Source organism: Pseudomonas sp. NPDC047961 (assembly GCF_050272435.1).
Lineage (GTDB): Bacteria > Pseudomonadota > Gammaproteobacteria > Pseudomonadales > Pseudomonadaceae > Stutzerimonas.
In genome coordinates, this window is the sequence record NZ_JBNNMD010000006.1 from 115,344 (window position 1) to 172,146 (window position 56,803).

A 56,803-nucleotide genomic window follows, 5' to 3' on the forward strand; every position below is an offset into this window, starting at 1 on the left:
GTCAACGAGCTTGAGCCGATCCAGGCGAGGCTGGCTTAGGTGAATGAGTGGGTCGGGGAAGAGGTGGTGCGGTTTAGGGAGTTTGAGTTGCCTGCGAAGGCGTAATGTGGGCGCTAGCCCCTGGCTGGGCCGCCTTCGATCGTTGCCGCCAGAACTACAGCTTCGTTTAGGAAATCGCGCGCGATTCGAAAAACGTTCGGATCGTTCGTGCCCTCAGCTATCGCGCCACCCTTCGACACGTCTGCTATCACGCTATCGATCAACTGGTAGAACCGAACAACCTGTTTGGCTTGTTCCGCCGGCATAAGACCTATTGACGACACATTCGCTTCATAGACGCGGCAATAGTGGGCAGGCACCGGTACGTGCAGGCTGTAGGCCTCGTTGGTAGCTTCGAGCTCCACCGCTACAGCTTCCAAACTCTCCCTGTACATCCGCTTTTCGATAACCGATGCAAGGGCACTGACCTCAGCTACTATCGCTGCGTTGGTTGCCTCGCGGTCCTGTCGGCGTTGCCTGGATGCGTTGTAGATCGTCCCTATGAAGGAGCCGACGCCAACAATCAGAGCAGCGCTGGCCCCAATTACCGCGCCTATCAATTCAGAATCCATCTGTCCTCCTGCCAGAGCTGTTACAGCTCGATTCCTGTTAGCTCAGCAACTTTTTTCCGGATGAACCCTTTCGCCAGGTCCGCGACTAGGTCGATGCTCATTCCTCCAGCCGCAAGCGCACCCTTGCGCGTCTTTTGCCAAACGTCATCGTCCCGAACCGAATCGACGAAATCATGCCCCTTCCAAGTCAGTCGCCGAACAGCCAGTAGGCCTTTTGGAGTGTTTCCCGGTTGCTCGATTAATCCTGCTTCAACTATCAGATTCCAATGATAGGCGATCTCTTCATGGCTAAATTCCAGGTCACCGAGGTCAGCCTCACGCAGCACCCCCATGCTGTTTACCGGGATCGGTAAAGCCTCGACCTTGAGCAAGAGCAGCCGAATCAAATCCATGTCGCGTTGCATGCGTCGTTCCATACCTAGACGAAAGCGAAACGCTATCACTCCGCCGAGCGCTGGGCTAGTAGCCTCATGCCGCATCCGGCGCGCGCCGTTGTTCCCCCACCTCACCTGCGGGCTAAATAGGTCTCTTTTTCTGCACCCCTGCACCCCCGCACCATGGCCTGCCCGGCCCGGTGGTAGCGCTGGCGAGGTGATCGGCGCAGAAGGAATACCTGCGGAACCCTGCGAAGGTGCGCCTTTCATAGGGGCGCATAGGAGCCCAGATTTCTAAACCAATTTTGCAAACGGGTAATTTTGGTAAGGAGCCCATTTTAACCGGCTGAAAGCCAAGTAATTGCTGGGCTGGAGCACTTACCTCGAAAGGTAATTTTAGGTAAGGCAAAAGGTAATTTTTTGCAAGTGACTGATTTTAAAGGGTTTAGTAAATCGACCACCTGACCACTACTTTAGGTAATTCGATTACCTACTTAGCACCCTATTATTACCTTCAACAAATCCTGATAAGCCGCTGAAACGATTGGACTTTTTGCCACTTAGAATTCGACCTTACCAAAATTACCCGGTTTTATTGGGTCAGACGAAATCGTGGCTACAGCTCGAAAATCTGGTTTTTTGACCTGACGCGCACCCTTTCATGGGAACGCTGTGGGAATAGTCACGCTTGCTTTTGCCATACCCCAGATACGCGAAAGCCCCGGAATCCGGGGCTTTCAACGTTCTAGATGGTGCGGACGGAGAGACTCGAACTCTCACACCTTGCGGCGCCAGAACCTAAATCTGGTGTGTCTACCAATTTCACCACGTCCGCAAACTTCTAAACGAAAACGCCAGGCTGCGCCTGGCGTTTCGGAATATGGGGTGGACGATGGGGTTCGAACCCACGACCGCAGGAGCCACAATCCTGTGCTCTACCAACTGAGCTACGCCCACCATATTGCATTTGCTTGTACCAACCGGAATGGCGCACCCGGCAGGACTCGAACCTGCGACCATCCGCTTAGAAGGCGGATGCTCTATCCAACTGAGCTACGGGCGCTTTTATCTGCATTCGATCAGAGCGCAGACTTCAAGCTCCGGCCAGTGAAGGGGTTGCCCCTCAAAAGCCGTCTTACCCAGCAGCAAGCTGTGCTCGACAAGCGGGGCGAATCTTAATGGCCTGCCTTAACATCGTCAACAGCAAAACCAAAAAAATTTCAGCCTGGTAAAGGAGTTACGGGAATCCTCCCCCGTGTCGCCTTTGCCGAACGGTGCCGTCGTGCGAGAATGCGCGTCCTTTTTCAGTCCTTCTCGATGGTTAACCACGCGTCATGACCGCAAAACTGATCGACGGTAAACAGATCGCTGCCAATGTCCGCCAGCAAATCGCGGGCCGAGTTGCCGAGCGATCCAAGCAAGGTTTACGAGTACCTGGCCTGGCAGTGATTCTCGTGGGCATGGACCCGGCCTCTCAGGTCTATGTGGCGCACAAGCGCAAGGATTGCGAGGAGGTAGGGTTCAAGTCCACCGCTCATGACCTGCCCGCTTCAACTAGCCAGGATGAACTGCTGGGATTGATCGATCAGCTTAATGACGACCCGTCGATTGACGGCATTCTCGTGCAGCTACCCTTGCCTAAGCATTTGGATGCATCGCAACTGCTCGAACGTATTCGCCCCGACAAGGATGTGGATGGTTTCCATCCCTACAACATTGGCCGTCTCGCTCAGCGTATGCCGCTGCTCCGCCCCTGTACGCCGAAAGGCATCATGGCATTGCTCGATAGCACTGGCGTCGATCTGCATGGCCTAAACGCGGTTGTGGTGGGTGCGTCCAACATCGTCGGAAGACCTATGGCGCTTGAGTTATTGCTGGCAGGCTGCACGACCACCGTCACCCATCGCTTTACTCATGATCTGGCTGACCACGTCAAACGTGCCGATCTGATCGTGGTCGCGACAGGTATAACCGGTCTGGTCAAAGGTGACTGGATAAAGGAAGGCGCGATCGTGATCGACGTGGGCATCAATCGCCAAGCTGACGGCAAGCTCGTCGGTGATGTCGAGTTCGATGTCGCCGTGCAGCGCGCTAGCTGGATTACGCCAGTGCCAGGCGGTGTGGGTCCGATGACCCGGGCTTGTCTGCTGGAAAACACGTTGCATGCCGCTGAACATCTGCACGGTTAAGCTACGCAGCGACTAAGGCAAACAACACGCAAAACGGCACCCTCGGGTGCCGTTTTGTTTACCCGGTACAGCCCACTACCTCTTCTACTCCCAAGACTTGATCAGTTCGTCATAGTTGACGGTCTGCCCCTGGGGCTTTTCATCTTGCAGTTTGGGCTTCGGCGCACCAGGTTGGCTCAACCAATACTCAGGATCCCGCGGCTCGTTCAGCTTCGGTCCGCACTTAGGCTGCACGTTAGCTCGTTCCAGCCGCGCCATCATGGTGTCTTGCGCTTCGGCAAGCCCGTCCAGAGCCTCCTGAGGGGTCTTGTCACCACTGGCTGCTTCGGCGATGTACTGCCACCAGAGCTGTGCGAGACGCGGATAATCCGGCACATTGGTTCCGGTCGGCGTCCATTGCACTCGCGCCGGGCTGCGGTAAAACTCCACCAGACCACCCAGTTTTGGCGCAGCCTCGGTCATGGCGTCCGAGTTGATATCCGACTCACGGATCGGGGTAAGCCCCACCAGGGTCTTTTTCAGCGACACGGTTTTCGCCACGGTGAACTGCGCGTAGAGCCATGCAGCCAGACGGCGCTGCTCCGGAGTCGAGTTGAGGAAGGTCCAGGATCCTGCATCCTGATAGCCGAGCTTCATGCCCTCCTCCCAATATGGTCCCTTCGGCGACGGCGCCATCCGCCACTTTGGCGTGCCGTCCTCATTCACCACCGGCAGACCCGGCTTGGTCATGTCGGCCGTGAATGCGGTGTACCAGAAAATCTGTTGAGCAATGTTGCCTTGCGCCGGCACCGGGCCCGCCTCGGAAAAGGTCATGCCTTGGGCTTCGCGCGGGGCGTATTCGCGCATCCAGTCGACATATTTCTGTGTCGCATAGACCGCAGCCGGGCCGTTTGTGGCACCGCCGCGTGAAACGCTCGAGCCAACCGGATGGCAGTCCTCAACACGAATTCCCCACTCGTCTACGGGCAAACCGTTTGGAAGCCCTTTGTCGCCGGCGCCCGCCATGGAGAACCAGGCATCGGTGAAGCGCCAGCCAAGCGACGGGTCCTTCTTCCCGTAGTCCATGTGGCCATAAACACGCTGCCCGTCGATCTCCTTGACGTGCTTGCTGAAGAACTCGGCAATGTCTTCATAAGCAGACCAATTCACTGGCACACCAAGCTCATACCCGTAGCGCTCTTTGAACTGCTTTTTCAGTTCAGGCCGCTCGAACCAGTCGGCGCGAAACCAATAGAGGTTGGCGAACTGCTGGACTGGCAACTGATAGAGCTTGCCGTCCGGGCCCGTGGTGAAAGAAATCCCGATGAAATCATCCAGATCAAGTGTTGGCAGCGTGTAGTCCTTGGCTTCACCTTCGATCATGTCGCTGATCGCAACTGCTTTGCCGTAACGGAAGTGCGTGCCGATCAGATCAGAGTCGTTGATATACCCATCGTAGATGTTCTTGCCCGACTGCATCTGGGTCTGCAGCTTCTCTACAACATCCCCTTCCTGCATCAAGTCGTGACGCAGCTTGATGCCGGTGATCTCGCTAAACGCACGCGCCAAGGTCTTGGACTCATATTCGTGCGTGGTGATGGTTTCCGAAGCAACGTTGATTTCCATGCCACGGAACGGCTCGGCGGCTTTGATGAACCAGCGCAGCTCTTCCATCTGCTGCTCAGGCGTGAGGGTCGACGGGTTGAATTCTGATTCGATCCATTTCTTCGCCGCGTCTTCATAGGCGTCGGCCCAGGCCGATCCAGAAATGCCGGACAACGTCAGCAAGGCCGCGAGCGCCATGCCATGTCGGGTGTTGTTTTTATTCTCGAACATAAACACCTCCTTTGGGTTTTTCGGAGGGGTGAGCCGAAAGGCTCAACCCCAGCGCATCACTGCAAACAACCAGACGAGAGACAGCGCGGACGCTATCCAGATGCTCCAGTCGGTCAGCCCTATCAGCAACAGATGCCAATAGGCGCTGCCCAGAAGTCCAATGAACAGCCGATCGCCACGGGTGGTAACGATAGGCAGGAAGCCCTTGCGCGGCACGCAGGGTCGCCTCAGTTCCCAGGCGCTCATCAGCGCCAGCAGTACACCGATGACGGCGAAGAAAGCCGCGGTCGGCCCGGTCCATGCCATCCAGCTCATGAGCGACTCCTATACGCGCCCAAGGGCGAAGCCCTTGGCGACATGATTGCGGACGAACCAGATCACCAGCATGCCGGGCAGAATAGTCAGCACACCGGCGGCGGCCAGAACGCCCCAGTCGATTCCCGATGCCGAGACGGTTCGTGTCATCACCGAAACGATCGGCTTGGCGTCAACCGAAGTCAGCGTGCGCGCCAGCAGCAGCTCGACCCAGGAAAACATGAAGCAGAAGAACGCAGTAACGCCGATGCCCGAGCCGATCAGCGGGATGAAAAGCTTCACGAAGAACTTCGGAAAGCTGTAACCGTCGATGTACGCCGTTTCATCGATCTCCTTGGGCACACCGGACATGAATCCCTCAAGGATCCAGACAGCCAAAGGCACATTGAACAGGCAGTGAGCGAGCGCCACAGCGATGTGCGTGTCGAACAACCCAATCGATGAGTAAAGCTGAAAGAACGGCAGCAGAAAGACGGCGGGTGGCGCCATCCGATTGGTCAGCAACCAGAAGAACAGGTGCTTGTCCCCAAGAAAACGAAATCGGGAAAAAGCATAGGCCGCCGGCAACGCCACGGTTAGCGAGATGATCGTGTTCAGGCACACGTAATACAGCGAATTGATGTAACCGCTGTACCAGCTTCGATCGGTGAAGATGACCTTATAGTTAGCCAGCGTAAGGTCGCGAGGCCAGAGCGTCAGCCCGCCGAGGATCTCGGTATTGCTCTTGAATGACATGTTGATCAGCCAGTAGATCGGCACCATCAGAAACGCGATGTAGAGGATCAATACCACTCGCTTGCGCAGGTTCATCAGCGGCCCCCTTTCATTTCTGGTCGCCGTGGGTCATGGCGGTATAGAACAGCCAGGACACCAGCAGGATGATCAGGAAGTAGATCAGCGAGAACGCCGCTGCCGGGCCGAGATCGAACTGCCCGACCGCCATCTTGGTGAGCGTCTGGCTGAGGAAGGTCGTTGCGTTGCCCGGTCCACCGCCGGTGAGCACGAACGGCTCGGTATAGATCATGAAGCTGTCCATGAAGCGCAGCATTACAGCGATCAGCAGCACGCTTTTCAGCTTCGGCAACTGGATGTAGCGGAACACCGCCCAGGCGGACGCCCTGTCGATACGAGCCGCCTGGTAGTACGCATCCGGAATGGCCCGAAGGCCCGAGTAGCAGAGCAGCGCGACCAAGGACGTCCAGTGCCAGACATCCATAACCAGCACCGTCAGCCAGGCGTCCCGAGTGTTGGAGGCGTAGTTGTAGCTGATGCCCAGCTCGCGGAGGCCGTAACCCAGCAGGCCGATATCGGCACGCCCGAAGATCTGCCAGATGGTCCCAACTACGTTCCATGGGATCAGCAGGGGAATCGCCATCACGATCAGGCACAGCGACGCCCAGCGGCCACGGGTCGGCATCGCCAACGCGACCGCGATTCCCAGCGGGATCTCGATCAACAGTACGCAGCCCGAAAAGATAAACTGCCGCAGCAGTGAGTCGTGCAGCCGAGGATCGTTGAGTATCTGCCGATACCAATCCGCGCCAACGAAGAATCGCGTTGAAGAATCGAAGATGTCCTGCACCGAGTAATTCACTACGGTCATCATCGGCAGGATGGCACTGAAAGCCACCAGCAGGAAAACCGGCAGGACCAGCCACCACGCGCGGTTGTCATGCGTCTTGGTCATGGCAGCACCTCAACCAGCCGATCATCGGCATAGAGCATCAGCCACTGTGCCGGGAAGCCCACCCAGGCCTGGCCTTTCGGCACCGCTTGATCCTCAGGCAGACGCGCCTTGATCAGATGCCCTTGCAGACGAAGCGTAAGAATCTTGTATGTACCCAGGTCCTCGACTCGCACGGCCTCGGCCTGCATCCCACCGGCACCCGGCTCCTCGCTGACCTGAACGAACTCAGGACGGATGCCAATCTGCAGGCGACTCGATGCTAATTCCGGCAGTCGTGCAGCCAGCGCACCCGGCAGCGGCAGATGCAGATCACCGAAACCGACCCCGCCTTCCCGAGCATCCACCTCGATCAGATTCATCCCCGGGCTGCCCACGAAATAACCAACAAAGGTGTGTTGTGGCCGCTCGAACAATTCACGCGGCGTGCCGAACTGGACGATCTGCCCGCCGTACATGACCGCAATCTTGTCAGCGAAGGTCGAAGCCTCGAGCTGGTCGTGGGTGACGTAGATCATGGTGATGTTGAACTGCTCATGGATCTGCTTGAGCTTGCGCCGCAGCTTCCACTTCAAATGCGGGTCGATGACTGTGAGCGGCTCGTCGAAAAGGATCGCCGACACGTCGTCTCGGACCAGCCCGCGCCCCATTGAGACCTTCTGCTTTTCATCCGCAGTCAGGTTGTGAGCCTTTCGCTTGAGCAGCGGATGGAGGTCGAGTACCTCGGCAATTTCGTGAACCTTGCTTGTGATTCGCGCCTCGGCGATGCCTTGGTTGCGCAGCGGGAAGGCCAGATTGTCGAAGACGGTCATGGTGTCGTAGACGACCGGAAACTGAAAAACCTGCGCGATGTTGCGCTGCTCCGGCGTTAGCGTGTTCACCTTGCGTGTATCGAACAGCACCTCTCCCTCTGACGGGCTGAGCAACCCCGAGATAATGTTGAGCAAGGTGGACTTGCCACACCCTGAGGGCCCCAACAGCGCGTAAGCGCCGCCCTGCTCCCACACGTGGTCCATCTCACGGATCGCATAGTCAGCAGCGCCCTGGGGTTGGCTGTTATAGCTGTGAGCAAGATTCTGCAAACGGATTTCTGCCATAACGATTTCCTCAGGCACGTCGAGCCGGTGCCTGGGCCAGACGGCCCGAAGCATCGAAAACGAATAACTTGTGAGTCGGGATGTAGACCCGGATGGGCGAGTCGACGTGGTAGTCGTGAACCCCTTGCAGGTGCAGCACCAAGCTGAGGTGCTCGTTCCGCACATGGAGAAAGGTTTCAGAACCGCTGATTTCTGCCAGCTCGACAGTGCCAGACACTTCCAAATCATCATCGTTAGAAGGCACCAGCCCGATATGACTGGGCCTGATCCCAAAGCGATACTCACCTTTGTCCAACCCGCTCAGATCGGTGTTAAGTGGGAAATGCATGCAGTCTTGAAAACTGACCTCGTTCGCCGCGATTCGCCCTGACAGCAGGTTGATCGGCGGCTCGGAGAACAGTTCGGCACTGAGCACCTGGCTGGGACGGTGATACACCTCCGACGTCGGCCCGCTCTGAATTACTCGACCTTCATGCAATACGGTTGCTGTTCCGCCTAGCGCCAAAGCCTCATTCGGCTCCGTGGTCGCATACACTGCGATGCTGCGGCGAGTTTTAAACAGCTCACGCATTTCCTGGCGGAGCTCTTCGCGCAATTTGTAATCAAGGTTCACCAGCGGCTCGTCAAACAGGACCAGGTCAGCGTCCTTGACCAACGCCCTGGCCATTGCAGTACGTTGCTGCTGCCCCCCGGAGAGTTCCAGCGGGTGTTTCTTCAGGAAGGCTTCGATGTGCAGCATCTCGGCGGTTTCGCGCACCTTGCGCTCGATCTCGGCTTTACTGAATCCGGCCTGTCGCAACGGCGAAGCGATGTTCTCGTACACGGTCAACGTCGGATAGTTGATGAACTGCTGGTACACCATCGACACGTTGCGCTTGCGCACCGGAACCCCGGTTACGTCGGCGCCGTTCATTAGGATTCGCCCCCGAGTCGGCTTGTCGAGCCCCGCCATGAGTCGCATCAACGAGGTCTTGCCCGACAGGGTTCGACCGATCAGCACATTGAACGAGCCAGGTTCGAAAATGAGGCTGGCGTCGTCGATATGCAGCTGGCCATCGACAGTTTTAGTGACGTGTTCCAGGGTGAGGGACATGCCGCATCCTTCTAGTTGTTATGGAAGGATTCAGAGCGATATCCATGCCAGCTAAGCTAAACCGCTCTAGCCCGTGGCGCTTTGTGCAGGCCGCTGTTGTTAAGTGTTCAAAATGAACAGTTGTGAACATTGACAGTGAACAAAAATGAACAAGACTGTTCATGGCACCGACGGTGACAAACACCAAAAACAACAAGAACGTACCGCGATAGAGAGGCGACATGGCCAACCCAGCCCAGCCCATCTCACACCAGGCTTTGGTAGAAGGCTCGTGGAGCCGTTGCGAACGCTACGGACTACACCCGCTCAGCATCCCCAGCTTTGGCGACCCCGCGGAGAGAGACGTCAATGCCCTGCTGGAACGTCAGCGGAACCTGGTCCAGACCACGCAGCGTGAAGTGCTGCCTTATTACGAGAACATCCTTTCGAATTCGAGCTGCCTGATTCTGCTTGCCGACAGCGGCGGACAGTTGCTTGAGTCCTGGGGTGACAGGCGCTTCGTCGAACCCGCGCAGCAACGCGGATTCAAGCCGGGCGCCAGCTGGATGGAGCGAGATACCGGAACCAATGCGATCGGCACCGCACTGGCCAGCGGGCAGGCGGTGCACATCCAACGTGACGAGCACTTCCTCCAGGCCAACCGATATCTGTCCGGCGCGGCGTCGCCCATTTACGACGCGCAACGCCAGCTGATCGCGGTGCTCGACGTGTCCAGCGACAGCTACCTCCCGCCATCGCACACGCTTGGCATGGTCAAAATGATGAGCCAGTCGGTTGAGAACAGGCTGATCTTGAATCTGTTCCGCGATGATTATTTCCAGCTGACGTTCAACACCGGCCAGGACAATCTTGATAGTCAGTGGGCCGGTCTGTTGGTCTTCGACGAGTCGGGGCTGATCGTTTCAGCCAATCGACGTGCAGACAATTTGCTGGGCTTGGCGCTTACTCGTAGCCGCATCGACAGGCTGTTCGACGTCCCGCTGCGGCAGCTGCTCAGCCAGCCCGAGGACCAGCCGCTGCTGCTGCGGACAGCGGGCAATCATCGCTTTCACGGCCTTGTTCGACGCCCGCAGAAGCCGCGTATTCAGGCCCGTGATTTTCGGACACCGGATAGCCGACCGGAACATGTCATCGACCTGGCGAGCATCGATCAGGGCGATCCGCAGGTTCATAAGGTGATTCGCCAGGCTCAGCTCATGCTCGAAAAAGACATTCCGATTCTGGTGAACGGCGAAACGGGTGTCGGAAAGGAAGTGCTGGTCAAAGCATTGCATGCGGCCAGCTCACGAGCGAACGCCCCGCTGATAGCCGTGAACTGCGCAGCGATTCCCAGCGAGCTGATCGAGTCCGAACTCTTCGGCTACGAAAAAGGTGCATTCACCGGCGCTCACCAGAAAGGCAGCCTGGGCCTGATCCGCAAAGCAGATGGTGGTGTGCTGTTCCTTGATGAAATCGGCGATATGCCGCTGAGTTTGCAGGCGCGTCTGTTGCGTGTCCTGCAGGAGCGCAGCGTCCAGCCGCTGGGCGGCGGTGAGCCCTATTCAGTCGACTTTCGATTGATTTGCGCAACTAACCGTTCGCTACGCCAGGAAGTGGAAAAGGGTCGCTTTCGTCAGGATTTGTTCTACCGGGTCAGCGGCCTCGGCGTCGAATTGCCCCCGCTCCGCGCGCGTCATGACAAGCACGCCCTTTTCCAACGGGTATGGGAACAGCACCGCGAACCACATCAGTGGGCCGGTCTCAGTCCAGAAGTGCTGCGCCTGTTCGACAGCCACCCTTGGCCGGGAAACATACGTCAGCTGAGCAGCGTTGTGCAGGTCGCGCTAGCGCTGGCCCAGGACCAACCGATCCGAGTGGAACATTTACCAGATGATTTCCTTGCCGATGCGGACGTAAGCCTGACGGCTCAAGGTAGAACCGGGGCCTCCGCCTCGACAAGCGAAACAGTGCCGTTCCCAATGCTTGCTAATGAGCCTCTGCGTGCTCAGTTCGAAGCCTGTCGCGGCAACGTTTCGCACTTGGCCCGCCATCTCGGTGTGAGCCGCAACACCTTGTACAAGCGTTTGCGCGCCGAAGGGTTGTACCCGACATAAGCGCGTTGGCCAGCCAGGCTTCCCAGGTAGGTTAACGAGCTGAAAGGCCGTGGATCCGCGGCTACTGGCCAGCAGGCAGTGCAGATGGTTGTCGCAGCGGACTCGGCCCCTGCAGACCACAGACGAAAAAAAGCCGCACTTCAGGGATAAACGCTGACGTGCGGCCTTAGCTGCGGATACGAGTTACTCGCCAAGACGCCAGGTCGTGCCGCCCTTCCCGTCTTCAAGAACCACACCCATAGCCGTCAGTTGATCGCGGATCCGATCAGATTCAGCCCAGTTCTTATCGGAGCGAGCCTGAAGGCGTGCAGCAATCAGTGCTTCCACCTTGGTTGCATCCACCTTCCCCTCGGCACCAGCTTGCAAGAAGGTGTCGGGATCCATCTGCAATATGCCGAGCACGCTGGCCAGCTCTGTGAGCTGCGCAGCAAGGCTGGACGCTGCCCGCATATCCGTATCGCGTAGACGGTTGATCTCGCGAACCATTTCGAACAGCACCGCGCACGCTTCGGGTGAATTGAAGTCGTCATCCATTGCCTCGCCGAAGCGGGCCACGAACGTATCGCCACCCTGAGCGGTGGCCTCAGGCAGACCTCTGAGTGCGGTATAGAAGCGCTCAAGGGCGCCCTTGGCTTCTTTCAAACTGTCTTCTGAATAGTTGATCGGGCTGCGGTAGTGGCTGGAGACCAGCAGGTAGCGCACCACTTCCGGCTGGTATTTCTCCAGCACTTCACGAATTGTGAAGAAGTTGCCCAGCGACTTGGACATCTTCTCACCATCAACCCGGACGGCGCCGGCGTGCATCCAGGCATTGGCGTACAGCTTGCCGGTTGCCGCTTCACTCTGTGCGATCTCATTCTCATGATGCGGAAATACCAGGTCAGGGCCACCGCCATGAATGTCGAAGGTCTCACCCAGGCAGCAGGTTGACATGACCGAGCACTCGATGTGCCAGCCCGGACGCCCTGCGCCCCAAGGCGACCCCCAACTCGGCTCTCCCGGTTTGGCGGCCTTCCATAGCACGAAATCCAACGGGTCCTCTTTGGCCTCGTCGACCTCGATTCGCGCGCCAATCTTGAGGTCTTCTATCTTGCGTCGCGACAGCTTGCCGTAGCCGACGAACTTGCCAACCCGGTAGTACACGTCGCCATTGCCCGGTGCGTAGGCAAAGCCCTTGTCGATCAAGGTCTGGATCATGCCGTGCATGCCAGCAATATGGTCGGTGGCTCGAGGCTCGATGTCTGGACGTAGCACGTTGAGCCGTGCCTCGTCCTCATGCATGGCAGCGATCATGCGCCCGGTGAGCGCCTCGAACGTCTCGCCATTTTCCTGGGCTCGCCGGATGATCTTGTCGTCGATGTCAGTGATGTTGCGCACATAGGTCAATTCGTAGCCACGCTGGCGCAACCAGCGCGAAACGACATCGAATGCCACCATGACGCGTGCATGACCGATATGACAGAAGTCATAAACGGTCATGCCGCAGACATACATGCGCACCTGATTAGCGATCAGAGGCTTGAGCGGCTCCTTGGTTTTGGTCAGCGTGTTGTAAATCGCCAGCGCCATTACTGGCCTCCCCAGGAATCACGCAGCGTCACGGTCCGGTTGAACACCATTGCGTCGAGCCGGCTGTCTTTGCGATCAACGCAGAAATAGCCTTCGCGCTCGAACTGGAAGCGATCCTCAGCTTCGGCCGAGGCCAACGACGGCTCGGCGCGGCAACCCTTCAACACCACCAGCGACTCCGGGTTGATGTTGTCCAGGAAGCTACCGCCATCTTCATCCTTCTCGGGATTGGCCGAGCGGAACAGACGATCGTACAAGCGCACTTCGCATTCGACGCTCTCAGCAGCCGGCACCCAATGAATGACGCCTTTGACCTTGCGACCCTCCGGGTTCTTGCCCAGCGTGTTCTCGTCGTAGGAGCAGCGCAGCTCAACAATGGTGCCTTGCTCGTCCTTGACCGCTTCATCCGCACGAATCACGTAGCTGCCACGTAGGCGCACTTCCCCACCCGGAATCAGGCGTTTGAACCCGGCCGGAGGTACTTCTTCGAAATCGGTGGCATCGATATAAATCTCCCGCGAGAACGGCAGCTGGCGCACGCCCATGTCCTGCTTCGGATGACGAGGCAATTCGAGCGTCTCGGTCTTGTCCTCAGGATAGTTGGTGATGACCACTTTCAACGGCTTGAGGACGCACATGGCTCGCGGGGCATTGGCGTCCAGGTCTTCGCGAATGGCGAACTCGAGCATGCCTACATCCACTACACCGCCGGCGCGATTGACCCCGATCATGTCGCAGAACGTGCGAATCGACGCCGGCGTGTAGCCACGACGACGGTAGCCACTGAGCGTCGACATGCGTGGATCATCCCAGCCACTGACGTGTTTTTCGTCCACGAGCTGCTTGAGCTTGCGCTTGCTGGTGATGGTGTAGTTGAGGTTAAGACGCGCGAATTCGTACTGACGCGGACGTGCCGGAACCGGGAGGTTTTCCAGGAACCACTCGTAGAGCGGACGGTGGTCTTCGAACTCAAGGGTGCAGATCGAGTGAGTGACGCCTTCTATGGCATCCGACTGACCATGGGTGAAGTCATAGCTTGGATAGATGCACCAGTCGTTTCCGGTCTGGTGGTGATGCGCATGGCGAATCCGATAGAGGATCGGGTCGCGAAGATTCATGTTTGGCGAGGCCATATCGATTTTGGCCCGGAGTGCCTTTGCGCCGTCCGGAAACTCGCCAGCTTTCATCCGCGCGAACAGGTCCAGGTTTTCTTCCATGGAACGGTCGCGGAACGGACTGTTCTTGCCCGGTTGGGTCAGGCTGCCGCGGTACTCTCGGGCCTGCTCGGATGTCAGGTCGCAGACGTAAGCCTTGCCCGCTTTGATCAGCTCGATGGCCCAGTCATGCAGCTGCGAAAAATAGTTGGAGGCATAACGCTCCTCCCCAGCCCACTCGAAGCCGAGCCACTGGACATCGCTTTTGATTGCATCGATGTATTCCTGATCTTCTTTCGCCGGGTTGGTGTCGTCGAAACGAAGATTGCACTCGCCACCAAATTCTTTCGCCAGGCCGAAATTCAGGCAGATCGACTTGGCATGACCGATGTGCAGGTAGCCATTGGGCTCCGGTGGAAAGCGCGTCACGATCTTCGCGTGCTTGCCTGATTGCAGGTCGGCCTGAACGATCGGGCGGAGAAAATTTGTGGCTGCGGTAGTCTCAGGCTTGCTCATGGTGTCCTTAACGATCTGCGAGTGCGTGCCTCAGGGTAGGCCCGCCAAATCAAAGCGCTTATCATAGCGGACCCGTCAACCCCCTGACAGAGCAAAGCGCCCTGCCGCGCTGTGCGCCGTAGCCGCGAGTCTTCGGGGCCGTCACGCCGGTCGCGTTGCCGCGACACATTTTTCTCCCTCATTTAGGAAGGCATTCAATGATCAAGCTGCATACCAATCACGGCGTCATCACCGTCAAGCTGTTCGAAGACAAGGCACCCGAGACCACCGCTAATTTCAAGGAATACGTAAAGAGCGGTCACTACGACGGCACCATTTTCCACCGTGTGATTAGCAATTTCATGATCCAGGGCGGCGGCTTCGAGACCGGCATGAAGCAGAAAGCCACCCGCGGCCAAATCAAGAACGAAGCTAACAACGGCCTTTCCAACAAGACCGGCACCCTGGCCATGGCGCGCACCATGGAGCCGCACTCGGCCTCTGCGCAGTTCTTCATCAACGTCAAAGACAATGATTTCCTCGACCACACGGCGCCGACCGTTCAAGGCTGGGGCTACACAGTATTTGGCGAAGTGGTCGAAGGCATGGATGTAGTTGAAAAGATCAAAGGCGTGCCCACCACGATGAAGTCTGGCCATCAGGACGTTCCGGTAGAAGACGTCGTGATCGAGAAAGCCGAAATCGTCGAGTAAATCGCATTGATCCTGTTGATCTCAGATCTGCATCTCGAAGAAAAACGCCCGGAGATTACCCGGGCGTTTCTTCGTTTCCTCGAGACTCGCGCAATCGAAGCCGAGGCACTCTATATCCTCGGTGACTTTTTCGAAGTCTGGGTCGGCGATGACGGCATGACGCCCTTTCAGCATGAGATAGCCCGAGCGCTGAAAGCGCTGAGCCTGCATGGGACGCGCATCTATCTGATGCACGGCAATCGCGACTTCATGATCGGAAAAGCGTTTTGCCGCGAGGCCGGATGCACGCTGCTGGCTGACCCGCATATCGCGCAGCTCGCTGGCGAGCGCGTGTTGTTGATGCATGGCGACAGCCTATGCACGCGTGACGAAGGCTACATGCGGCTACGCCGCTGGCTGCGCAACCCGGTAAGTCTCTTCATCCTGCATAACCTTTCGCTTGCCAAGCGTCAGAAGCTGGCGCAAAAACTGCGTTCCAGCAGTAAGGAAGAGACGCGAATGAAGGCCAGCGATATCGTCGACGTAACACCCGACGAAGTGGCGAGCATCATGCAACGTTACAAAGTCCGAACCTTAATTCACGGCCACACCCACCGGCCAGCAACCCATTCGTTGCAGATCGATGGTCAAGCGGCCATCCGGATCGTCCTGGGTGACTGGGATCGCCAGGGTTGGGCGTTACAGGTCGACGATTCAGGTTTTCACCAGGCTCCGTTCGACCTGAACTGATCAGTCAGGCGGCGCTCGGTACGCCGCTGTGAAAACGAAACTCACTGTCTGGGCTTTCGATCAGCTCACGCTCACGTTCACGCACGCGGACGATGGTTGCCTCGATGTCCGCCGCCTCTCCATAGAGGTAAGCCAACTTCAGGTAATCCTGAAAATGCCTCGCTTCGGACTTCAAAAGCCCGTGATAGAACCGCCCAAGTTCTTCGTCCAAGTGCGGCACCAGCATCGCAAAACGCTCACATGAGCGCGCCTCGATAAACGCACCAATCACCAACGTATCGGTGAGCCGGTAGGGTTCGTGGTTGCGCACCAACTCGCGCAAACCGGCCGCATAACGGGACGAGCCGATATTGCGCAGACTGATTTCACGCTTGCGGATGATCGAGAGCACCTGCTCGAAATGTCGCAACTCCTCCCTGGCCAGGCGCGACATCTTGTTCTGCAGATCCGGCTTATCGACATAGCGAAACATCAACTGAAAGGCAGCGCCCGCAGCCTTCTTCTCGCAGTTGCCATGATCGATCAACATCACATCCTGGTACTGCAGCGCAACGTCGACCCACGCCGAAGGTGTCGCACAGCCAAGAAATTCATTCAGTTCGGGGAGCATGAGGTCTTGGTATTCATGAAGGAAATGAAAGCGGCGAACAGCACGAAGTCGCTGGGCCGCCGAGCATTATACGAGCCCAGCAAGTAACGGCCAGCACTGCTTGATATAGGTCAGTGGCTGCCCTGAAGTCCTTGTCTATAGTGAAACCATCTGATCACCCAAACGGAGCCGATCATGCAAGCCATACGCTGTATCCTCGTGGTAATTGACCCGAAGCTTTCCGAAAACCTGGCACTGAAAAGGGCGCGATTGATTTCCAGCGTCAGCCAGTCCCGGCTGCACTTGCTGATCTGCGACGCCAAACAGGATCACAGCAGCTACCTAGAGCGCTTGCGCCAAGAACTCGAAGATCAGGGCCACGTCGTTACGGCTCGGCAGGCCTGGCATGAAAACCTGCACCAGACCATCATCAGCGCTCAGCAAGCCGAAGGCTGCGGCCTGGTGATCAAGCAGCACATTGCCGACAACCCGCTGAAACGCGCCCTGCTGACGCCCGATGACTGGAAGCTATTGCGTTATTGCCCCTGCCCGGTGCTGATGGTCAAAACCGAAGCGCCCTGGACGGGCGGCAACATTCTGGCCGCAGTGGACGTCGGCAATGCTGACATCGAACACCGCACGCTTCATTCCAGCATCATCAATTACGGCTACCAGATTGCCTCGCTTGCTGAGGGCACACTGCATGTGATCAGCGCGCACCCTTCAGCCATGCTGTCCTCCGCTGATCCCGCGTTCCAGCTCAAGGAAACGATCGAAGCGCGTTACCGCAACGCCTGCCGGCAGTTTCAGACTGAGTTCGACATCCCTGACGGCCAGCTGCATATCGAGGAAGGGCCCGCAGACGCCTTGATCCCACGCGTCTGCCACCAGCTTCAGGCTGCCGTAACGGTCATCGGCACTGTCGCCCGCACCGGATTGTCCGGGGCCTTGATGGGTAATACCGCCGAGGTCGTGCTCGATACATTGGAAAGCGATGTGCTGGTGCTGAAGCCAGAGGACATCATCGACCACCTTGAGGAGCTCGTAGCGCAGCGCTAGGGTCATCAGCTCAGCCGAGGCTGGATATCGCCTTCCTCGGCTGTATTGAATGCCTAGCGAGCCATGTCCTGAATAAACCGAGGAACGATATAACGCTGGTAATGCGCTTCGGAAAGGAGAAAGAACTCCCGATCGATTGCATCACGAAGCTCAGGCAGGGACCAATCACGAAACTCCGGCAGCAGCACGACGCCATAGGCTTCGAGCTGCTGAATCACGCGCGCACCGCGTGCGATCAGTTGATAGGCCCAACAGTAGGGTGACTGGTCGGCAACGAAGCGGATCTGTCTGGTCTCCAGCTGAGAACGCAACAGTGGCGCATCGAAAACCTCCAGCTTTGCCGCCATCACTTGCGCTAGCAATACCTCCAGGCGCTGCCAGACCGAGCGCTTGACCTCTTCGCTATAGCCGTTCCAGCTCACCACTTCATGATGAAACCGTTTGCATCCGCGGCAGACGAGATCGCCGTAAACGGTGGAGCAAAGGCCTACGCAAGGGGTTTTGATTCGCTGATTGGACATGACGGACGATGAATCGAAGAACAGCGCCGCATCTTAGACTTTTGTCCAAGCCGGGTCACTGACCAATCCGGACCATGCCTCAAAAAGAGGGTCTGCAGCCCACAGATTGCGGGCCTAAGCCGAAACGGCGACATGTCCGTTGGCGGCCTCGCCATCGCTGTGCCCTGGCGTTTCACTTAACTTTGCGGGCACGTTCCAGTAGAATCGGCCCGCCGTTTTAGGCGCCATAATCCGCAAGAAGCTGTTTTCAAAGCGTCACGAGCACAGTTGACCGGCTACTTTCCGGGTGCGCAGATCCCTCTAACCTGCGTACCCGGCACCAAACCCGGCGTAAAACTTTGAAAACAGCTTCCGGATGCGCGTCCCGAGACACCCATGGGACCAATGATGAGGGTATAAAACTGTGCTTGAAGCCTATCGCAAACACGTAGAAGAGCGTGCCGCTCAGGGCGTTGTGCCCCAGCCGCTGAACGCCGAGCAGACCGCAGGCCTGGTCGAACTCCTGAAAAACCCGCCAGCCGGCGAAGAACAATTCCTCCTCGACCTGATCACCAACCGCGTTCCCGCGGGCGTGGACGAAGCCGCCTATGTCAAGGCTGGATTCCTCGCCGCTATCGCCAAGGGCGAAGCCACCTCTCCGCTGATCAGCAAGCAGCACGCTGTTGAACTGCTGGGCACCATGCAAGGTGGTTACAACATCGTCACGCTGGTCGACCTGCTCGACGACCCAGAACTTTCCGACACTACCGCAAAAGAGCTGAAGCACACCCTGCTGATGTTCGACGCGTTCCACGACGTTGCTGAGAAAGCCAAGGCTGGCAACGCGAACGCCAAAGCTGTCCTGCAGTCCTGGGCTGAAGGCGAATGGTTCAAGAACCGCGCCCCGGTTGCCGAAAAAGTCACCTTGACCGTATTCAAGGTCACCGGCGAAACCAACACCGACGATCTGTCGCCGGCGCCTGACGCCTGGTCGCGCCCCGACATCCCGCTGCACGCACTGGCCATGCTGAAGATGGCTCGCGACGGCATCAACCCCGACGTTCCTGGCTCGGTTGGTCCGCTCAAGCAGATGGAAGAACTGGCCACCAAAGGCTTCCCGGTCGCCTATGTGGGTGACGTGGTCGGTACCGGCTCTTCGCGTAAGTCCGCTACTAACTCGGTGCTGTGGTTCTTCGGCGACGACATCCCGAACGTGCCGAACAAGCGTGCCGGCGGTTTCTGCTTCGGCACCAAGATTGCGCCAATCTTCTACAACACCATGGAAGACGCCGGCGCACTGCCGATCGAGTTCGACTGCTCCGATTTGGCAATGGGCGACATCATCGACGTCTACCCGTACAAGGGTGAAGTCCGCCGTCACGGCAGCGATGAACTGGTCACTACATTCCAGCTCAAGACCGACGTCCTGCTCGACGAAGTTCGTGCTGGCGGCCGTATTCCGCTGATCATCGGCCGTGGTCTGACCGAGAAAGCACGTGCCGAACTGGGCATGGGCCCAACTGACCTGTTCAAGAAGCCCGAAGCCCCTGCCGAGAGCAATAAGGGCTTTACGCTGGCACAGAAGATGGTCGGTCGCGCCTGCGGTCTGCCGGAAGGCAAAGGCGTCCGTCCGGGCACCTACTGCGAACCAAAGATGACCACCGTTGGCTCCCAGGACACCACTGGCCCAATGACCCGCGACGAGCTGAAAGACCTGGCTTGCCTGGGCTTCTCGGCTGATCTGGTCATGCAGTCCTTCTGCCACACAGCCGCTTATCCGAAGCCGATCGACGTCACCACGCATCACACCCTGCCGGACTTCATCATGACCCGCGGCGGCGTTTCCTTGCGTCCGGGCGACGGCATCATCCACAGCTGGTTGAACCGCATGCTGCTGCCGGACACTGTCGGTACCGGCGGCGATTCGCACACTCGCTTCCCGATGGGCATCTCCTTCCCGGCCGGTTCCGGCCTGGTCGCCTTCGCCGCAGCCACTGGCGTCATGCCGCTGGACATGCCGGAGTCGGTACTGGTTCGTTTCAAGGGCAAGATGCAGCCTGGTATCACGCTGCGTGACCTGGTTCATGCGATTCCCTACTACGCGATCCAGAAAGGTCTGCTGACCGTCGAGAAGAAAGGCAAGAAGAACATCTTCTCCGGCCGTATCCTCGAAATTGAAGGCCTGAACGACCTGACCGTCGAGCAAGCGTTCGAGCTGTCTGACGCTTCTGCCGAGCGCTCCGCTGCCGGTTGCACCATCAAGCTGCCGGAACCTGCAATCGCTGAGTACCTGCAGTCGAACATTACCCTGCTGCGCTGGATGATCAGTGAAGGTTACGGTGATGCTCGTACGCTGGAGCGTCGTGCTCAGGCCATGGAAGCTTGGTTGGCCAAGCCGGAACTGCTGGCTGCCGATGCGGATGCCGAATACGCCGAGATCATCGAGATCGACCTGTCCGAGGTGACCGAGCCTGTACTCTGCGCACCCAACGACCCGGACGATGCGCGTCTGCTCTCGACCGTTCAGGGCGAGAAGATCGATGAAGTATTCATCGGCTCGTGCATGACCAACATTGGTCACTTCCGCGCCGCTGGCAAGCTGCTGGATAAAGTTGAAGGTGCTCTACCAACTCGCCTGTGGCTGTCTCCGCCGACCAAGATGGACCAGCACCAGCTGACCGAAGAAGGCTACTACGGCATCTACGGCCGCGCTGGTGCACGCCTGGAAATGCCTGGTTGCTCGCTTTGCATGGGCAACCAGGCACGGGTTGAGACCGGTTCGACAGTGGTCTCCACGTCGACTCGTAACTTCCCTAACCGTCTGGGCGACGCGACCAACGTGTACCTGGCTTCTGCCGAACTGGCAGCAGTCGCCTCGATCCTGGGTCGCCTGCCGACCGTTGAGGAGTACATGGTCTACGCTGCTCAGATCGACACCATGGCGGCTGATGTCTACCGCTACCTGAGCTTCGATCAGATTGCCGAGTTCCGCGAGTCTGCGGCCAAAGCAAAGATCGACGTGGTCGCTGTCTGATGTTCTGACGCGCCACGCAGGTAAAACAAACGCCCCGACTGGTTCGGGGCGTTTGCATTTACGGAGTGTCATGCAACTGCCGACAGACCTATGCGACAATAGCGCCCAATGTCTGGCATCAACCCCCGCATTTCTCCCAACAGCTCGCCATAATGCGCCGCGGCTGCCGCTACTGCCTGTCCGCCGGGTCACTTTAGACTCCGCTCTAGCCGCAGTATCGCGCACCATTCAGCACCATCTGCAAGCTCCAAGTTATTGATAGGTAACCCCCTTTGATCTCCACCGCTAACATCACCATGCAGTTCGGCGCCAAGCCGCTGTTCGAAAACGTGTCAGTCAAGTTCGGCAACGGCAATCGCTACGGCCTGATCGGTGCCAACGGGTCCGGCAAGTCGACCTTCATGAAAATTCTCGGTGGCGATTTGGAGCCATCGGCCGGCCAGGTCATGCTCGAACCTAACGTGCGCCTGGGTAAGCTGCGGCAGGATCAGTTTGCCTACGAAGACTTCAATGTCATCGACACGGTGATCATGGGTCACGAGGAACTGTGGAAGGTTAAGGCCGAACGCGAACGCATCTACTCGCTGCCAGAGATGAGCGAAGACGACGGCATGGCGGTGGCAGAACTGGAAACCGAGTTCGCCGAGATGGATGGCTACACCGCCGAGTCCCGCGCTGGTGAGCTGCTGCTGGGCCTGGGTATTCCGCTGGATCAGCATTTCGGCCCGATGAGCGAGGTTGCACCCGGCTGGAAGCTTCGCGTGCTATTGGCGCAGGCGCTGTTTTCCGATCCGGAAGTGCTGCTGCTCGACGAGCCGACCAACCACCTGGACATTCACACGATCCGCTGGTTGGAAAACATACTCACGGCGCGCAACAGCACCATGATCATCATTTCCCACGACCGGCACTTCCTAAACAGTGTGTGCACGCATATGGCTGACTTGGATTACTGCGAGCTGCGCCTGTTCCCCGGTAACTACGATGAGTACATGACCGCAGCCACTCAATCGCGCGAACAATTGCTATCGGATAACGCCAAGAAGAAGGCGCAGATTGCCGAGCTGCAGACTTTCGTCAGCCGCTTCTCGGCGAACGCCTCGAAGGCCAAGCAGGCCACTTCACGCGCCAAGCAGATCGACAAAATCCAGCTAGCTGAAGTTAAACCATCCAGCCGCGTCAGCCCCTTCATCCGCTTCGAGCAGACCAAGAAACTGCATCGCCAGGCGGTAACCGTGGAAAACGTTGCCAAAGGCTTCGACGGCAAAACGTTGTTCAAGAACTTCAGTTTCACCGTCGAGGCCGGTGAGCGCGTCGCTATCATCGGCCCCAACGGCATTGGCAAGACGACCCTGTTGCGCACGTTGGTCGGCGAGCTGCAACCCGATGCCGGTGCGGTGAAGTGGACCGAGAGTGCCGAGCTTGGCTATTACGCCCAGGACCACGCAGATGATTTCGAGGACGACGTAACCCTATTCGACTGGATGAGTCAGTGGACGCAAGGCGGCGAGCAGGTCGTACGCGGCACCCTCGGCCGCATGTTGTTCTCCAACGACGAGATACTGAAGTCGGTTCGGGTAATTTCCGGTGGCGAACAGGGCCGCATGCTGTTCGGCAAGCTGATCCTGAAGAAGCCCAACGTGCTGTTGATGGACGAGCCGACCAACCACCTGGATATGGAATCGATCGAGGCGCTGAACCTAGCGCTGGAGAACTATCCGGGCACGCTGATTTTTGTCAGCCATGATCGGGAATTCGTTGGCTCTCTGGCGACCCGTATCATCGAGCTATCCGACTCGGGCGTGACCGACTTCAGCGGCACCTATGACGACTACCTGCGCAGTCTTGGCGTGTTCTAAACCTCGTTGAGGTAACGAAACGCCCCGCCAACGCGGGGCGTTTTTGCATCGACGAATCATCATCGCGTACGGCTCGGTCAGTGCTCAAATTTCTAGCAATAACCCATACAGCCGCTGGACATATAGGTAGTCGAGCCATGCGAGCTGATGCACGACGACGATCAGCCAGAACACCAGCTGGAACGACAACTTGCGGGTCTTGTGGCGAAACGCTTGCTGAGCGATCAATGCCCCCGGCCAGCCACCAAGCAACTCAACAAGATGCAGGCGAGCCTCGGGTGTACGCCAGCCGCTACGCAGTGCGCTGCGCTTGTCGTGCAGGTAGAAGCCAAAAGCCAACAGGCTACCCGAGAGATAGGCATAGAGCGGCCAGTAACTACCCTGCCCCGCCAGACGAGCAAGCCCGAGCGCCGGTAACAGACAGAGCAGGACGAGCCCTAGGAGCTTCGGTAGCAGCCACCTTATCGACCCATTGTGCCGTGGCCGCGCTTTGGGCTTAGCGCGTGCCTTGAAGCTTCTATTTTGTGCGGACTGGATCGCTACCGCAGGTGGTTTTCGTCGAATCGCCGGCTCGTCTAGAGACAGCCCCGAATCCAGACGGATATGCGTGGCACCCAGGCGCCCATTCTCGTCCCGTTCGCTGATGTAGAGCACCCGGTCGCCCTGCGCCGGGCGGCGAGCGCCGCGCATAGCCGAAATATGGGCGAAGATTTCCTCGCTACCCTGTTCCGGCCGAATGAAACCGAACCCCTTCTGATCGTTCCAGCTTTTCAGCTGACCGTGTTATTCCATGGCAAGTGACCCGGCGGGAAAACCGGGGATTCTAGCCGCTTACCTTTGGAGCTACGAGCCGCAAGCAGTTATCGGGCAGGGGTGTAGCGGCGCTCAAGAAAACTGAGAAGCAGCCTATTGACCTGCTCGGGCTGCTCGCTCTGTATCCAATGGCCACAGTCTTCGATGAGGTGCTGCTCGAGGTCCGGTACCCAGCTGGGCATTTTCTGCAGCGTATGAGCTTCCAGAGTGCCGACCGGGTCCTTGTCACCTAGTAGGAAAAGCGCCGGCTGCTCCACCTTGCGCTCGGCTAACGGTGCAGTGCGCTCCCAGTTCCGCTCGAAATTGCGGTACCAGTTCAGTGCACCATGAAAGCCGCGTCCCTCGAACGTAGCGACGTAGACGGCGAACGCGTCCGAGCCGCACCAAGCCGGCGGCGCGCCCGGGTCTCGCATCCCTTGATAAAGCGAACTGCCGACCGGCTTGTCCTGCAGGAATAAATCCTTGGGGACCGCTGCCGAGGTGTTATGCATCATCATCCGCAAAGTACGCGGAATGTCCTGATCAAGCTCGGCCTCGGCAACGCCGGGCTGCTGGAAATACAGAATATAGTTGAAGCGATCTGCGAACTGGCTGCGGATGATGTCGATCGCGGGTCTCTTCGGACGGCCGCCATAAGGCACCGCCATAGCCGCGACAACGTTGACTCGCTGCGGCTCGAGCAAGGCCAGATGCCAAGCCACCGGTGCACCCCAATCATGGCCCACCACCGCTACCGAGCGGTGACCAAGTAAGTCCATTGCCGCCTGGATGTCCGCGCAGACGGTTATCAGGTCATAGCTGGCGATATCATCCGGCGCGCTGCTTTGGCCATATCCGCGCATCTCCGGAATCACCACACGATAGCCTGCATCCGCCAACGCCTGGATCTGATGACGCCACGAGTACCAGCTTTCGGGGAACCCGTGGAGCAACCAGATCACCGGGCCTTGCTCAGGCCCGGCGCAGTAAAGGCTGAGGGTGATCCCATTGATGGGCAACAGTCGGTGTTCGAATGCGTGCACAGGGCACTCCTCTGCTGTGTGCGTTGCGCGTCAGCCCGCCGCGGTGCTCCAGTCGATCAAGCTGAACTGCCAAGTAGCCAAGATGATGATGCCGAAGATGATCCGGTACCAGGCAAATGCGGCATAGCTATGGTTGCCTATAAATTTCAACAGGGCGCGCACCGCCAGCATGGCGAAAATGAACGAGGTGATGAACCCAATCGCAAAGATCGGCAAGTCGCCAGGCTGAAACAGGTCGCGGTACTTGTAACCGGAATACACTGCGGCACCGACCATAGTCGGCATGGCCAGAAAGAATGAAAACTCGGTGGCAGCCTTGCGGGACAGCCCAAACAACAGCCCACCGATGATTGTCGCGCCGGACCGTGAAGTGCCGGGGATGAGCGCCAGACATTGCGCGAAGCCAACCTTCAAGGCATGGGACCAGTGCATATCGTCGACGGTTTCGGCCTGTAATTCATGCTGGCGCTTTTCGGCCCAGAGCATCACGACCCCGCCAATGACCAACGCCGTCGCTACCGTGATCGGATTAAACAAGTATTTGTGAATGAGATCAGCGAAGGTAATTCCCAGCACTACCGCAGGGAAGAACGCGACCAGCAGATTCCCGGTGAACTTCTGCGCCTGTTTCTCCCTTGGCAAACCAACTACCACATCGAAAATCTTACGACGGTACTCCCACACCACCGCCAAGATCGCACCCAACTGGATGATGATGTTGAACGCGAGCGCCCTCTCGCCGCCAAACCCAATCAGATCGGCCACGATGATCTGATGCCCGGTGCTGGATATCGGCAGAAATTCTGTAATGCCTTCCACCACCCCGAGAAGCAACGCCTGAAAGGCAATCCAAAGGTCCATCTATTCCCCAATAACGGTGCAACTCACCGCGGCTGAAATACAACAAAGGTATATGTCAGATAGCCATCTGAGCGCTGTTCTGACTCGCTTGATGCAAGTAAATTCATTGAGCAGACACGGCCGCCCTCATCTTTTTTCGGCAACGGCCGAAACCCTATGCATGGGCCATGACAAACAACCACTGCCATAGCTGATTTTTCAAGGTAGACCGTGTCGCCGCGCTCCACCCCTCTATTCGAATAATAAAGAACACAAGTACCAACAGGAGCATACAACCCTATGAATCTGCTACGAAATCTTCCAATCAGCAAGCGTCTCTGGCTGATTCCGCTAGTGGCGGTTGCCATGCTCTTCATTCTTGGCCTGCTGATGATCCAGCAGGTTCGCACCGACCTGTACAGGGGCAAGCAGGTCATGACGCAAAACATCGTCGAGACGGCGCGCGGCGTGCTGACCTACTATCAGCAGCTCGAAGCCAGCGGAAGCATGACGACCGCCGAGGCGCAGAAAGCCGCGATGGACCAGGTTCGCATGATTCGCTATGGCCAGAATGACTACTTCTGGATCAACGACATGCAGCCGGTCATGGTCATGCATCCGATAAAGCCGGAGCTAGAGGGACAGGATCTCTCCAAGGTCAAAGATCCGAACGGCAAAGCGCTGTTCAACGAAATGGTCAAGGTAGCTCAACTCAAAGGAGCTGGCCTGGTTGACTATCAATGGGCGAAGCCCGGCGAAAAAGACCCTGTGCCGAAGATCTCCTATGTCGAACTATTCAAGCCATGGGGCTGGATTATCGGTTCGGGAATCTACGTTGATGATGTCGAAGCGGAGTTCCAGAACTATCTGGTCCGTTTCTCGCTCATCGGTCTGGCAATCGCTGCGCTGATGGCGGCACTGGTCGCGATTCTTATCCGCAGCATCACACAGCCGCTGCGTCACTCTATGCAGGCCATGGCCAACATCGCCAGCGGTGAAGCCGACCTGACGCGGAATCTTGACGTATCGGGTAATGACGAGCTGACCACCCTTAGCCGCGACTTCAATACCTTCACCCAAAAACTGCGCACAGTGATCGGACAGTTGTTCGAAACCTCCGACTCACTGGAATCCTCCTCCAACGCCTTGGGCGGGCTGGCCGGGCAAGCGCACAAGCAAAGTCAGCAGCAGTCGCAACAGATGGAGCTGGTCGCTACTGCCGTCAACGAGGTGACCTACGCCGTTCAGGAAGTGGCAAAGAATGCCGAGCAGGCATCGAACGAAGTGGGTGACGCGGAGAAGCAGGCCGGGTTGGGGCAGCGGAATATCGAAGCCAGCCTGCAGCAAATAGATCAGCTTTCGATCACCATTAACGAAGCTGTAGGGGTCATACAATCCTTAGCGGACGAAACCACGAAGATCGGGTCAGTGCTTGAAGTCATTGGATCGATCGCCGATCAGACCAACCTCCTCGCGCTGAACGCAGCGATTGAGGCTGCCCGTGCCGGCGAACAAGGCCGCGGTTTTGCTGTAGTGGCCGACGAGGTTCGCCTGCTCGCCCAACGCACCCAGACCTCAACGGCTGAGATTCACACGATGATAGAAGGCTTGCAGAAGAATTCGGGCGCTGCAGTTAAGGTGATCATGGAAAGCAGCCGAGCATCCCAAGCCACCGTTGAACAAGCCAGCCAAGCCGGAGCCAGCCTCGTTCAGATTGCCCAGGCGCTGCGCAACCTGTCGGGGTTGAACGCATCGATAGCCAGCGCAACACTGCAACAGACCCACGTCGTTGAAGACATTAATCAGAACGTTACCCAGGCTGCCGGATTGGCTCAGCAAAGCACCCACGCGGCGGAACAATCGAGTGCGGCGGGTGAGCGACTAGGCGAGCTGGCCGAGCAATTGAATCGTCTGCTCAAGCAGTTCAAAGTCTAGCCAAGCTCTACAAGCGGACTTGTATACAACGGCCAGCTCCCGAACCGGAGCTGGCCGTTTTCTTTTGCCACGCCGGTTGCGGCTTTTCGCCACAGCGCTAAGGGGGGCAGATTGATGGGCTCTAAGAAGCCTTGCCCTTAGCCCAACCAGCAAAGCCAACGAAAACAGATAGTTAGACCGAGATTAAGCCGATCATCCAAGTTGCGCCTAATGCTAGACCTTTGGCTAATTGCAAAAAAAATCACAAAACACGAAACGACCCTGTGACTTATCAGTCCTCTGTGTACATCAATGGATATGTAAGGCCAACGCCGGCAGCCTGGCGGCAGGCTCAATATCCGATTTTTGGTTACCACACAGAGAGACATGCCTGATGAACAGCCCGCTTCGCTTCAACGACGCCCTCCTTATCACTGACCGTGCGTTCAAGCCGTTCCAGTGCGTCGCCTGGACGCTGCTCGAAGGCAACGGTGAACTCAGCATCACGGTCCTGGATGGCAGCGAATCGCGCACCGTGGGCCATTGCAAATTGGCGAGCAACGTCTACTCCGACCCGATCAAGCTCGGTCAGTCGCTGGAGCAAGCACGCGCCGATCTGAGTCGTCAGGGTATGCATCTCGCGCCTTGGCAGATGCCTGAGTAAGTCACTCCTTCTTGATAAGGCCCGGTTGCGCAAGCGCCGGGCCTTTTTCGTTGCATTTCGCTTGGCCACCAATAATGGCGCCGCTAGGAAAAAACGGACCCATTCGATTGTTCAACGGTCCCAGCAATAAGCGAATAAACGAAGGAGTGATCCATGAAAGGTGCAGAAGCCTACGTCAACGATCAATGGCACAGCAGCGGACTGGCCGATTTGCCGGAGGGTGCCCAGAGCCATTGCGTTTCCCTGAAGTTCATCATCCCTCGCGACGCACAGTCCACAGGGCTGATCACGCATATCCGTGATGTGGCGCAGAAACGTCTGAGCGAGTTTTACAAAGGCCGTCAGGTGATGCACAGACCGGTACAAGGCTCGGTCGTCGGAGACGGCAGCGGCGATGGGATAAACCTCGTCTTCGACGTCGCACCGGCGAAATAGATAATCGCCTCGGCGGTGCATGCTGATGACCAAAACGCCTGCAATTGATGAAGCCAGGTGCATCAGCGAGGTGCCCTTCTCACCCTGCCGTGCGACCACTCAGCCGACCATGAGTAGAGCAGCTTCTCGATACGAGTCACCAACGCAGCGGGTGGCGAAGCCCTATCGATTCCGCATATCACGCAATTCAACTTGCTGGCTTGCTGAAGAGCACACGGCTCCAGCTAAGCAAGGATGACGACTAGTTAAGCGCGAGGTTTACACCTGCGCAGCCCTGCGTGACGGGATGACGTCGAGCTCGTTAGCACCAACCGTGTACAACCAACTGGTCTTTTTACTGCCACCAATAGCGTCAGCATTATCGAGCGGGGCGGTCGATCGTTACGCGTCAACAAGAAGCTTTGCGCGGTCGCGCCAAACCGCTCATACCGGCGCTCGACACGCGGTTCGAACCCCTTTCGGTTGCGTCGGTCTCTTATTGAGACAAGCACTGTGCCCCCTTCAGCGCAGCTGCCTTTTCTCATCCGCAACCCAGGAGCGCTTACATGATCGGAGACTATTCCTCGATAAATGACCATCTGGAAAGTGCGCGACGGCTGGCTGACAGCGCAGAAACCAAGGCAGACCCAGCTATCTACCGAGAGGCAATTGACGAACTGGTTGCCGCGATAAGGCTGTTGATGCGTAACAGCCAGGAAAGCGAAGACTGACACTGTCTTCAGTCCTGCGCATCGCCACCGGCCACCCAGGGATAGCCTGGCTGCACTCATCTTAAGATTCGTTAATGCGGCCAGGCTTTACCAGGCCGGGCCGCGGCCCTTCAGGAGCATGCATGCTGATCGATCAGGACAGCGAGACGGCTTTGCACTTAGCGGAAGGTGTGCGTCCGCTTCCGGCGGACGAGCAATTGGATACCGGCACCGCCCTCTGCCCTGAGCTACCAGCCGACCTGCATTATGTAGACGACCACGTTCCAGGTATCAGTCGACGAAAGCTCGGCGGCAAATTCGCTTACTTCCTGCCGACCGGAGAACGTATTCGGGATACGCATGAGATAACGCGCATCAACAAGCTGGCCATTCCCCCGGCCTACTCTGACGTCTGGATCTGCCCGGATCCGCAAGGCCATATGCAAGCAACTGGACGAGATGCTCGCGGACGCAAGCAATATCGTTATCACCCCCGCTGGCGAGAAATCCGGGACGACAACAAGTACGAGCGGGTTCTTTCGTTCGGCAATGCCCTTCCGCGAATGCGCGAGCGCCTGGAGGAGCACTTGGCTTTGCGCGGCATGCCGCGAGATAAAGTGATGGCCTTGCTGGTGCAATTGCTTGAGTCGACGCTGATCCGAGTTGGCAACCCACGTTATGCAAAGGAAAACCGTTCCTACGGGCTCACCACTCTACGAACCCGTCATGTCGATGTACGAGGCTCTGCGATCCGCTTTCAGTTCCGTGGCAAAAGCGGTGTAGAGCATCGCGTAACGCTAAGGAACCAGCGGCTGGCGCGCATCGTGCGCCGCTGCATGGAGCTACCCGGCCAGCACCTGTTTCAATACCTGGACGAAAACGGGATGCGGCACCCAGTGAATTCAAGCGACGTCAACGCGTTCATCCACGAGATGACCGGGGGCGACTTCACGGCCAAGGATTATCGAACTTGGGCAGGCAGTGCGCTGGCGTTGGACTATCTGCGCAAACGTGAGTGGCGACCAGAGACGGTGGCGCGGCGCAATCTGGTCGAAGTGGTCACGCTAGTGTCTCACCAGCTCGGCAATACTCCCGCCGTGTGTCGCCAGTGCTACATTCATCCCGACGTGCTTGAAGCCTTTGCTACTGGCGAACTGGCGCAGCTGGGCAAGGCTAGAAAGCGCAAATGGATGAGCAGCGAGGAAGTCACCTTGCTGAAATTCCTGAGCAGCCGCACTGCGCCCACCGCAGCATCCTAGCGGTACAGGGTGACCTGATTGCGCCCTGAGGCTTTCGAAGAATACAGAGCAATATCCGCACGTTCGATCAGCTGTGCGTAGCCATTGGTGGGCTCGCTGAGATCCGCAATCCCGAGACTGACGGTAAAGCGAATGCTGCGCCCTTCGTGGACGACCTCATGCGCTTCGATGGATTGCCGTAGCCGCTCGGCGAACGTCACCGCCCCCTCGCTATCGGTATCCGGCAGCAGCACCACGAACTCTTCACCGCCGTAGCGTCCGGCAATGTCCGCATCGCGCGTGCTCTGTCGAACCAGTTCGGCAGTCTGCTGGATGACCGCATCACCCGCCTGATGACCGTAGCTGTCGTTGATCTTCTTGAAGTGGTCGATATCGAACATCACCAACGCCGCATTGCGCTCGTAGCGCCGATGCCGGGCGTAGTCTTGACGCAACATCTCCTCCCAATGGCCCCGGTTGAACAGGCCAGTCAGGCGGTCGGTGCTGGAGATGCGCTGCAGTTCTTGATTCGCCGCTTGCAACTGGCGGCGGTTGGTCGCCACGTCGGTGACATCGTAGATGATCAGGCAGACCTGCTCGATGCTGCCATTGAGCGCCTTCAACGGCATCAAGGTGGTGTTCTGGTACATGAAGTCTTCCAGCCCGGTGATCGGCTGGTAATTCTTGAATCGCAGCAGGTAAGGCCGCTGTTCCCAGATGGTGAACGATGGCGTCCCGAGTGTCGCAACGTTTTCCACCTTGCGCCGAAACCACTGCTCGTCGACTTCTGGAAAGAGCTCGAAGAAAGTCTTCTTGCGCGCCTCTTCTGGCAGCCGTCCGGAGCGGTTCTCCATGAAGGTATTCCACACATCGATGCGGTACTCGCGATCAAGCACCACGACACCGACATCAATGCTCTGGACGATAGCCAGCAACCAGTGGAGTTCACTCAGATCGTTCGAGTCAGGCATGGTCAGTTCATCTCAAGGGCGAGTTTGCGCGACAGCAGCTCAACCGAGTCTTCGGTGAACAGCAAGAGCAGGTCGAAATGAATGTCGTGACCTTCCAGGCTGTAGCTGATCTCCACCGCCAGGGTGTTTTTCCAACGTTGCCGGTTGACGCGAATGAGCTCATCGATCGAAGCATGCTGGCCCAGCACCTGTGGGTGACCCTGAGAAAACACCACATCGATTTGGTCTGCGATGCCACTGAGGCACGCACTGATCAGCAGACTGGAAAGGTCGAGCAGCATCTCAAGTTCGAGATATTCGTCGGCGCGCATCAGACGCGCCATATCGGCAATCTCCGAATCATGGAAGATCAACAGCGCCTCGCCGGCGATGCCCCCGCCGATATAGCCCTGGCACACCGCTGACAACTTGTCGCCCTGAGCCGCATCGGCCAGCGCCATGTGCAATTCGCCGACTTCGAGGATATTCACATTGGGAATCGGCAGCTGTACGAACACCCCCAACACCTTGGCGAGCAACGCCGCCGCGCGCCCCATCGCAACGTTGACCACCTCGCGGAAGGCGTCGCGGAACGAGACCTGCCCCGCGTTCCGCTCCCCGAGTGCTGGAAGTTCGCTATCCACGACCCCGAGACCCGCCAGGGTCTGTTGCAAATGCAGGGGATCGGCAGGCTTGCGGATGAATGCCAGCGCCCCCAGCCCGAGCACCCGGCGCACCGCCTCTTCCTGAACGTCCGCCGATATCACGATGACCTTGCACGCCAGTTGCTCTTGGCGAAGAGCAGCCAGAACCTGGTAGCCGTCCATGTCCGGCATGGTCAGATCAAGCAGCAAGACGTCCACGCCGCCTTCACGAATTCGTTCCAGCGCCTCGCGACCGCTGGCAGCCTGAAGTATATCTAGCGGCCACGCAGCCGGCAGCGCGCGCAGCAATTGCTTGCGCGCCAGGCTTGAATCATCGCAAATCAATACGGTAACGGCAGACATGCAGCGCTCGCTCACTTGGCCAGGCCCCTGGAACCTGGACAGCTTATCTCAGCTAACGAGCGCCGTGGTGGGGACACATGTAGATAGTGGCATTTTGCCAGCAAAGTGACCGATACGACCACCGTTTAGGCTGTTACCACTTAATAGTAAGCATTGTCCCGATTGGTGTGGTCGGTCACGTCACGAACGCCCTTCAGCTCCGGAATTCGCTCCAGCAAGGTCTTTTCGATACCTTCCTTGAGCGTTACGTCAGCCTGGCCACAGCCTTGGCACCCGCCGCCAAACTGGAGTACCGCCACGCCCTCATCCACGACATCGATCAATGTCACCTGCCCGCCATGGCTCGCAAGACCGGGATTGATTTCGGTCTGCAGGTAGTAATTGATGCGCTCGTTGAGCGGGCTGTCCTCGTTGACCATCGGCACCTTGGCGTTGGGTGCCTTGATCGTCAGCTGGCCGCCCATGCGGTCGGTGGCGTAGTCAACCAGGGCGTCTTCCAGGAAGGGCTCGCTGATACCGTCGATCCAAGCGGTGAAGCTTTTCAGGGAAATCGCGATGTCATCCGGCTTTTCCTCTCCCGGCTTGCAATAGGCAATGCAGGTCTCAGCGTAGGGGGTGCCGGGCTGAGTGATGAAGACCCGGATGCCAATCCCGGTGGTGTTCTGCTTTTCAAGCAGGTCGGCCAGGTAATCATGTGCAGCTTCGGTAATGGTAATGGCGCTCATGGGAACTCCTCTCATACATGCCCGGCAGTGTACGCCAACCACTGCGCCGGATAAAGTCCTAGCGTTTTAGTAGGAATTGCCTGGTAGAAGGGTAGTTAATCGGTACACCCGATCGGACCCTCGAGGTATCTAAGGCAGGTTGATAGCGGTACTCGTATCCGAACAGGGACGCGACATCTGATACCACTGCGTAACCTGATCAGTCACGCCGACGACAGGGTCCTGCCAGTTATACACGACGCCGCACCAACATGAGCATTGCTCATGTAAATCGCCGGATGATCAAAAAGCGTGCAGCTTTGCTATTATTCGCGGTCCTCGCAACCAGCTTCAGGTAGTCCCCATGCTCGACCGCAACGCCCGTCTCCAGGCACTCCAGCAGGCCCTCAAGGAGCGCATCCTGATTCTCGACGGCGGCATGGGCACGATGATCCAGAGCTATAAACTGGAAGAGTCGGACTATCGCGGCGAGCGCTTCGCTGACTGGCCACAAGATCTAAAGGGCAACAACGACCTCTTGATCCTCACCCGGCCGGACGCCATTAGCGCCATTGAAAAAGCCTACTTCGATGCCGGTGCGGATATCGTCGAGACCAACACCTTCAACGCCACCCGCGTTTCTCAGGCCGACTACGGCATGGAAGAGTTGGTCTATGAGCTCAACGTCGAAGGCGCCCGTCTCGCCCGCCAGGCCGCCGATGCAAAGACGGCACAAACGCCGGACCGTCCGCGATTCGTAGCAGGCGTGCTAGGGCCGACCAGTCGCACCTGCTCGCTGTCACCGGACGTGAATAATCCAGGCTACCGCAACGTCACCTTCGACGAACTGGTGGAGAACTACACCGAAGCCACCCGCGGCCTGATCGAAGGCGGCTCGGACCTCATCCTGATCGAGACCATCTTCGATACGCTCAATGCCAAAGCGGCGATCTTCGCCGTGCAGGAAGTCTTCGAAGAGATCGGTTTCGAGCTGCCGATCATGATTTCCGGCACGATTACCGACGCCTCCGGCCGCACCCTGTCCGGCCAGACCACCGAAGCCTTCTGGAACTCGGTACGTCACGCCAACCCGATCTCGGTAGGCCTTAACTGTGCGTTGGGTGCGAAAGAGCTGCGCCCTTATCTGGAAGAGCTGTCGAACAAGGCCGAAACCCACGTTTCGGCGCACCCTAACGCCGGCTTGCCCAACGCTTTTGGTGAGTACGATGAAAGCCCGGCGGAAATGGCATCGGTCGTCGAGGAGTTCGCCGCCAGTGGCTTCCTCAACGTCGTTGGTGGTTGTTGCGGCACGACGCCCGCACACATCGAGGCGATTGCTAATGCGGTTGCCAAATATCCGCCACGCGTCATCCCTGACATTCCCAAGGCCTGTCGCCTGTCGGGCCTTGAGCCTTTCACCATTGATCGCAGCTCGCTGTTCGTCAACGTGGGCGAACGGACCAACATCACCGGTTCCGCCCGTTTTGCTCGCCTGATCCGCGAAGACAATTACACTGAGGCCCTGGAAGTCGCCCTGCAGCAGGTAGAAGCCGGCGCTCAGGTGATCGACATCAACATGGACGAGGGCATGTTGGATTCGAAGAAGGCCATGGTGACCTTCCTCAATCTGATCGCCGGCGAGCCCGACATCTCCCGCGTCCCGATCATGATCGACTCCTCAAAGTGGGAGGTGATCGAGGCCGGGCTCAAGTGCATCCAGGGCAAGGGCATCGTCAACTCGATTTCCATGAAAGAAGGCGTCGAGGCGTTCAAGCATCACGCGCGCTTGTGCAAGCGCTACGGCGCCGCCGTGGTAGTGATGGCGTTCGACGAAGCCGGCCAGGCCGATACAGCCGCGCGTAAGCGTGAAATCTGCCAGCGCTCCTACGACATTCTGGTCGATGAAGTGGGCTTCCCGCCGGAAGACATTATTTTCGACCCGAACATATTCGCCGTCGCCACCGGTATCGAGGAGCACAACAACTACGCCGTGGACTTCATCGAGGCCTGCGCGTATATCCGCGACAATCTTCCCTACGCCCTGACCTCGGGCGGTGTGTCGAACGTGTCCTTCTCGTTCCGCGGCAACAATCCGGTTCGCGAGGCGATCCACTCGGTCTTCCTCTACTACGCGATCCAGAACGGCCTGACGATGGGCATCGTCAACGCCGGCCAGCTGGAAATCTACGATGAGATCCCGAAGAAGCTGCGCGACGCTGTTGAGGACGTGGTGCTCAACCGCACCCCTAACGGCACCGAGGCGCTGCTGGCCATCGCCGACGAGTTCAAGGGCGACGGCAGCGTCAAGGAAGCGGAAACCGAAGAATGGCGCAGCTATACCGTCCAGAAGCGCCTGGAGCACGCGCTGGTCAAGGGCATCACCACTCACATCGTTCAGGACACCGAAGAGTTCCGCCAGCAGTGCGCGCGGCCCATTGAGGTCATCGAAGGCCCTCTGATGTCGGGCATGAACGTGGTGGGCGATTTGTTCGGCTCGGGAAAGATGTTCCTGCCGCAGGTGGTCAAGTCAGCCCGTGTTATGAAGCAGGCCGTTGCGCACCTGATCCCCTTCATCGAAGCCGAGAAAGGCGACAAGCCGGAAGCCAAGGGCAAGATCCTGATGGCGACCGTCAAGGGCGACGTGCACGACATCGGCAAGAACATCGTCGGCGTGGTGCTCGGCTGTAACGGCTACGACGTGGTGGACATGGGAGTCATGGTCCCGGCTGAAAAGATCCTGCAGACTGCAATTGCCGAGAAATGCGACATCATCGGCCTGTCCGGTCTGATCACACCGTCGCTGGACGAAATGGTGCACGTTGCGCGCGAAATGCAGCGCCAGGATTTCCATCTGCCGCTGATGATTGGCGGCGCGACCACCTCCAAGGCTCACACGGCGGTTAAGATCGATCCGCATTACAAGAACGATGCGGTGGTCTATGTGACCGACGCGTCGCGCGCCGTCGGGGTCGCGACAACATTGCTGTCGAAGGAGCTGAAGCCGGTTTTCGTCCAGAAGACCCGCGAAGAGTACGCGATGATCCGCGAGCGCACTGCCAACCGCAGCGCACGCACCGAGCGTCTGACTTACCCCGAAGCGATTGCGGTCAAGCCGAAGTTCGATTGGGCCGATTACTCGCCAGTCAAACCAACCTTCACCGGCCGCAAGGTATTGGAGGACATCGATCTACGCACGCTGGTGGACTATATCGACTGGACGCCCTTCTTCATCTCATGGGATCTCGCCGGCAAGTATCCACGCATTCTTGAAGACGAAATCGTCGGTGAAGCCGCTACATCGTTGTTCAACGATGCCCAGGCGATGCTCACCAAGCTGGTCGACGAAAAGCTGATCAGGGCCCGCGCCGTCTTCGGCTTCTGGCCCGCCAATCAGGTCGACGAAGACGATATCCAAGTCTATGGCGACGACGGCGAAGCCCTCGCCACCCTGCACCACCTGCGGCAACAAACGGTGAAGACCGACGGCAAGCCGAACTTCTCGCTCGCCGACTTCGTCGCACCGAAAAGCAGCGGAGTGACCGATTATGTGGGCGGTTTCATTACCACTGCGGGCATCGGTGCCGAGGAAGTGGCCAAGGCTTATCAGGACGCCGGCGACGACTACAACTCGATCATGGTCAAAGCTCTCGCCGACCGCCTCGCCGAAGCCTGCGCCGAATGGCTGCACCAGCAGGTCCGCAAGCAATGGTGGGGCTATGACCCGGAAGAGCAGCTGAGTAACGAAGAACTGATCAAGGAGCAATACAAGGGTATCCGCCCTGCTCCCGGCTATCCGGCCTGCCCTGACCATACCGAGAAAGGCACGCTGTTCCAGCTGCTCGATGCCGACGGCATCAGCCAGGTCACCCTGACCGAGCACTACGCCATGTTCCCGACAGCTGCAGTCAGTGGTTGGTATTTCGCGCATCCTCAGGCGCAATATTTCGCGGTCGGCAAAATCGACAAGGACCAGGCCGAGCGCTACAGCACTCGCAAAGGTCAAGACATCGCCGTCACCGAACGCTGGCTGATGCCGAACCTCGGCTACGACAACTAGACTACCGCTGGCCGCAGCATCTCTATGAGGCGGCCTTGCGACTGAAATCAACAACCCCATGCGAAGCGCGCAATGTCTACCGAACCCCGTTACCTGCTCGATGAATTGGAAACCGCCGACATGCTCGAAGTCGACGGTCTGCACGCCTGGCAATTCACCCTTAACGATGCGTTACTGGACCGTGCCGACGCGGCCGCAGTCGCAAGTGAGCCCTTCGCCAGTGATGAAATCGTTGTTCAAATAGAGTCGGTCGACGGCCGTGAGCGGCGCCAATGGTCGTTCAGCTATAACAGTGTGATGGAAGCAGTGTACTGCGAAGATGAGCAGTATTGGACGGTCGGGAGCTCACCGCAGAGCCGCCTTCGCTGTCTTGGCGCGGTAAGCGCAAGCGCTGACGACGAGTGAACCGCGAACCGTCTACTGCCTCGGGAATAGCCAAGGAATGGGTCGAAAGTGATGCTCGTCAGTCAGATGTCGTACCTCGTCTGAGCAGTAGTCCGATAGCGAGAATGACCAACAAGCTGCCCGGTAGCCACTGCCAACCCATTCGTTGCGGCTGCTCTACAAACAGCAGCACCATCGATACGAAGGGCACCAGATAGCTATAGGCGGTTACCGCACCCGGCGTCAGGACAGCGGTCGCGCGCTGCTGCAGAAAGAACGTCATGCCACTGGAAAAGACCCCAAGGTATGCCACCAGCGCGACGTCTTCGGTCGTCATATACGCGAGCGCGCTGGGCCGCTCCCAGATCAAGCCCAAGGCGCCGATCAGCAATGCGCCCATCAGCAGGCTCCAAAAGGTCCGCAGCACGGCCTGCGGCGCCAGCCAGCCGCGGTGCAATCCCCATTTGCTCAGCACTGGATACAGTGCGGACGCCACACAGCCGAAGAGAAACGCCAGCTCGCCGAAACCCAGCTGCAATCCCGAAAAGTGACCGCCGTTCTCGGCCCAGGCCAGACCCAATGCGCCAACGGCGCCCAACGCAAGGATCGCCAGCAATCGTCCGGCTGGTCGCTCCACGCCGAGCCCGCGCCCGATGCAATAGGCAAGCAGCGGCACGCTGACAAATAACGTCGCCATCGACAAAGCACTGATTCGATGAGCCGCCCAGAACATGGTGCCGAAGAACCCAGCCAGGCTCAGCCCCATCAACGCGTAGAGCAGCAGCCCACGCAGACTCGGCCATCGCTCGGGCTGTCGCCATAACAATGGGAACAGCGCCAAGGCGGCAATCATGAAGCGAATCGCCGTTAGTAACAGAGGCGGCAAACCTTCGGTCATGAGCCCCACTGCCGGAAAGGACAACCCGACAAAAAGCGCCCAGAGCAACATGCCAAGATGCGCGAGCGTGACTCCCCGCCTGGTCTCAGTCATTGTGCCCCTCCTCCAGCGCCAACAGCAGCGTGCGCAACCCGGCCGCCAGTGCCTGTTTTTGCTGGACATCCAGCGGCGCCTGCATCTCGTGCAGGGTGGCGAGATATTCATCGAGGCACCCGAGCAGTACCTTCTGCCCTTCATCGCTCAGACGAATCAACAAGCTGCGCCGGTCTTCCGGATTCGGTACTCGCTGAATTAACCCGGCAGCCTCCAGGCGGTCCAGCCGATTGGTCATCGCCCCTGAGCTGAGTACCGCTGCGTGACGCAACGCGTTGGGCGTGAGCCCCTGCGGCTGGCCGCTGCGGTAGAGCGTGGCGAGCAGGTCGAACTCGCCATCGTGCAACCCATGTCGGCGGAACACCGAGGCCACGCTGCGATTGAGGTATTTGGAAAGGCGGTACAGGCGGGTGAATATCGCCATGGGCGATACATCCGCGTCAGGTTGCACGGCGCGCCATTGCGCGAGCACGCGATCCACATGGTCGCTGCGTTGCCTCTCTGACATAGATAGCTCCAGAACAAGAATCTTCACGTGAAGATAATCTGGCGCATCGAAAGAAGCAACGTTCCGGAACACCGGCACGGGCCCGATCGATGGATGGCCATCAATCGATCCGCAACGGAGCGCTCAGCGCACTAAAGGGAGACTAGGAGGCTTTCAGCGGAGCTCGGAGGGTGAGTTGCGAACGATCTTGATCGAGTGGGTCAAGGCCGGCTTGCGCGTGACGCTGACGGCCCTGCGCGTCACCGTATCGATGGTGATGTTCCAGAAGCCGGTGTTGGGCACTTTTATCCGTGCCGGGAAATTGTCGAACGCACCGCCGTGATAGATGTGTCGCCCGCCATTCTTGAAACTACGAAAATTCTTGTCGTTCATCAGGCGGATGTTGCAAGGCTGCGAGCATTCAATAATCACGAAATCGTCTTCATTGAGGTGTTCGCGCTGGTGAATGAACTTCATGTACCGCTCCGGGGCCGCATGTTGGCAAAGGCGAAGATTACCATGAGCGTTCGGCCCGCTCGATGGTTTGAACGGGCAGATCCAACTAGCACTAGCTGCACTGCGGAAGGTTCGGCTGCCGTCGCAGTTCTTTGACACAATGCGCGCCGCAGCCGATCACTCGACGTATGAACGCGGCCCTCCGTTAGACCAAGGACACCTGAGATGCCTGCGGCTATTACGCCCGTCAATGCAACCTCGACTATCACGCGCCGCGCGACACGCATCGGCTTTTTCATGGCCGGATTCGGTCTGTCGATCTGGGCACCGCTGGTGCCGTACGTGCGCGAACGCATCGAGATGAGCGACGCAGTGTTCGGTACGTTGCTGCTGTGTATCGGTGTCGGTTCGCTGACCTGGATGCCACTGTCCGGACTGCTCGTAACACAACGCGGCATCCGTCCGGTGGTGCTCTGCAGTGTCGTCCTGCTGCTGTTCGCCCTGTTGGGCATGGCCTTCAGCCAATCGCTCGCAGTGCTGGCCCTCGCGCTTTTCTGTTTCGGCGGCAGCCTTGGCGTGATCGACGTAGTGCTCAACATCCAGGGCGTCGTGATCGAGCGAGACACGGGCAAGCGCCACATGTCGAACTTTCACGGCATGTTCAGCTTAGGTTCGATTAGCGGCGCGCTTTCACTTACCGGCGCGTTGACGCTTGGCCTCGCCCCTGCCACCGGCACACTGCTGATGATCGCAGTCATCGCCCTCGCCAATCTCGCAGTGAGCCCTGGTTATCTGCGGGACAAGGCGCCAGCCGGCGGAGTCGCGTTCATCCGCCCGACAGGCGCGGTGCTGTTGGTCGGCGCCATGACCTTCGTCGTCTATCTGGCCGAAGGCGCAGTATTGGATTGGAGCGCGCTTTATCTGACTGAGCAGAAGGCACTGGAAACCGCCAAAGGAGGCCTGGGATACGCCAGCTTCGCCCTGATGGTGACAGTTGGACGTTTCGCCGGCGCGCCGGTGGTCAACAGCCTGGGCACCGCCAGAGTGATCGGCCTGGGTGGATTGCTGGCTGCTTTCGGCATTGGCTTGACCATTCTCACCGAGCATTGGGGGCTTGCCCTGCTCGGTTATGGGCTCTGCGGGCTTGGCTGCGCCAACGTCTCGCCGGTATTGATCTCGTCGTTGAGCCGACAGAACGCCATGCCTGTCCATCAAGCCATTACCGCAGCGACCACCATCGGGTTTGCAGGGGTGCTTGCAGGCCCGGCGCTGATCGGTGTGATTGCTCACTACGCATCGCTGACGCTGGCCTTCGCCCTGCTCGCGGCGCTGTTGTTCATGCTAGCGCTTGGGAGCCATCGGTTCAGAGACTAACCGCTCGGGGGAGCATGAGGTCTGGCATCAGCACCGCGTAAAGAGCTACAGACCGGCCAATAACGTTTGGCTAGAATGCGCGACCTATGCGTATCCTAGACATTCACCAGCAGCTCGCCTCGATCGGCGCCAAGCCCATCCACATTGGCCGGGTGACCCGTGCCTGGCTGAATGGCACACCGCTGGACACCGGCACGCGCCACCAGCGGACGGAAGACTTCCTCCCGTTGTCCGTACGCAACGGCCTGCATGAGGTCAGCCAGTCAATTGAAGGGCTGGCCCGCCTGAGTTCTGAGCATCCGGGCTCGGATGGTTCCGCACGGTTGCTGGTGGCGCTGGCTGACGGTCAGATGGTCGAGAGCGTACTGCTGCCCAGAGCCGGTCTCTGCGTATCGAGTCAGGTCGGGTGCGCCGTGGGCTGCGTCTTTTGCATGACTGGCAAGAGTGGCTTGTTGCGCCAATTGGGCAGCGCCGAGATCGTCGCCCAGGTCGCCCTCGCGCGACGTTTCCGCCCGGTCAAGAAAGTCGTCTTCATGGGCATGGGCGAGCCTGCTCACAACCTCGACAACGTGCTCGACGCCATCGACTTGCTGGGCACCGATGGAGGCATCGGGCACAAGAACCTGGTGTTCTCCACGGTTGGCGACCGGCGCGTATTCGAGCGCTTGCCGCTGCAGAAAGTGAAACCCGCTCTGGCCCTGTCTTTACACAGCACCGACGCCGCATTGCGCCGCGAGTTGCTGCCGCGAGCGCCTCAGTTCGATCCCGCCGAACTTGTCGAGCTGGGCGAAGCCTATGCCCGCCTCGTCGACTATCCGATTCAATATCAGTGGACGCTGCTCAAAGGCATCAATGACAGCCAGAACGAGATGGACGGGATCATCCGCTTGCTGCGCGGCAAGTTCGCGATCATGAACGTCATCCCCTACAACAGCCTCGATGACGACGAGTTTCAGCGGCCAGAGGCTGATCGCATCCATCAGATCATGCGCTATCTGCATGAAAACGGGGTGCTGACGAAGGTGCGCAACTCGGCGGGACAGGACATCGATGGAGGCTGCGGACAACTGCGCGCCCGTGCGGAGCGTGTGATCCGTGCACGCCAGCGTCCGGCTGAATCGCCCGTGCTAGACGCTAATTGAACGGGTTACAGCGTGCAGTGTCCTAGCGCATTGACCCAATTCCCGGCTCCGACCGAATGCGAGAGCACGCATGCACACCTTGGCACAACTTGAACGCGGCGACCTCGCCGGAACAACCCGCCTGGACCTGTCAGAACAGCTCGAGACTTTCCCTCGAGCCATATTCGACCTGGCTGATAGCCTGGAAATTCTCAACCTTTCAGGGAACCAGCTCAGCAGTTTGCCTGACGATTTGTCGCGCCTGCACAAGCTGCGCATCCTATTCTGCTCGGACAACCCTTTCACCGAGCTGCCCGCCTCGATCGGCCACTGCGCCAGTCTGGAGATGGTTGGGTTCAAAGCCAATCGCATCCGCCACGTGCCCGCTGACGCGCTGCCGCCCAGGCTGCGCTGGCTGATCCTGACCGACAACCAGCTCGAAGCGGTGCCTGACGAAATTGGACGCTGCGACCGCCTGCAGAAGCTGATGCTCGCCGGCAACCAGCTAGCCGCATTGCCCGAGTCGCTTGCTCGCTGCCGCCAGTTGGAATTGCTGCGCATCGCCGCCAATCAGTTGCCAGCATTGCCGCAGTGGCTGTTGTCTATGCCGCGTCTTAGCTGGCTGGCGTTCGCCGGCAACCCGTTCAGCGATGCGCTGGAATCGCAGACCTTGGCGCAGCATCCGCTGCCACCGGTCGACCGCAGGCAGATCATGTTCGGCGACGTGCTTGGCCAGGGCGCATCCGGCGTCGTTCATCGTGCTGACTGGCAAGCGCCCGGCCAGCCGAGCCGTGCCATGGCAGCCAAACTGTTCAAAGGCAGCCTGACCAGTGACGGGCTCCCCCATAGCGAGATGGCGGCCTGCATCGCCGCTGGCGAACATCCCAACCTGATCAGCATTGCCGGACCATTGGCCGACCGCACCGATGCGCCACCGGGTTTGCTGATGGCTCTCATTGATCCGTCGTACCGGGTGCTCGCCGGTCCGCCATCACTGGCCAGCTGCACCCGCGACTGCTACACACCGGCGCAACGATTCTCCGCCGACCAGCTGCTGCGGATCGCAACAGGTGCGGCCTCGGCGACCAGCCATTTCCACCCGCGCGGTATCCTGCACGGCGACCTCTATGCGCATAACCTGCTGGTCGACTCGCGTGGCCAGACGCTGCTCAGCGACTTCGGTGCAGCCTCGTTCTTCGAACCGGAGACCGCTGCGGGCCAGGCGCTGCAGCGTATCGAAACGCGTGCGTTCGGCTGTTTGCTCGAGGAGTTGCTGGAGCGCTGCGACGCCAACGGTCAGGACGAGCGCCTTGTGCAGCTTGCGATCCTGCAGCGTCAGTGCATGCAGGAAGACTCCAGCCAACGCCCGGATTTCAACCAGGTGGTCGCGCAGTTGACGCAGCTTGCGCCGCAACGGAGCGTTTCGGCCAGGTAGTTGCATGGGCCATCGTCCATCTCGCTTTCCGACGGCAACCTGACGCTATGCTCGCCCCAGAACCAAAACCCGACGACGTACCCGAACGCTATGCCAGCGATACGGTCACGCTAGACCATGACCCGTTCGTGGTCGGGCTCAAACAACGGCTTCCTGCAGACCTGCGAGAGAGCTTCACCCCACAGCAGCTGGACGGGTTGCGCAGTGCCTTCGCGACCCGCTCATGGGCCAGGCACAAGCTTGACCTACGCGGGACCTTCAGCCTGTGGAGCAACCAGTACTATTTCGTGTTGGTTGGCGGGCGAAACAAGCGCAGCCTGAGTCGAGCCCAACGCAGCCTGTCGCTGGCCGCCAAAGCCGGCGCGATCACTGCGTTTCTGTTTTTCTCTGTGCTGGTAGGCCTGGTCGCCCTGTACCTAGTCAAGTCGGCTCTCGGAATCAATCTGCTGCCGAACTATTCGCTGGGCCTGTGGGATTGGTTCAAAGGATGATCTAAACCTGGCCTGTGAACGCTGATTCGGCTGCAACAGGCATCAATCGCCGATGAGGATCAGCTTGCCGGTAGCCGGATCACGGTAAACCTGCCCGACGCTCTCCAAGCCCTGTCCGCCATCACCGTCAACGCTGTCTGGTAGCTTGGGCAGCTCTCGCCCGCGCTCGACGGCTATCGGCTGTTTCGCAGCACTCAACTGTTCCAGCAGATCCGTCTGCGCGACCAGCGCTGCAATCAACCCACAGGCGAACACCAGCACGACATCGACCATGTTCGCCAGCGGCCCCAGCGGATCGTCGTCGCCCGCGGCGAACCGACTAGAGCGCCAGCGCCGGCTCATCGTCGCGCTCCTGGTTAGTCCGGGCTTCGAGTTCATCAAGGAGTTCGTCGTACCAGCGTCGACGCAAGCGACCCAATGCGAAGCCGAGCACGCCGATCAACAAACCGAGCACGGTGGTATCGAAGGCCACGCGCATGGCCACGCTGAGAATCTGCACGTTGCCATTCCCCAGGGCCGCCAAACCGGGCCCCAGTGGAATCAGCGTTCCCATCAGCCCGAGCATCGGACCAACCCGTGCCACCAGATCGGCTCGATCGAGCCTTCGGCGTGCGCGCCGCTCGATTTCCGCCGGGGGCAGCAGGCGCCAACGGCGCAGGCCGCCGAACCGCTCGCCCACGGCGACACCGGCATCGCAGATGGCGAGCGCCAACAGGCCGAACAGACCCCAGGTCACGGGCTGTAACAGCCAGCCCACCAGCAAATGCAGCCAACTGAACAATTGATTGTCGAACACGTTAAGCGACTCCCCTCGACCGTGGCCCGCGACCACGCCAGATACCCAGTCCCAACAGCAGCAGAACGATCAGCGCAGCCAGCCAGAGGTACTGGCTGGCGCTCTCGTCACCTTGTGTTTCAGCTTGAGCCGGCTCGGCCTGAGCGGTGTCCGCCTCCGGCTGAATTTCGCTGATGCTGCTCGGGGGGTTCGATGGCGGCGCTGCCCGAAGAGCCGCATTCAGCCGCGCCTGCAGCGCGTCGCGCAGCGGGTCGCCGAGCTTCGGCATCAGCCACTCGAACATCGGATGATCCGGTCGGGTATGCCCGCTCCCCGGCAAGCCATGCGCGGCGACCAGAGTGGCAAACTGCTCGGCCAGTGCGTGCTGGGTCGCCTCGTCGGCCTTCCAAAAGCCCTTCTGAATCGCCACCAGCATGATTGCGAGCATGTTGCTTTTGACATGCACGTTGGCCCCTTGCTCGAGAAAGGCGTCGATGCCCAGCGCATGCCTGTCATCCAGATAGACCGCCTTGACCTCTTCCCAGGCGGTGTCCTTGATAATCTCGGGGTTGGTCACCTGCCAGCCCCAGAGGTACTCCAGAAATTCGCTGCCCATGGTGCGTGCGCCAGCGTAGTCATGCTGCATCAGCGCCTTGATCCAGGCCGGATTCAGGAATCGCCCGCGCAGTTCGGCCAGCAGCGCCTGCTGCAGTGGCTCAAGACGAACCTTTTGCGGATCGTTGTGCCAGCTGACGAAATTCTCCGGCGCTTTTCCGCTCAGGTGCTCCACGGCCATGCTCAAGCCGCCGAGGTAGTCAAAGGCATCGTTATTGTCCATCAAGCCATACAGATTGCTGGAACGCCCGAGATAGGTGCGGGTGACGTGCTTCAGGCTCTCTTCGAACACCGCCTGCACGGGCTCGCCCTGGTGGTTCAAACCATACGCATGGCCCATGCGATTGACGTAGCTGCGTGCGAGTTCGCCGCGTTCCTGCCAGCTGCCAGAACGTTCGACGAGCGTATTGACCCCGGCGCCGTAGGCGCCCGGTGCAACACCGAAGAGCCGCAACGCGGCGAGGCTACCGGCTTGCTCAGGCTCAGCGCCTGAGTCGAGTCGCTGCGCGGCGTCCCGCACCCAATTAGCCGCCACCAGATTCAACGTCAGACTTTCATCGTCGCCACTTGCGAGCGCACCGAGCGGTTGCAGTGCCGCATCCAGCGACGTACGCAGCGCAGGGTAGTCACGGCGAATGGTTTCGCTGGCGCCGTCCAGCGCTAGCAGTACACCGCATTCGAGCAGTGCAAGCTGATCGGCATAAAGATCGCGAAACAAACCGGAGGTGGTGAACATCAGGTCGCGTCGCTCGCGCCCGGTTGAAGCAGGTATTCGCTTGATGCCTTCGACGATGCCCCGGCTGTTCCACACAGGTTCTACGCCAAGCAGATCCAGTCCGAAGGCGATCATGGCGCCTTCATCACGGACGGTATCGGATGCCCAGAGAATGACGGCCTCGCGTCCGCCCTGCTCCATTGGCCGCTGTCGCGCACGGTCGGCCAGCTCGCTGCCAATACTCCAGCCGATGCGACTCGGGATCAGGCTACTGTCGAGCGCATGGAAATTGCGACCGGTCGGTAACGCCTCCGGCGTACGGATCGGATCGTTGCCTTTGCCTGGCTCGACGAATCGGCCGTTGAGCGCGTCGACCAGCGCCTGCATTTCCGCATCCGGTGAATCAATCAGTGCCTGCCGGTAACGCGACTCCTCGGTATTCATGGACGCCAGCAAGGTGTCCACGGCTTCCGGCGCCCAGGGCTGGCCGAACACATGCAGGCCAAGCGGCATGAAGCGCTCCTGAATATTCGTCAGGTAATGCCCGACCTCGTGCACCAGCAAGTCATCATCCACCTGTTCGAAATCGATACCGCGCGCTGCCAGCGGCTCGGCCATGGACTCGCGTAGCTCGGGTTCCAGCCTGGAACGAGTCACCAACCGCTTGATCTCGGCAATGGTGGCGCGCCGCGCCGGCCCTTCGCTGCTGCCAGTGCCCGTCTCGAAGCTCTCGATCAATTGGCGCAACTTGAGCAGATCGTCATAAAGCGGCGTAGCCACCAGCGGCGGAGTCAGGTGATCGATCATGACGGCCAGCCCACGACGCTTGGCCTGAATCCCTTCGCCAACCCCATCGACGATGTAGGGATAGATGCTCGGCAGGTCACCGACGATCTGCGTCGGGTAGTCTTCGGCACTGAGCCCTGCTCGACGACGCGGCAGAAACTCATAGGTGGAGTGACGACCCAGGTGGATCAGCGCATCAGCCCTGAACTCGTCACGCAACCAGTGATACAGGGCCAGGTACTGATGGGGTGGCGGGAACACCAGGTTGGCATGGAGCAGTTCCTCGTCGACTTCCCAGCCCCTAGGGGGCTGCGGCCCGATGAAGATGTTGCCAAACTGCACCCCCGGCAGCACCATCTGGCCGTCATGCACCATGACCTGACCCGGCGCCTCTCCCCACCCGCGCAACCCCTCAATGCCCGTCTCTGCCAGCGCCTGAATGAGGCTGTCAGCCTGGCCCCAATCAGCCAGCCCGGGCTGGCTCAGCGCCTGCTCATAAAAGGTTTCGAGCTGGGCTAACAGATCCAACGCGCGCTCGCGTGCCGGATGGACGACACCGTCGAGCACATGGTGCAGCTCGCTGGAACCGCTTTTCAGAGTCAACCTGGCGATGTCCAGCTGTGAGGCTTGTAACGCGCGGCGCATTTGCGCATTCCAATACCCCAGCGGGCCTTGGACCATCTCCGCCTGCAATGCCGATGGCAGCGAATGAAACCAGCGACGGTAACCATCGGTATCGACCGTAACGGCCTTGCGTGCCATCGCAGCCAGCGCATCGCCCTGTTCCGGCAGGTTGACACCCTGCTCTTGCAGCAGCTCCAGCAGCTGCTCCGGCGAGCCTGGCAGCGTTCCAGTGTCGTAGCCTTCGGTTTTCAAACGCTGAAGGATGGTGAACAGCGATTGCGGTACATCGAGGTTATCCGCGCCGATGTTGTGCCGCCCCGGTGGGTGGTTGTAGTAGATGATTGCCAAGCGCTTGTCCGCATTCGCCTTCGTCTGCAGCTGCTGCCAACGGGCCAGGCGAGCCGCCATGGCCTCGACACGGGAAGGTAGCGGTTGACTGAAGCCAAAGCGAATCCCCGAATTTGGGTCGATCTGGGACGACTTCCAAGCCGCCAGCACCATCGGCTGGCCGGTACCCTGCAATTCGGGCATCGCCAGCTGGTAATGCACCTTGTCACGACCGAGCCCATCGCTGGAAAGCTGCCACACGTTCTCGTCGCGGTCGTCCAAACGCAGCGCCTTGAATACAGGCACATCGAGCTGTTTGAGGAGTTCGGTTGCCTCCTCGCGCCCCTCACCGCCGCCGAGGACGAAATCCTGCAGCACAACTACCGCCGCCAGCGGTGGGTGCGCAGCATCGTTTAGCCAATGTAACGCCTGCAACGTGCCCTCACCCCAGCTGGCAAAGAGGCTGACGCATGCGATGTCGCGTTGCTGCAGGGTCTGACACAACGCATCGTTGAGGTCGGCATCTCCGCGTCGATCAGCACGGCCATGGTCAATCACCGCAACCATTCGCTCGCCGCGCCAGGCGAGATCCTGAGCTTCCCTTACCGCGCCGTCCTGATAGAAACGCATCGCCGGCCGCGCCTGTGCAGGCTCGGCAGTGTCGCCTGGGTTGTCGCGGTCCGTCAGCCACACCAGCAACCGCGCAATATTATCGCTACCACCGGCAAGCCAATAACTGCGAGCTTCGATCCATTGGGCTTGAACCGGGTTGGCGGCCGCTAGCGACTGAACCCACGCATCCAGATCACCAGCGGGTTTTTCGGCCCCCAGGCTTACCGCCTGATCACGGTTGGCAAACACCATACGGTCATTGGTGCGACTCATCGCCACCAACGCCTGATCGCTGTGCATGATGAAGCGTTCGCCTGTGCTGTGCCGCTCGATCAACGGTCGCAAACGCTCGACTTCCGCCCCGAATACACCCACCACGAGCAAGCGCCTTCCACTGGCAAGCCATTGGGCGATCGCGGCGTCGTCCAGCTCTGCCAGTTGCTCCGGAGTCCGGGCGCTAACGGTACGCTCAGGGAATCGTTGCTTTAGCAAAGCGGCAGCTGAAGCGAACTCAGCAGCGCTGTATTCGGAAATAATCGCGTTGATCTGACTGGCGCTAACCGGTGCCACTTGCGTCAGTAACAGAAGCGCTAGTGCCACGCAGCGAAAGGCGAAAGACATGCCCACTCCATCCGGGTGCAGTGGGCAACAGATAAGCCGCCTAGCCAAACCGGCATAGCGACAAAACTGAGTACGTCGCCCACCGCGACAGTTCCTGGGAAGTACGGGCTGGTATCGGGCTCAGTCGGATCGACTCTACCGTTGCGGGGGCAGCATCAGCTTGCACTGATTTCCCATTTAACCCGGACCATGATCCGGGCACCACGCACTTCAATTGTTCAACCGCTAGGCGGCCGAGGCGCGAACCTTACGCGCCGACTTAGGCAAGATCAAGCAACGACAAGCGTGACGACCCGATGATGTCGCTAACCATCGGATTGATCTCTCCAGAAGCAGGATTGCTGACTAGACTTCAAGGCATTCAGCCTCACGGAGACACTTATGGACGACGATAGGCAACCCAAATCGCTCACGCTGCGGCAGATGCTTCAAAGCATGCTGGCCGGCGCTTTGGGCGTGCAGAGTGGAAAGAATCGAGTGCGGGATTTCAGCCACGGTAAACCCAGCCATTTCATTCTGCTCGGCGTCGGCTTCACCGTAGCGTTCGTCCTGGTGATTTTGGGGATCGTCAAGCTGGTGCTCTATCTAGTCGGCGTTTAACCCGGTTATGTAGAGGCCGCCAGGTTATTGGTGGCTAACCCAGAACACTGCTGTCGCCACTGCGAGCAGGATCAGAAAGAAGATCGCGGCGGCATCTGCGCGGCTGTCATTATCATGGCGTTTCAAATGCTCTGACACAGCGGTATACCTTGTCGTTGAGGATCGCATTGATTGCAGTTAAGACCATGCATACGGAGCGCTCAAGGCCAGCGATTGAAATGCCTGAAAAGCAGCGTTTCGTTCTAAACATATTCCCAAACATCACTTTTGCGCATAAACGCTAGCTGGTATCGTGCCGGCCTCCCATCAACGGGTGCGCGGCCGTGCGCGCAGAAGCTGTAGACAGCCTGAAAAAACAGGACATTTATGTACGTATACGACCAGTATGACCAACACATCATCGAGGATCGCGTGCGTCAGTTCCGTGACCAGATTCGCCGCTATCTCGCCGGTGAACTGACTGACGCAGAATTGTTGCCTCTTCGCCTGCAGAACGGTCTGTACATCCAGCGCTATGCGCCGATGCTGCGCATTGCTGTGCCTTATGGGCTGTTGTCGTCTACTCAGATCCGCAAGCTGGCCGACATCACCCGTCGGTACGATAAGGGCTACGCCCACATCAGTACCCGTACCAACGTGCAGCTCAACTGGCCCGAGCTGGAGGATGTCCCTGACATTCTCGCCGAACTGGCAACCGTGCAGATGCACGCCATCCAGACCAGCGGCAACTGCATCCGCAATACCACCACCGACCAGTTCGCCGGCGTGGCCAACGACGAGCTAGTCGACCCCCGCCCCTGGTGCGAGATCATTCGTCAGTGGTCGACCTTCCATCCAGAGTTCGCATTCCTGCCACGCAAGTTCAAGATTGCGGTGAACGGCGCTGCGGGTGACCGTGCAGCCATCGAGGTCCATGACATCGGGCTCGAAGCGGTCAACAACGAGGCAGGCGAGCTGGGTTTCCGCGTATCCGTGGGTGGCGGTCTTGGCCGTACGCCGATCGTGGGCAGCTTTATCAATGAGTTCCTGCCATGGCAGCACCTGTTGACTTATCTCGATGCGATTCTGCGCGTGTATAACCGCTATGGTCGTCGTGATAACAAGTTCAAGGCGCGCATCAAGATTCTGGTCAAGGCCCTAACTCCGGAAGTGTTTGCCGAGCGTGTAGAGGCCGAGTGGTCGTATTTGAAAGACGGCGCGAATACTTTGACCGAAGCCGAGGTCGAGCGGGTCAGCAAATTCTTCGTCGACCCGGAGTACAAATCTCTCGAAGACCAGAGCGCTGTGCTCGCCCAGCTTGATGCCGAGCACCCAGGCTTCGCTCGCTGGCGTGAGCGCAACGTTGTCGCTCACAAGAAATCCGGTTACGCAGCGGTCACATTGTCACTGAAAAGCACCGGCGTAGCGCCAGGTGACGTGACAGACAAGCAGCTCGATACCATTGCCGATCTGGCGGATAGATACAGCTTTGGCGAAGTACGCAACTCCCACGAGCAGAACATGATCCTGGCCGATGTCGAGCAGTCACGTCTGTTCGAGCTGTGGCATGAGTTACGCGAACTAGGAGTCGCCACGCCAAACATCGGCTTGCTGACCGACATCATCTGCTGCCCAGGTGGCGATTTCTGCTCCCTGGCGAATGCCAAATCGATCCCGATCGCCGAAGCCATTCAACGCCGCTTCGATGACATGGATTATTTGTTCGACATCGGCGATATCGACCTGAACATCTCCGGTTGCATGAACGCATGCGGACACCACCATGTGGGTCACATCGGCATTCTTGGCGTAGATAAGAAAGGCGCGGAGTTCTATCAGGTTTCGCTCGGCGGCAGCTCAGGGCGAAATGCGAGCCTCGGCCAGATCCTCGGTCCATCCTTTGCCCAGGATGTCATGCCCGACGTGATCGAAAAGGTCATCGGCGTCTACGTGGAGCAGCGTACAGAAGATGAACAGTTTCTCGATACTTACCGCCGAATCGGTATCGACCCCTTCAAGGAGCGCGTCTATGCAGCGAATCATTAAGGACGGCCAGGTCATCGACGAGACCTGGCACCTGCTGCCCAAGGATGTGACCCTTGATGGCTTGTCCAACTGCGACGATCTGATCGTACCCTTCCAGCTATGGCTCGATCATGCTCATGCCCTCAAAGTTCGGGATGGCGGTCTCGGCATCTGGCTGGATTCCGACGAGGCCGTGGAAGAGATTGCCGATGACCTGGAACATTTTCAGGTCATCGCACTGAACTTCCCTGCGTTCACCGACGGCCGTCATTACTCGACTGCGCGACTGCTACGAGATCGCTACGGTTACAAAGGCGAAATCCGCGCCATCGGAGACGTGTTGCGTGATCAGCTGTTTTACATGCGCCGTTGCGGCTTCGATGCCTTTGCCGTGCGCCCTGATCGCGACCCTTATGATGCGCTGGAAGGTCTGAATGATTTCTCAGTCACTTACCAGGCCGCCGCAGACGAACCTCTTCCGCTGTTTCGCCGCAGATAAGGCAGACCCAACGATACGCTGTAAAAAAACCCGCCTATTTGGCGGGTTTTTTCGTTACTGGTACATCCAAAAGTTCGGGTGCTCTACCCGCTCAATTGCGATCGTAGCGTTCTTACCGAAGGCTGCCTTGATTTTCTCTGCCAGTGTTTTCATGAGCGGCTCCTGCTGCGTTGAAGTAGCGTTAGCTTCTCTCAATCGATAACAGCGAAGAAATCGGCTTTTACTATGATCAACAAGCAAAACGCTAATAGCGTCGCGTCTGCCCGCTCAGTCGAGTCGAACCAACATCCTTCCGGTTTGCTGGCCAGCCAAGGTACGCTCGATCGCTTCAGGCAACTGTTCCAGCGAAATCTCCTGCACCAAGTCGTCTAGATTAGGCAGCTTCCACTGCACTGAAAGCTTGTCCCACATTGAAGCTTTGACGACCAGAGGGATCTCAACCGAATCGACGCCCAGTAGATTCACCCCACGCAAGATGAACGGCAGTACGTTAGCCTGAAAATTCGTTCCCGCGGTCAAGCCGCAACATGCCACGCTCGCACCGCGCTGCAGCGACTTCACCACGTTGAACAGAATATCGCCACCGACAGTATCGACCGCCCCCGCCCATTGCTCTTTGAGCAGGGGCTTCTCGGTGCCAGCCTGTAACGCGCTACGCTCAACGATTTGGGTCGCGCCAAGCTTGCGAAGGAAGTCGCCTTGCTCGGCCTTGCCCGTCACTGCCGCCACCTTGTATCCCAAGCGGGACAACAGGGCTATCGCTATGCTGCCGACCCCGCCGGTCGCGCCCGTTACCAGAATCGGCGCGTCAGTTGGCTCGAGACCTGCTTGCTCAAGTTTGTCTATGCACAGTGCAGCGGTCAGGCCAGCCGTGCCGAGCGCCATGGCCTCACGCAGCGAAAGCCCTACCGGGCGCTTGATTACCCACGCTGCCGGAACCCGGATGAACTGGCCGAAACCACCAGCGGTATTCATTCCAAGGTCATAACCGGTGACGATCACTTCGTCACCTACGGAAAAGTCGGCCACACTCGACTCGGCAACTGTCCCTGCTGCATCGATACCGGGTGTGTGTGGAAAGTTGCGAGTGACGCCGCGATTGCCACTCGCCGATAAGGCATCCTTGTAGTTGAGCGACGAGTAGCTGACTCGAATCAGTACTTCGCCTGCTGACAACTCGTCAGTGTCCCGTTCGATCAGGCAAGTTTCGAAACGACCACCGTTTTCATTGGTTTGCAGTGCTTTGAAGCGAGCCATTAGTAATCCCCTTATTGCCAGAAACGTTGTTCATTAAGACGCGTCCAACCCTTCAACACACCGTGCTCAAGGACCGTGCTTGCAGCCATGCCGAATCGCTCAGGCAGGCTTTTCTTCTCTGCGTAATGCAGCTGGAACAGATCAGCTTCACGGGCCCGGGAAGCCAGGTATTCATCGCTAGTCTGCAATTCATCAACCAGCTGCTTGCCGAGCGCCGCGATCCCGAGCCACACCTCGCCCGTAGCGACCTCATCAATGCTCAGCTGCTGGCGATACCGCGCGACAAAGTTCTTGAACAGTTCGTGGGTGGTTTCCAGATCGTCTTGAAATTTCTCCCGGCCCTTCTCAGTGTTTTCACCGAAGATGGTCAGGGTGCGTTTGTACTCACCGGCGGTCAGCACCTCGACATCGACGTCATGCTTTTTGAGCAGGCGATGCAGATTAGGCAGTTGCGCAACCACACCGATGGAACCGAGAATCGCAAATGGCGCGCTGAGGATCTTCTGACCGATGCAGGCCATCATGTAGCCACCACTCGCAGCAACCTTGTCGACACAAACCGTTAGCGGCACACCGGCATCGCGGATGCGCACCAGCTGTGAAGCAGCAAGCCCATAGCCGTGAACCATACCACCACCGCTTTCGAGCCGTAGAACGACTTCATCCTTCGGTGTGGCCATGGTCAACAGAGCAGTGACCTCGTGACGGAGGCTCTCGACGGCCGACGCCTTGATGTCACCGTCGAAATCGAGCACAAACACTCGGGAACGGTCTTCTGGGTTTTTCTTGGCCAGCTTGGCTGCCTTCGTTTCTTGTTTGCGCAGGAGTTTCAGCTGATCCTTTTCAATCATTGATTGCTCGAGACGCTCGCGCATCGATTTGTAGAAATCGTTGAGCTTGTGTACTTCCAGATGGCCACCCGTTTGCTTGGACCGACCACGACGTAGCGAAGCAAGCGCCATCAGCACTACCAAGACAGCGGCTACCAGCGTCACCGTCTTCGCCAGAAAGCTTGCATAGTCAGCAAGAAATTCCACAAACCCTCCTCAATTAACCACGGTCGCCAGCAGAAACCCAAGTTGGCGAAAATCGCTCAAGCATACCGATTACATTACCGGCTGAGCCAGCGGAACCAGATTCAAACGAACGTATGATTTATCGTTGACACTCCACTACGATGCCCCTACGCTCGCGAAAACTGGGTGCCGGAGCAACGCATGGGCAGTATCTACCTGATCAGACATGGCCAGGCGTCGTTTGGCGCAGAAAACTATGACGTGCTGTCTCCAGTCGGCTTCCAGCAATCGGCAGCCCTAGGTGATTATCTGGATCAAATGGGTATTCGCTTTGACCGCTGCGTAAGTGGGGAGTTGAATCGACAACAGGACACCGCCCGCGCAACGCTCCAGCGAATGACTCCTCCTCTCGAAAGGCCACTGCCGGATATACAGATTGACGCTGCCTTCAATGAGTTTCGCGCCGACGAAGTGATTCGCGCACATATGGACGATCTCTTGGCCGTTGAGCCAGGTGCCATTCAGGTCTTTGGCAATGCAGCCAATCATCGTGCGGAGTTTCAGCGACTGTTCAAATATGTCATTCAGCGATGGGTCTCTGGCGATCACGAAAAGCAGGGGCTTGAAAGCTGGCAGAGTTTTGTAAACCGCGTTCAGGCTGGATTGAGTCGGTTGCTCGAACAGGCAAGCAAAAAAGATCACATCGCCGTGTTCACGTCTGGCGGTACGATCACAGCGTTGCTGCAATTGATCGTCGGCGTACCACCTATCAAGGCGTTCGAACTGAACTGGCAGATCGTCAATACGTCAATTAGCCGCCTGAAGTTTCGTGATCGGGACGTCGCCTTGGCATCATTCAATAGCCACGCACACCTAGAATTGCTGAAGAATCCGGAGCTCGTCACCTATCGATAAGCTCCAGCCGACCGCGGCCCCATAGCCGCACGTTTTTCCCCACGACAATAAAGGGTCATATCCGATGAGCAATGTCGACGAAACCATCCAGGGCATGAAGGCCAAGTTCAACCCCAGCGCTGCGGCCGGCTTGGATCTGGTTTTCCAGTTCAATATCACCGATGCCGAAAACTACTACCTGGTCGTAAAAGACGGTACCTGTGACTTTCATAAGGGCGAATCGGCTGATGCCAACGTTACGCTGATTATGGATAGCGAAACCATGCAGGGCGTCATCAGCGGTGAAACCGACGGCATGCAGGCCTTCATGGCAGGCAAGCTGCGCGCCGAAGGGGACATGATGCTAGCGCTGAAATTGAGCGAGCTGTTCCCGGCCTGATCTACCTTGACGTAAAAAGCCGAAGTCCCACGACTTCGGCTTTTTTATGCGCTTTTTTTAGGATTTTCCAAGCATCAGGCGCCTTGATTACGCGGCAACACCCCGGCCAATAACGGCCGACTTCCCTTGGTGATGCTCAATGCGGGCATTAGATTAGGGTCGTCGGATGGTCAATGGCGCAGCGGCTCGAAGCCTGCCATAGCTGGCCATTAAGGCATCGATAACAGAAAAGGGACAAGCATGGCGCTTACTGATCAGACCAGCCGTATACGTGACGGCGAAGAACTGCCCACCGAGGCCATCGACCAGTACCTGAAAACCCACATTCCGGGACTAGAAGGTATGCCGAGTATTTCGCAGTTTCCAGGGGGGGCGTCCAACCTGACCTATCTGCTGGAATACCCGAAGCAGGAATTCGTGCTCCGCCGTCCTCCCTTTGGTCATAAGGCCAAGTCCGCACATGACATGGGACGCGAATATCGAATCCTCAACCAGCTCAACGCTGGCTTTCCGTACTGCCCGAAGGCCTACGCCTATTGCACCGACGAGACGCTTATCGGGGCCGAGTTTTACGTGATGGAGCGGGTCAAGGGCATCATTCTCCGTGAGGACATGCCCGCCGAACTTGGATTCACGTCGGAGCAGACCACCGCGCTGTGCAAGAGCTTCATCGACAAGTTCGTCGACTTGCACAATGTTGACTACAACGCCTGTGGCCTAGGTGATCTGGGCAAGCCCGAAGGTTACGTCCAGCGGCAGATAAATGGCTGGATCGATCGGTACGAGCGAGCGATTACGGCTGACGCGCCTGGATGGGAGCCGGTTAAGGCTTGGCTGCGGGACAAGATGCCAGCCGATCACCACAAGCCGGGCATCATCCACAATGACTACCGCTTCGATAATGTAATCCTCAATCCGGATAACCCCATGGAGATCATCGGTGTTCTGGATTGGGAGATGACTACGCTGGGTGATCCTCTAATGGATTTGGGCAATACGCTTGCCTATTGGATT

General features: G+C 58.5%; 50 protein-coding genes, 3 tRNA genes, 1 pseudogene and 1 riboswitch (2 of these 55 only partly in view). Of the genes and pseudogenes, 25 read left to right on the forward strand and 29 right to left on the reverse strand.

What is annotated here, in order from left to right; translation table 11 throughout:
• A pseudogene (locus ACQKIK_RS18860) lies at window positions 1–105 on the forward strand (phage portal protein) (its annotated part extends 690 nt beyond the left edge of the window); the annotation flags it as partial.
• Window positions 106–113: 8 nt separating this feature from the next.
• Here the strand turns inward: ACQKIK_RS18860 and ACQKIK_RS18865 are convergent.
• From ACQKIK_RS18865 to ACQKIK_RS18885, 5 genes are all read right to left on the reverse strand, one after another.
• The gene (locus ACQKIK_RS18865) at window positions 114–611 is read right to left on the reverse strand and encodes a hypothetical protein (protein WP_499137090.1); all 498 of its coding nucleotides are present in this window, start codon (window positions 609–611) and stop codon (window positions 114–116) included.
• A gap of 20 nt (window positions 612–631) precedes the next feature.
• A complete protein-coding gene (locus ACQKIK_RS18870) occupies window positions 632–1,015 on the reverse strand; it encodes a DUF2513 domain-containing protein (protein ID WP_499137091.1) in 384 nt (127 codons plus the stop codon).
• Between the two features lie 720 nt (window positions 1,016–1,735).
• Window positions 1,736–1,820: transfer RNA gene (locus ACQKIK_RS18875), tRNA-Leu, on the reverse strand.
• A 46-nt stretch (window positions 1,821–1,866) separates the two neighbouring features.
• Window positions 1,867–1,942 (reverse strand) — tRNA-His (locus ACQKIK_RS18880).
• A 29-nt stretch (window positions 1,943–1,971) separates the two neighbouring features.
• Window positions 1,972–2,048: transfer RNA gene (locus tag ACQKIK_RS18885), tRNA-Arg, on the reverse strand.
• Window positions 2,049–2,319: 271 nt separating this feature from the next.
• On the opposite strand from ACQKIK_RS18885, the gene folD reads away from it, so the two are divergent.
• Window positions 2,320–3,174, forward strand: coding sequence for a bifunctional methylenetetrahydrofolate dehydrogenase/methenyltetrahydrofolate cyclohydrolase FolD (folD, locus tag ACQKIK_RS18890; protein ID WP_045427489.1), 855 nt, complete (start codon window positions 2,320–2,322; stop codon window positions 3,172–3,174).
• Between the two features lie 84 nt (window positions 3,175–3,258).
• Here folD and ACQKIK_RS18895 read toward each other — a convergent pair whose 3' ends face one another.
• The 6 genes from ACQKIK_RS18895 to ACQKIK_RS18920 are packed head-to-tail and all read right to left on the reverse strand — an operon-like array spanning window position 3,259 to window position 9,178.
• Window positions 3,259–4,989, reverse strand: a complete 1,731-nt coding sequence (locus ACQKIK_RS18895) for an ABC transporter substrate-binding protein (protein ID WP_499137092.1) — start codon at window positions 4,987–4,989, stop codon at window positions 3,259–3,261.
• A 42-nt stretch (window positions 4,990–5,031) separates the two neighbouring features.
• Window positions 5,032–5,304, reverse strand: coding sequence for a DUF2160 domain-containing protein (locus ACQKIK_RS18900; protein ID WP_045427494.1), 273 nt, complete (start codon window positions 5,302–5,304; stop codon window positions 5,032–5,034).
• 9 nt (window positions 5,305–5,313) lie between these two features.
• Complete coding sequence (locus ACQKIK_RS18905) at window positions 5,314–6,114, reverse strand: carbohydrate ABC transporter permease (RefSeq protein WP_045427497.1); 801 nt, start codon at window positions 6,112–6,114, stop codon at window positions 5,314–5,316.
• Between the two features lie 13 nt (window positions 6,115–6,127).
• The gene (locus ACQKIK_RS18910) at window positions 6,128–6,991 is read right to left on the reverse strand and encodes a carbohydrate ABC transporter permease (protein ID WP_045427499.1); all 864 of its coding nucleotides are present in this window, start codon (window positions 6,989–6,991) and stop codon (window positions 6,128–6,130) included.
• Window positions 6,988–8,085 carry an ABC transporter ATP-binding protein gene (locus tag ACQKIK_RS18915; RefSeq protein WP_499137093.1) on the reverse strand — a complete coding sequence of 366 codons (1,098 nt, stop codon included), beginning with the start codon at window positions 8,083–8,085 and terminating at the stop codon, window positions 6,988–6,990. The genes ACQKIK_RS18910 and ACQKIK_RS18915 overlap by 4 nt, the downstream gene beginning before the upstream one ends.
• A gap of 10 nt (window positions 8,086–8,095) precedes the next feature.
• The gene (locus ACQKIK_RS18920; protein WP_499137094.1) at window positions 8,096–9,178 is read right to left on the reverse strand and encodes an ABC transporter ATP-binding protein; all 1,083 of its coding nucleotides are present in this window, start codon (window positions 9,176–9,178) and stop codon (window positions 8,096–8,098) included.
• A 221-nt stretch (window positions 9,179–9,399) separates the two neighbouring features.
• Between ACQKIK_RS18920 and ACQKIK_RS18925 the strand changes: the two genes are divergently transcribed.
• Window positions 9,400–11,271, forward strand: coding sequence for a sigma-54-dependent Fis family transcriptional regulator (locus ACQKIK_RS18925; protein ID WP_499137095.1), 1,872 nt, complete (start codon window positions 9,400–9,402; stop codon window positions 11,269–11,271).
• Between the two features lie 183 nt (window positions 11,272–11,454).
• Here the strand turns inward: ACQKIK_RS18925 and cysS are convergent, their stop codons facing one another.
• Complete coding sequence (cysS, locus tag ACQKIK_RS18930) at window positions 11,455–12,840, reverse strand: cysteine--tRNA ligase (RefSeq protein ID WP_499137096.1); 1,386 nt, start codon at window positions 12,838–12,840, stop codon at window positions 11,455–11,457.
• Window positions 12,840–14,510 carry a glutamine--tRNA ligase/YqeY domain fusion protein gene (locus ACQKIK_RS18935; protein WP_499137097.1) on the reverse strand — a complete coding sequence of 557 codons (1,671 nt, stop codon included), beginning with the start codon at window positions 14,508–14,510 and terminating at the stop codon, window positions 12,840–12,842. The genes cysS and ACQKIK_RS18935 overlap by 1 nt, the downstream gene beginning before the upstream one ends.
• 197 nt (window positions 14,511–14,707) lie before the next feature.
• Between ACQKIK_RS18935 and ACQKIK_RS18940 the strand changes: the two genes are divergently transcribed.
• Both ACQKIK_RS18940 and lpxH read left to right on the forward strand, forming a co-directional pair.
• Window positions 14,708–15,202 (forward strand): peptidylprolyl isomerase, encoded by a 495-nt coding sequence (locus tag ACQKIK_RS18940; RefSeq protein WP_045427513.1) that lies wholly within the window; start codon window positions 14,708–14,710, stop codon window positions 15,200–15,202.
• A 6-nt stretch (window positions 15,203–15,208) separates the two neighbouring features.
• Window positions 15,209–15,931 carry a UDP-2,3-diacylglucosamine diphosphatase gene (gene lpxH / locus ACQKIK_RS18945; RefSeq protein WP_499137098.1) on the forward strand — a complete coding sequence of 241 codons (723 nt, stop codon included), beginning with the start codon at window positions 15,209–15,211 and terminating at the stop codon, window positions 15,929–15,931.
• Window positions 15,932–15,935: 4 nt separating this feature from the next.
• Here the strand turns inward: lpxH and ACQKIK_RS18950 are convergent, their stop codons facing one another.
• The gene (locus ACQKIK_RS18950; RefSeq protein WP_499137099.1) at window positions 15,936–16,541 is read right to left on the reverse strand and encodes a MiaE family protein; all 606 of its coding nucleotides are present in this window, start codon (window positions 16,539–16,541) and stop codon (window positions 15,936–15,938) included.
• Window positions 16,542–16,715: 174 nt separating this feature from the next.
• On the opposite strand from ACQKIK_RS18950, the gene ACQKIK_RS18955 reads away from it, so the two are divergent.
• On the forward strand, window positions 16,716–17,579 hold the full coding sequence (locus tag ACQKIK_RS18955; protein ID WP_045427519.1) for a universal stress protein UspL: 864 nt from the start codon (window positions 16,716–16,718) through the stop codon (window positions 17,577–17,579).
• A 53-nt stretch (window positions 17,580–17,632) separates the two neighbouring features.
• Here the strand turns inward: ACQKIK_RS18955 and ACQKIK_RS18960 are convergent, their stop codons facing one another.
• Window positions 17,633–18,100: a DUF1289 domain-containing protein gene (locus ACQKIK_RS18960; protein WP_499137100.1), complete on the reverse strand. Its 468-nt coding sequence runs from the start codon at window positions 18,098–18,100 to the stop codon at window positions 17,633–17,635.
• A 403-nt stretch (window positions 18,101–18,503) separates the two neighbouring features.
• Here ACQKIK_RS18960 and acnB point away from each other — a divergent pair, with 403 nt between their 5' ends.
• Both acnB and ACQKIK_RS18970 read left to right on the forward strand, forming a co-directional pair.
• Complete coding sequence (acnB, locus tag ACQKIK_RS18965; RefSeq protein ID WP_499137101.1) at window positions 18,504–21,113, forward strand: bifunctional aconitate hydratase 2/2-methylisocitrate dehydratase; 2,610 nt, start codon at window positions 18,504–18,506, stop codon at window positions 21,111–21,113.
• A 272-nt stretch (window positions 21,114–21,385) separates the two neighbouring features.
• Window positions 21,386–22,972, forward strand: coding sequence for an ABC-F family ATPase (locus tag ACQKIK_RS18970; RefSeq protein WP_045427527.1), 1,587 nt, complete (start codon window positions 21,386–21,388; stop codon window positions 22,970–22,972).
• Window positions 22,973–23,056: 84 nt separating this feature from the next.
• Here the strand turns inward: ACQKIK_RS18970 and ACQKIK_RS18975 are convergent, their stop codons facing one another.
• The 3 genes from ACQKIK_RS18975 to ACQKIK_RS18985 form a co-directional block, all read right to left on the reverse strand.
• Window positions 23,057–23,746 carry a DUF1294 domain-containing protein gene (locus ACQKIK_RS18975; protein WP_499137237.1) on the reverse strand — a complete coding sequence of 230 codons (690 nt, stop codon included), beginning with the start codon at window positions 23,744–23,746 and terminating at the stop codon, window positions 23,057–23,059.
• 86 nt (window positions 23,747–23,832) lie between these two features.
• On the reverse strand, window positions 23,833–24,807 hold the full coding sequence (locus tag ACQKIK_RS18980; protein WP_499137102.1) for an alpha/beta fold hydrolase: 975 nt from the start codon (window positions 24,805–24,807) through the stop codon (window positions 23,833–23,835).
• Between the two features lie 30 nt (window positions 24,808–24,837).
• Complete coding sequence (locus ACQKIK_RS18985) at window positions 24,838–25,668, reverse strand: undecaprenyl-diphosphate phosphatase (RefSeq protein ID WP_499137103.1); 831 nt, start codon at window positions 25,666–25,668, stop codon at window positions 24,838–24,840.
• A 279-nt stretch (window positions 25,669–25,947) separates the two neighbouring features.
• On the opposite strand from ACQKIK_RS18985, the gene ACQKIK_RS18990 reads away from it, so the two are divergent.
• The 5 genes from ACQKIK_RS18990 to ACQKIK_RS19010 all read left to right on the forward strand — a co-directional run bounded on the left by ACQKIK_RS18990 (window position 25,948) and on the right by ACQKIK_RS19010 (window position 30,608).
• Window positions 25,948–27,582, forward strand: a complete 1,635-nt coding sequence (locus tag ACQKIK_RS18990; RefSeq protein WP_045427537.1) for a methyl-accepting chemotaxis protein — start codon at window positions 25,948–25,950, stop codon at window positions 27,580–27,582.
• A 373-nt stretch (window positions 27,583–27,955) separates the two neighbouring features.
• Complete coding sequence (locus ACQKIK_RS18995; protein ID WP_045427540.1) at window positions 27,956–28,225, forward strand: hypothetical protein; 270 nt, start codon at window positions 27,956–27,958, stop codon at window positions 28,223–28,225.
• 153 nt (window positions 28,226–28,378) lie between these two features.
• Complete coding sequence (locus ACQKIK_RS19000; protein WP_499137104.1) at window positions 28,379–28,660, forward strand: hypothetical protein; 282 nt, start codon at window positions 28,379–28,381, stop codon at window positions 28,658–28,660.
• A gap of 545 nt (window positions 28,661–29,205) precedes the next feature.
• Entirely contained in the window at window positions 29,206–29,370 is a 165-nt protein-coding gene (locus ACQKIK_RS19005) for a hypothetical protein (RefSeq protein ID WP_164863208.1), read from the forward strand.
• A 122-nt stretch (window positions 29,371–29,492) separates the two neighbouring features.
• Window positions 29,493–30,608, forward strand: a complete 1,116-nt coding sequence (locus tag ACQKIK_RS19010; RefSeq protein ID WP_499137105.1) for a DNA topoisomerase IB — start codon at window positions 29,493–29,495, stop codon at window positions 30,606–30,608.
• On the opposite strand, the gene ACQKIK_RS19015 is transcribed toward ACQKIK_RS19010, so the two are convergent.
• The 3 genes from ACQKIK_RS19015 to nfuA all read right to left on the reverse strand — a co-directional run bounded on the left by ACQKIK_RS19015 (window position 30,605) and on the right by nfuA (window position 33,269).
• A complete protein-coding gene (locus ACQKIK_RS19015) occupies window positions 30,605–31,558 on the reverse strand; it encodes a sensor domain-containing diguanylate cyclase (RefSeq protein WP_499137106.1) in 954 nt (317 codons plus the stop codon). The two genes, ACQKIK_RS19010 and ACQKIK_RS19015, sit on opposite strands and share 4 nt — an antisense overlap.
• 2 nt (window positions 31,559–31,560) lie before the next feature.
• Complete coding sequence (locus ACQKIK_RS19020) at window positions 31,561–32,544, reverse strand: response regulator (protein ID WP_045427549.1); 984 nt, start codon at window positions 32,542–32,544, stop codon at window positions 31,561–31,563.
• A 140-nt stretch (window positions 32,545–32,684) separates the two neighbouring features.
• Complete coding sequence (gene nfuA / locus ACQKIK_RS19025) at window positions 32,685–33,269, reverse strand: Fe-S biogenesis protein NfuA (protein ID WP_045427552.1); 585 nt, start codon at window positions 33,267–33,269, stop codon at window positions 32,685–32,687.
• Window positions 33,270–33,612: 343 nt separating this feature from the next.
• On the opposite strand from nfuA, the gene metH reads away from it, so the two are divergent.
• Together metH and ACQKIK_RS19035 are read left to right on the forward strand one after the other, a co-directional pair.
• A complete protein-coding gene (gene metH / locus ACQKIK_RS19030; protein ID WP_499137107.1) occupies window positions 33,613–37,305 on the forward strand; it encodes a methionine synthase in 3,693 nt (1,230 codons plus the stop codon).
• Between the two features lie 72 nt (window positions 37,306–37,377).
• Window positions 37,378–37,710 (forward strand): DUF5629 family protein, encoded by a 333-nt coding sequence (locus ACQKIK_RS19035; RefSeq protein WP_499137108.1) that lies wholly within the window; start codon window positions 37,378–37,380, stop codon window positions 37,708–37,710.
• Between the two features lie 58 nt (window positions 37,711–37,768).
• On the opposite strand, the gene ACQKIK_RS19040 is transcribed toward ACQKIK_RS19035, so the two are convergent.
• From ACQKIK_RS19040 to ACQKIK_RS19050, 3 genes are all read right to left on the reverse strand, one after another.
• Complete coding sequence (locus ACQKIK_RS19040) at window positions 37,769–38,680, reverse strand: DMT family transporter (RefSeq protein WP_499137109.1); 912 nt, start codon at window positions 38,678–38,680, stop codon at window positions 37,769–37,771.
• The gene (locus ACQKIK_RS19045) at window positions 38,673–39,188 is read right to left on the reverse strand and encodes a MarR family winged helix-turn-helix transcriptional regulator (RefSeq protein WP_499137110.1); all 516 of its coding nucleotides are present in this window, start codon (window positions 39,186–39,188) and stop codon (window positions 38,673–38,675) included. The genes ACQKIK_RS19040 and ACQKIK_RS19045 overlap by 8 nt, the downstream gene beginning before the upstream one ends.
• A gap of 153 nt (window positions 39,189–39,341) precedes the next feature.
• Window positions 39,342–39,644 (reverse strand): DUF1883 domain-containing protein, encoded by a 303-nt coding sequence (locus tag ACQKIK_RS19050; RefSeq protein WP_045427559.1) that lies wholly within the window; start codon window positions 39,642–39,644, stop codon window positions 39,342–39,344.
• A 204-nt stretch (window positions 39,645–39,848) separates the two neighbouring features.
• Here ACQKIK_RS19050 and ACQKIK_RS19055 point away from each other — a divergent pair, with 204 nt between their 5' ends.
• The 4 genes from ACQKIK_RS19055 to ACQKIK_RS19070 all read left to right on the forward strand — a co-directional run bounded on the left by ACQKIK_RS19055 (window position 39,849) and on the right by ACQKIK_RS19070 (window position 44,044).
• The gene (locus tag ACQKIK_RS19055; protein ID WP_499137111.1) at window positions 39,849–40,997 is read left to right on the forward strand and encodes an MFS transporter; all 1,149 of its coding nucleotides are present in this window, start codon (window positions 39,849–39,851) and stop codon (window positions 40,995–40,997) included.
• A gap of 86 nt (window positions 40,998–41,083) precedes the next feature.
• Window positions 41,084–42,139: an RNA methyltransferase gene (locus ACQKIK_RS19060; RefSeq protein ID WP_463287373.1), complete on the forward strand. Its 1,056-nt coding sequence runs from the start codon at window positions 41,084–41,086 to the stop codon at window positions 42,137–42,139.
• A 70-nt stretch (window positions 42,140–42,209) separates the two neighbouring features.
• Window positions 42,210–43,553: a leucine-rich repeat-containing protein kinase family protein gene (locus ACQKIK_RS19065; RefSeq protein ID WP_499137112.1), complete on the forward strand. Its 1,344-nt coding sequence runs from the start codon at window positions 42,210–42,212 to the stop codon at window positions 43,551–43,553.
• Between the two features lie 47 nt (window positions 43,554–43,600).
• Window positions 43,601–44,044 (forward strand): 3-phosphoshikimate 1-carboxyvinyltransferase, encoded by a 444-nt coding sequence (locus tag ACQKIK_RS19070; protein ID WP_499137113.1) that lies wholly within the window; start codon window positions 43,601–43,603, stop codon window positions 44,042–44,044.
• A gap of 42 nt (window positions 44,045–44,086) precedes the next feature.
• On the opposite strand, the gene ACQKIK_RS19075 is transcribed toward ACQKIK_RS19070, so the two are convergent.
• From ACQKIK_RS19075 to ACQKIK_RS19085, 3 genes are read right to left on the reverse strand one after another with little or no spacing between them, the layout of a single operon-like run.
• Window positions 44,087–44,386, reverse strand: coding sequence for a DUF2149 domain-containing protein (locus tag ACQKIK_RS19075; protein WP_499137114.1), 300 nt, complete (start codon window positions 44,384–44,386; stop codon window positions 44,087–44,089).
• Window positions 44,364–44,840, reverse strand: coding sequence for a MotA/TolQ/ExbB proton channel family protein (locus ACQKIK_RS19080; protein ID WP_499137115.1), 477 nt, complete (start codon window positions 44,838–44,840; stop codon window positions 44,364–44,366). The genes ACQKIK_RS19075 and ACQKIK_RS19080 overlap by 23 nt, the downstream gene beginning before the upstream one ends.
• A gap of 1 nt (window position 44,841) precedes the next feature.
• Complete coding sequence (locus tag ACQKIK_RS19085) at window positions 44,842–49,119, reverse strand: cobaltochelatase subunit CobN (protein WP_499137116.1); 4,278 nt, start codon at window positions 49,117–49,119, stop codon at window positions 44,842–44,844.
• Between the two features lie 89 nt (window positions 49,120–49,208).
• Window positions 49,209–49,341: riboswitch (cobalamin riboswitch) on the reverse strand.
• Between the two features lie 159 nt (window positions 49,342–49,500).
• Between ACQKIK_RS19085 and ACQKIK_RS19090 the strand changes: the two genes are divergently transcribed.
• The 3 genes from ACQKIK_RS19090 (at window position 49,501) to ACQKIK_RS19100 (ending at window position 52,222) form a co-directional block, all read left to right on the forward strand.
• Window positions 49,501–49,719, forward strand: coding sequence for a DUF2970 domain-containing protein (locus ACQKIK_RS19090; RefSeq protein ID WP_045427575.1), 219 nt, complete (start codon window positions 49,501–49,503; stop codon window positions 49,717–49,719).
• A gap of 366 nt (window positions 49,720–50,085) precedes the next feature.
• A complete protein-coding gene (locus tag ACQKIK_RS19095; RefSeq protein WP_499137117.1) occupies window positions 50,086–51,744 on the forward strand; it encodes a nitrite/sulfite reductase in 1,659 nt (552 codons plus the stop codon).
• On the forward strand, window positions 51,728–52,222 hold the full coding sequence (locus tag ACQKIK_RS19100; protein ID WP_045427578.1) for a DUF934 domain-containing protein: 495 nt from the start codon (window positions 51,728–51,730) through the stop codon (window positions 52,220–52,222). Before ACQKIK_RS19095 ends, ACQKIK_RS19100 begins: the two co-directional genes overlap by 17 nt.
• A 267-nt stretch (window positions 52,223–52,489) precedes the next feature.
• On the opposite strand, the gene ACQKIK_RS19105 is transcribed toward ACQKIK_RS19100, so the two are convergent.
• Together ACQKIK_RS19105 and sohB are read right to left on the reverse strand one after the other, a co-directional pair.
• On the reverse strand, window positions 52,490–53,479 hold the full coding sequence (locus ACQKIK_RS19105) for a YhdH/YhfP family quinone oxidoreductase (RefSeq protein WP_499137118.1): 990 nt from the start codon (window positions 53,477–53,479) through the stop codon (window positions 52,490–52,492).
• Window positions 53,480–53,490: 11 nt separating this feature from the next.
• Window positions 53,491–54,516: a protease SohB gene (sohB, locus tag ACQKIK_RS19110; RefSeq protein ID WP_499137119.1), complete on the reverse strand. Its 1,026-nt coding sequence runs from the start codon at window positions 54,514–54,516 to the stop codon at window positions 53,491–53,493.
• A 180-nt stretch (window positions 54,517–54,696) separates the two neighbouring features.
• Between sohB and ACQKIK_RS19115 the strand changes: the two genes are divergently transcribed.
• From ACQKIK_RS19115 to ACQKIK_RS19125, 3 genes are all read left to right on the forward strand, one after another.
• The gene (locus tag ACQKIK_RS19115) at window positions 54,697–55,410 is read left to right on the forward strand and encodes a histidine phosphatase family protein (RefSeq protein WP_499137120.1); all 714 of its coding nucleotides are present in this window, start codon (window positions 54,697–54,699) and stop codon (window positions 55,408–55,410) included.
• Window positions 55,411–55,474: 64 nt separating this feature from the next.
• Entirely contained in the window at window positions 55,475–55,789 is a 315-nt protein-coding gene (locus ACQKIK_RS19120) for an SCP2 sterol-binding domain-containing protein (RefSeq protein WP_045427587.1), read from the forward strand.
• 240 nt (window positions 55,790–56,029) lie between these two features.
• Window positions 56,030–56,803 carry the 5' portion of a phosphotransferase family protein gene (locus ACQKIK_RS19125; protein ID WP_499137121.1) on the forward strand. It continues 294 nt past the right edge of the window, so 774 of the gene's 1,068 nt are visible here — the first part of the coding sequence; the start codon lies at window positions 56,030–56,032; its stop codon lies off the right edge, out of view.

Bases quoted from the DNA above. Each gene is read 5' to 3' on its own strand.
- ACQKIK_RS18865 (WP_499137090.1), bottom strand. From the start codon at position 611: ATGGATTCTGAATTGATAGGCGCGGTAATTGGGGCCAGCGCTGCTCTG.
- ACQKIK_RS18870 (WP_499137091.1), bottom strand. From the start codon at position 1,015: ATGCAACGCGACATGGATTTGATTCGGCTGCTCTTGCTCAAGGTCGAG.
- folD (WP_045427489.1), top strand. From the start codon at position 2,320: ATGACCGCAAAACTGATCGACGGTAAACAGATCGCTGCCAATGTCCGC.
- ACQKIK_RS18895 (WP_499137092.1), bottom strand. From the start codon at position 4,989: ATGTTCGAGAATAAAAACAACACCCGACATGGCATGGCGCTCGCGGCC.
- ACQKIK_RS18900 (WP_045427494.1), bottom strand. From the start codon at position 5,304: ATGAGCTGGATGGCATGGACCGGGCCGACCGCGGCTTTCTTCGCCGTC.
- ACQKIK_RS18905 (WP_045427497.1), bottom strand. From the start codon at position 6,114: ATGAACCTGCGCAAGCGAGTGGTATTGATCCTCTACATCGCGTTTCTG.
- ACQKIK_RS18910 (WP_045427499.1), bottom strand. From the start codon at position 6,991: ATGACCAAGACGCATGACAACCGCGCGTGGTGGCTGGTCCTGCCGGTT.
- ACQKIK_RS18915 (WP_499137093.1), bottom strand. From the start codon at position 8,085: ATGGCAGAAATCCGTTTGCAGAATCTTGCTCACAGCTATAACAGCCAA.
- ACQKIK_RS18920 (WP_499137094.1), bottom strand. From the start codon at position 9,178: ATGTCCCTCACCCTGGAACACGTCACTAAAACTGTCGATGGCCAGCTG.
- ACQKIK_RS18925 (WP_499137095.1), top strand. From the start codon at position 9,400: ATGGCCAACCCAGCCCAGCCCATCTCACACCAGGCTTTGGTAGAAGGC.
- cysS (WP_499137096.1), bottom strand. From the start codon at position 12,840: ATGGCGCTGGCGATTTACAACACGCTGACCAAAACCAAGGAGCCGCTC.
- ACQKIK_RS18935 (WP_499137097.1), bottom strand. From the start codon at position 14,510: ATGAGCAAGCCTGAGACTACCGCAGCCACAAATTTTCTCCGCCCGATC.
- ACQKIK_RS18940 (WP_045427513.1), top strand. From the start codon at position 14,708: ATGATCAAGCTGCATACCAATCACGGCGTCATCACCGTCAAGCTGTTC.
- ACQKIK_RS18950 (WP_499137099.1), bottom strand. From the start codon at position 16,541: ATGCTCCCCGAACTGAATGAATTTCTTGGCTGTGCGACACCTTCGGCG.
- ACQKIK_RS18955 (WP_045427519.1), top strand. From the start codon at position 16,716: ATGCAAGCCATACGCTGTATCCTCGTGGTAATTGACCCGAAGCTTTCC.
- ACQKIK_RS18960 (WP_499137100.1), bottom strand. From the start codon at position 18,100: ATGTCCAATCAGCGAATCAAAACCCCTTGCGTAGGCCTTTGCTCCACC.
- ACQKIK_RS18985 (WP_499137103.1), bottom strand. From the start codon at position 25,668: ATGGACCTTTGGATTGCCTTTCAGGCGTTGCTTCTCGGGGTGGTGGAA.
- ACQKIK_RS18990 (WP_045427537.1), top strand. From the start codon at position 25,948: ATGAATCTGCTACGAAATCTTCCAATCAGCAAGCGTCTCTGGCTGATT.
- ACQKIK_RS18995 (WP_045427540.1), top strand. From the start codon at position 27,956: ATGAACAGCCCGCTTCGCTTCAACGACGCCCTCCTTATCACTGACCGT.
- ACQKIK_RS19000 (WP_499137104.1), top strand. From the start codon at position 28,379: ATGAAAGGTGCAGAAGCCTACGTCAACGATCAATGGCACAGCAGCGGA.
- ACQKIK_RS19005 (WP_164863208.1), top strand. From the start codon at position 29,206: ATGATCGGAGACTATTCCTCGATAAATGACCATCTGGAAAGTGCGCGA.
- ACQKIK_RS19010 (WP_499137105.1), top strand. From the start codon at position 29,493: ATGCTGATCGATCAGGACAGCGAGACGGCTTTGCACTTAGCGGAAGGT.
- ACQKIK_RS19015 (WP_499137106.1), bottom strand. From the start codon at position 31,558: ATGCCTGACTCGAACGATCTGAGTGAACTCCACTGGTTGCTGGCTATC.
- ACQKIK_RS19020 (WP_045427549.1), bottom strand. From the start codon at position 32,544: ATGTCTGCCGTTACCGTATTGATTTGCGATGATTCAAGCCTGGCGCGC.
- nfuA (WP_045427552.1), bottom strand. From the start codon at position 33,269: ATGAGCGCCATTACCATTACCGAAGCTGCACATGATTACCTGGCCGAC.
- metH (WP_499137107.1), top strand. From the start codon at position 33,613: ATGCTCGACCGCAACGCCCGTCTCCAGGCACTCCAGCAGGCCCTCAAG.
- ACQKIK_RS19035 (WP_499137108.1), top strand. From the start codon at position 37,378: ATGTCTACCGAACCCCGTTACCTGCTCGATGAATTGGAAACCGCCGAC.
- ACQKIK_RS19040 (WP_499137109.1), bottom strand. From the start codon at position 38,680: ATGACTGAGACCAGGCGGGGAGTCACGCTCGCGCATCTTGGCATGTTG.
- ACQKIK_RS19045 (WP_499137110.1), bottom strand. From the start codon at position 39,188: ATGTCAGAGAGGCAACGCAGCGACCATGTGGATCGCGTGCTCGCGCAA.
- ACQKIK_RS19050 (WP_045427559.1), bottom strand. From the start codon at position 39,644: ATGAAGTTCATTCACCAGCGCGAACACCTCAATGAAGACGATTTCGTG.
- ACQKIK_RS19055 (WP_499137111.1), top strand. From the start codon at position 39,849: ATGCCTGCGGCTATTACGCCCGTCAATGCAACCTCGACTATCACGCGC.
- ACQKIK_RS19060 (WP_463287373.1), top strand. From the start codon at position 41,084: ATGCGTATCCTAGACATTCACCAGCAGCTCGCCTCGATCGGCGCCAAG.
- ACQKIK_RS19065 (WP_499137112.1), top strand. From the start codon at position 42,210: ATGCACACCTTGGCACAACTTGAACGCGGCGACCTCGCCGGAACAACC.
- ACQKIK_RS19070 (WP_499137113.1), top strand. From the start codon at position 43,601: ATGCTCGCCCCAGAACCAAAACCCGACGACGTACCCGAACGCTATGCC.
- ACQKIK_RS19075 (WP_499137114.1), bottom strand. From the start codon at position 44,386: ATGAGCCGGCGCTGGCGCTCTAGTCGGTTCGCCGCGGGCGACGACGAT.
- ACQKIK_RS19085 (WP_499137116.1), bottom strand. From the start codon at position 49,119: ATGTCTTTCGCCTTTCGCTGCGTGGCACTAGCGCTTCTGTTACTGACG.
- ACQKIK_RS19090 (WP_045427575.1), top strand. From the start codon at position 49,501: ATGGACGACGATAGGCAACCCAAATCGCTCACGCTGCGGCAGATGCTT.
- ACQKIK_RS19095 (WP_499137117.1), top strand. From the start codon at position 50,086: ATGTACGTATACGACCAGTATGACCAACACATCATCGAGGATCGCGTG.
- ACQKIK_RS19100 (WP_045427578.1), top strand. From the start codon at position 51,728: ATGCAGCGAATCATTAAGGACGGCCAGGTCATCGACGAGACCTGGCAC.
- ACQKIK_RS19105 (WP_499137118.1), bottom strand. From the start codon at position 53,479: ATGGCTCGCTTCAAAGCACTGCAAACCAATGAAAACGGTGGTCGTTTC.
- ACQKIK_RS19115 (WP_499137120.1), top strand. From the start codon at position 54,697: ATGGGCAGTATCTACCTGATCAGACATGGCCAGGCGTCGTTTGGCGCA.
- ACQKIK_RS19120 (WP_045427587.1), top strand. From the start codon at position 55,475: ATGAGCAATGTCGACGAAACCATCCAGGGCATGAAGGCCAAGTTCAAC.